The organism is Nocardia sp. NPDC051787, from assembly GCF_040681325.1.
GTDB lineage: Bacteria > Actinomycetota > Actinomycetes > Mycobacteriales > Mycobacteriaceae > Nocardia.
The window spans coordinates 1-57,671 of sequence record NZ_JBFAYO010000029.1 but is presented as its reverse complement, the minus strand read 5'-3'; the positions used below and the strand labels follow the sequence as shown (position 1 = coordinate 57,671).

The 57,671-nt window shown below is 68.7% G+C and carries 50 protein-coding genes and 2 pseudogenes; 20 read left to right on the top strand and 32 right to left on the bottom strand.

What is annotated here, in order from left to right; translation table 11 throughout:
• Positions 1-99: 99 nt before the first annotated feature.
• Positions 100-276 carry a hypothetical protein gene (locus AB0M45_RS26420; protein WP_364334641.1) on the top strand — a complete coding sequence of 59 codons (177 nt, stop codon included), beginning with the start codon at positions 100-102 and terminating at the stop codon, positions 274-276.
• A 23-nt stretch (positions 277-299) separates the two neighbouring features.
• On the opposite strand, the gene AB0M45_RS26415 is transcribed toward AB0M45_RS26420, so the two are convergent.
• The 3 genes from AB0M45_RS26415 to AB0M45_RS26405 all read right to left on the bottom strand — a co-directional run bounded on the left by AB0M45_RS26415 (position 300) and on the right by AB0M45_RS26405 (position 4,125).
• Positions 300-2,513 (bottom strand): molybdopterin oxidoreductase family protein, encoded by a 2,214-nt coding sequence (locus AB0M45_RS26415; protein ID WP_364334638.1) that lies wholly within the window; start codon positions 2,511-2,513, stop codon positions 300-302.
• A gap of 226 nt (positions 2,514-2,739) precedes the next feature.
• The gene (locus AB0M45_RS26410) at positions 2,740-3,384 is read right to left on the bottom strand and encodes a hypothetical protein (RefSeq protein WP_364334635.1); all 645 of its coding nucleotides are present in this window, start codon (positions 3,382-3,384) and stop codon (positions 2,740-2,742) included.
• A gap of 240 nt (positions 3,385-3,624) precedes the next feature.
• Complete coding sequence (locus AB0M45_RS26405) at positions 3,625-4,125, bottom strand: CGNR zinc finger domain-containing protein (protein ID WP_364334632.1); 501 nt, start codon at positions 4,123-4,125, stop codon at positions 3,625-3,627.
• A gap of 25 nt (positions 4,126-4,150) precedes the next feature.
• Between AB0M45_RS26405 and AB0M45_RS26400 the strand changes: the two genes are divergently transcribed.
• Complete coding sequence (locus tag AB0M45_RS26400; RefSeq protein WP_364334629.1) at positions 4,151-4,312, top strand: hypothetical protein; 162 nt, start codon at positions 4,151-4,153, stop codon at positions 4,310-4,312.
• Positions 4,313-4,638: 326 nt separating this feature from the next.
• On the opposite strand, the gene AB0M45_RS26395 is transcribed toward AB0M45_RS26400, so the two are convergent.
• Positions 4,639-5,673 carry a hypothetical protein gene (locus tag AB0M45_RS26395; RefSeq protein WP_364334626.1) on the bottom strand — a complete coding sequence of 345 codons (1,035 nt, stop codon included), beginning with the start codon at positions 5,671-5,673 and terminating at the stop codon, positions 4,639-4,641.
• 710 nt (positions 5,674-6,383) lie between these two features.
• On the opposite strand from AB0M45_RS26395, the gene AB0M45_RS26390 reads away from it, so the two are divergent.
• Together AB0M45_RS26390 and AB0M45_RS26385 are read left to right on the top strand one after the other, a co-directional pair.
• The gene (locus tag AB0M45_RS26390) at positions 6,384-7,100 is read left to right on the top strand and encodes a metal-dependent hydrolase (protein WP_364334623.1); all 717 of its coding nucleotides are present in this window, start codon (positions 6,384-6,386) and stop codon (positions 7,098-7,100) included.
• 238 nt (positions 7,101-7,338) lie between these two features.
• Positions 7,339-8,337: an SMP-30/gluconolactonase/LRE family protein gene (locus AB0M45_RS26385; RefSeq protein ID WP_364334620.1), complete on the top strand. Its 999-nt coding sequence runs from the start codon at positions 7,339-7,341 to the stop codon at positions 8,335-8,337.
• A 63-nt stretch (positions 8,338-8,400) separates the two neighbouring features.
• On the opposite strand, the gene AB0M45_RS26380 is transcribed toward AB0M45_RS26385, so the two are convergent.
• The gene (locus tag AB0M45_RS26380) at positions 8,401-9,492 is read right to left on the bottom strand and encodes a hypothetical protein (protein WP_364334617.1); all 1,092 of its coding nucleotides are present in this window, start codon (positions 9,490-9,492) and stop codon (positions 8,401-8,403) included.
• 415 nt (positions 9,493-9,907) lie between these two features.
• Between AB0M45_RS26380 and AB0M45_RS26375 the strand changes: the two genes are divergently transcribed.
• The 3 genes from AB0M45_RS26375 to AB0M45_RS26365 all read left to right on the top strand — a co-directional run bounded on the left by AB0M45_RS26375 (position 9,908) and on the right by AB0M45_RS26365 (position 13,176).
• Positions 9,908-10,741: a family 1 glycosylhydrolase gene (locus AB0M45_RS26375; RefSeq protein WP_364334614.1), complete on the top strand. Its 834-nt coding sequence runs from the start codon at positions 9,908-9,910 to the stop codon at positions 10,739-10,741.
• A gap of 236 nt (positions 10,742-10,977) precedes the next feature.
• A complete protein-coding gene (gene prcB, locus AB0M45_RS26370) occupies positions 10,978-11,802 on the top strand; it encodes a proteasome subunit beta (protein WP_364334611.1) in 825 nt (274 codons plus the stop codon).
• Positions 11,803-12,258: 456 nt separating this feature from the next.
• Positions 12,259-13,176, top strand: coding sequence for a hypothetical protein (locus AB0M45_RS26365; protein ID WP_364334608.1), 918 nt, complete (start codon positions 12,259-12,261; stop codon positions 13,174-13,176).
• A gap of 309 nt (positions 13,177-13,485) precedes the next feature.
• Here AB0M45_RS26365 and AB0M45_RS26360 read toward each other — a convergent pair whose 3' ends face one another.
• Complete coding sequence (locus AB0M45_RS26360) at positions 13,486-13,668, bottom strand: hypothetical protein (protein WP_364334605.1); 183 nt, start codon at positions 13,666-13,668, stop codon at positions 13,486-13,488.
• A gap of 205 nt (positions 13,669-13,873) precedes the next feature.
• Between AB0M45_RS26360 and AB0M45_RS26355 the strand changes: the two genes are divergently transcribed.
• Positions 13,874-14,161, top strand: coding sequence for a hypothetical protein (locus AB0M45_RS26355; protein WP_364334602.1), 288 nt, complete (start codon positions 13,874-13,876; stop codon positions 14,159-14,161).
• A 130-nt stretch (positions 14,162-14,291) separates the two neighbouring features.
• On the opposite strand, the gene AB0M45_RS26350 is transcribed toward AB0M45_RS26355, so the two are convergent.
• Positions 14,292-14,930: a TetR family transcriptional regulator gene (locus tag AB0M45_RS26350; RefSeq protein ID WP_364334599.1), complete on the bottom strand. Its 639-nt coding sequence runs from the start codon at positions 14,928-14,930 to the stop codon at positions 14,292-14,294.
• Positions 14,931-14,991: 61 nt separating this feature from the next.
• Between AB0M45_RS26350 and AB0M45_RS26345 the strand changes: the two genes are divergently transcribed.
• The 3 genes from AB0M45_RS26345 (at position 14,992) to AB0M45_RS26335 (ending at position 17,252) form a co-directional block, all read left to right on the top strand.
• The gene (locus tag AB0M45_RS26345; protein WP_364334596.1) at positions 14,992-15,756 is read left to right on the top strand and encodes an SDR family NAD(P)-dependent oxidoreductase; all 765 of its coding nucleotides are present in this window, start codon (positions 14,992-14,994) and stop codon (positions 15,754-15,756) included.
• Positions 15,753-16,256, top strand: coding sequence for a VOC family protein (locus AB0M45_RS26340; protein WP_364334593.1), 504 nt, complete (start codon positions 15,753-15,755; stop codon positions 16,254-16,256). The genes AB0M45_RS26345 and AB0M45_RS26340 overlap by 4 nt, the downstream gene beginning before the upstream one ends.
• A 120-nt stretch (positions 16,257-16,376) precedes the next feature.
• A complete protein-coding gene (locus AB0M45_RS26335) occupies positions 16,377-17,252 on the top strand; it encodes a TIGR03619 family F420-dependent LLM class oxidoreductase (RefSeq protein ID WP_364334590.1) in 876 nt (291 codons plus the stop codon).
• A gap of 4 nt (positions 17,253-17,256) precedes the next feature.
• Here AB0M45_RS26335 and AB0M45_RS26330 read toward each other — a convergent pair whose 3' ends face one another.
• The 3 genes from AB0M45_RS26330 to AB0M45_RS26320 form a co-directional block, all read right to left on the bottom strand.
• Positions 17,257-18,105 (bottom strand): fructosamine kinase family protein, encoded by an 849-nt coding sequence (locus AB0M45_RS26330; RefSeq protein ID WP_364334587.1) that lies wholly within the window; start codon positions 18,103-18,105, stop codon positions 17,257-17,259.
• The gene (locus AB0M45_RS26325) at positions 18,102-18,881 is read right to left on the bottom strand and encodes a helix-turn-helix transcriptional regulator (protein ID WP_364334584.1); all 780 of its coding nucleotides are present in this window, start codon (positions 18,879-18,881) and stop codon (positions 18,102-18,104) included. The genes AB0M45_RS26330 and AB0M45_RS26325 overlap by 4 nt, the downstream gene beginning before the upstream one ends.
• 165 nt (positions 18,882-19,046) lie before the next feature.
• Positions 19,047-19,670 (bottom strand): hypothetical protein, encoded by a 624-nt coding sequence (locus AB0M45_RS26320; protein WP_364334581.1) that lies wholly within the window; start codon positions 19,668-19,670, stop codon positions 19,047-19,049.
• A gap of 811 nt (positions 19,671-20,481) precedes the next feature.
• Between AB0M45_RS26320 and AB0M45_RS26315 the strand changes: the two genes are divergently transcribed.
• Positions 20,482-20,712, top strand: coding sequence for a DUF6480 family protein (locus tag AB0M45_RS26315; RefSeq protein ID WP_364334578.1), 231 nt, complete (start codon positions 20,482-20,484; stop codon positions 20,710-20,712).
• 70 nt (positions 20,713-20,782) lie between these two features.
• On the opposite strand, the gene AB0M45_RS26310 is transcribed toward AB0M45_RS26315, so the two are convergent.
• The 5 genes from AB0M45_RS26310 to AB0M45_RS26290 all read right to left on the bottom strand — a co-directional run bounded on the left by AB0M45_RS26310 (position 20,783) and on the right by AB0M45_RS26290 (position 30,043).
• Positions 20,783-21,622 carry an SDR family oxidoreductase gene (locus AB0M45_RS26310; RefSeq protein WP_364334575.1) on the bottom strand — a complete coding sequence of 280 codons (840 nt, stop codon included), beginning with the start codon at positions 21,620-21,622 and terminating at the stop codon, positions 20,783-20,785.
• Positions 21,623-21,677: 55 nt separating this feature from the next.
• Positions 21,678-22,238 carry a hemerythrin domain-containing protein gene (locus AB0M45_RS26305; protein ID WP_364334572.1) on the bottom strand — a complete coding sequence of 187 codons (561 nt, stop codon included), beginning with the start codon at positions 22,236-22,238 and terminating at the stop codon, positions 21,678-21,680.
• A 20-nt stretch (positions 22,239-22,258) separates the two neighbouring features.
• On the bottom strand, positions 22,259-24,040 hold the full coding sequence (locus AB0M45_RS26300; RefSeq protein ID WP_364334569.1) for a thiamine pyrophosphate-requiring protein: 1,782 nt from the start codon (positions 24,038-24,040) through the stop codon (positions 22,259-22,261).
• Positions 24,041-24,156: 116 nt separating this feature from the next.
• Positions 24,157-28,761 (bottom strand): cation-translocating P-type ATPase, encoded by a 4,605-nt coding sequence (locus tag AB0M45_RS26295; protein WP_364334566.1) that lies wholly within the window; start codon positions 28,759-28,761, stop codon positions 24,157-24,159.
• Between the two features lie 88 nt (positions 28,762-28,849).
• A complete protein-coding gene (locus AB0M45_RS26290) occupies positions 28,850-30,043 on the bottom strand; it encodes a zinc-dependent alcohol dehydrogenase (RefSeq protein WP_364334563.1) in 1,194 nt (397 codons plus the stop codon).
• A gap of 216 nt (positions 30,044-30,259) precedes the next feature.
• Between AB0M45_RS26290 and AB0M45_RS26285 the strand changes: the two genes are divergently transcribed.
• Together AB0M45_RS26285 and AB0M45_RS26280 are read left to right on the top strand one after the other, a co-directional pair.
• On the top strand, positions 30,260-31,723 hold the full coding sequence (locus AB0M45_RS26285; RefSeq protein ID WP_364334560.1) for an ornithine decarboxylase: 1,464 nt from the start codon (positions 30,260-30,262) through the stop codon (positions 31,721-31,723).
• A gap of 33 nt (positions 31,724-31,756) precedes the next feature.
• Positions 31,757-32,368, top strand: a complete 612-nt coding sequence (locus AB0M45_RS26280; RefSeq protein WP_364334557.1) for an NAD(P)H-dependent oxidoreductase — start codon at positions 31,757-31,759, stop codon at positions 32,366-32,368.
• A gap of 35 nt (positions 32,369-32,403) precedes the next feature.
• Here AB0M45_RS26280 and AB0M45_RS26275 read toward each other — a convergent pair whose 3' ends face one another.
• On the bottom strand, positions 32,404-32,898 hold the full coding sequence (locus AB0M45_RS26275; protein WP_364334554.1) for a hemerythrin domain-containing protein: 495 nt from the start codon (positions 32,896-32,898) through the stop codon (positions 32,404-32,406).
• A 113-nt stretch (positions 32,899-33,011) separates the two neighbouring features.
• On the opposite strand from AB0M45_RS26275, the gene AB0M45_RS26270 reads away from it, so the two are divergent.
• Positions 33,012-33,530, top strand: a complete 519-nt coding sequence (locus AB0M45_RS26270) for a CinA family protein (protein ID WP_364334551.1) — start codon at positions 33,012-33,014, stop codon at positions 33,528-33,530.
• A 12-nt stretch (positions 33,531-33,542) separates the two neighbouring features.
• Here AB0M45_RS26270 and AB0M45_RS26265 read toward each other — a convergent pair whose 3' ends face one another.
• The 5 genes from AB0M45_RS26265 to AB0M45_RS26245 form a co-directional block, all read right to left on the bottom strand.
• Positions 33,543-33,716, bottom strand: coding sequence for a CDGSH iron-sulfur domain-containing protein (locus AB0M45_RS26265; RefSeq protein WP_364334548.1), 174 nt, complete (start codon positions 33,714-33,716; stop codon positions 33,543-33,545).
• 10 nt (positions 33,717-33,726) lie between these two features.
• Positions 33,727-34,380: a HemK2/MTQ2 family protein methyltransferase gene (locus AB0M45_RS26260; protein ID WP_364334734.1), complete on the bottom strand. Its 654-nt coding sequence runs from the start codon at positions 34,378-34,380 to the stop codon at positions 33,727-33,729.
• A 31-nt stretch (positions 34,381-34,411) separates the two neighbouring features.
• Positions 34,412-35,428 (bottom strand): iron-containing redox enzyme family protein, encoded by a 1,017-nt coding sequence (locus tag AB0M45_RS26255; RefSeq protein WP_364334545.1) that lies wholly within the window; start codon positions 35,426-35,428, stop codon positions 34,412-34,414.
• Positions 35,429-35,456: 28 nt separating this feature from the next.
• The gene (locus tag AB0M45_RS26250) at positions 35,457-35,792 is read right to left on the bottom strand and encodes an Lsr2 family protein (protein ID WP_364334542.1); all 336 of its coding nucleotides are present in this window, start codon (positions 35,790-35,792) and stop codon (positions 35,457-35,459) included.
• A gap of 162 nt (positions 35,793-35,954) precedes the next feature.
• On the bottom strand, positions 35,955-36,599 hold the full coding sequence (locus tag AB0M45_RS26245) for a hypothetical protein (RefSeq protein ID WP_364334539.1): 645 nt from the start codon (positions 36,597-36,599) through the stop codon (positions 35,955-35,957).
• 145 nt (positions 36,600-36,744) lie between these two features.
• Between AB0M45_RS26245 and AB0M45_RS26240 the strand changes: the two genes are divergently transcribed.
• The 3 genes from AB0M45_RS26240 (at position 36,745) to AB0M45_RS26230 (ending at position 39,905) form a co-directional block, all read left to right on the top strand.
• A complete protein-coding gene (locus AB0M45_RS26240; RefSeq protein WP_364334536.1) occupies positions 36,745-37,041 on the top strand; it encodes a hypothetical protein in 297 nt (98 codons plus the stop codon).
• Positions 37,042-38,007: 966 nt separating this feature from the next.
• On the top strand, positions 38,008-39,159 hold the full coding sequence (locus AB0M45_RS26235) for an FIST N-terminal domain-containing protein (RefSeq protein ID WP_364334533.1): 1,152 nt from the start codon (positions 38,008-38,010) through the stop codon (positions 39,157-39,159).
• The gene (locus tag AB0M45_RS26230; protein ID WP_364334530.1) at positions 39,156-39,905 is read left to right on the top strand and encodes a Mut7-C RNAse domain-containing protein; all 750 of its coding nucleotides are present in this window, start codon (positions 39,156-39,158) and stop codon (positions 39,903-39,905) included. Before AB0M45_RS26235 ends, AB0M45_RS26230 begins: the two co-directional genes overlap by 4 nt.
• 548 nt (positions 39,906-40,453) lie before the next feature.
• Here AB0M45_RS26230 and AB0M45_RS26225 read toward each other — a convergent pair.
• From AB0M45_RS26225 to AB0M45_RS26210, 4 genes and pseudogenes are all read right to left on the bottom strand, one after another.
• Positions 40,454-41,566 (bottom strand): annotated as a pseudogene (locus tag AB0M45_RS26225) (alkane 1-monooxygenase); the annotation flags it as partial.
• Positions 41,567-41,721: 155 nt separating this feature from the next.
• Complete coding sequence (locus tag AB0M45_RS26220) at positions 41,722-42,501, bottom strand: alpha/beta hydrolase (RefSeq protein ID WP_364334527.1); 780 nt, start codon at positions 42,499-42,501, stop codon at positions 41,722-41,724.
• 88 nt (positions 42,502-42,589) lie between these two features.
• Positions 42,590-43,012: a low affinity iron permease family protein gene (locus tag AB0M45_RS26215; RefSeq protein WP_364334524.1), complete on the bottom strand. Its 423-nt coding sequence runs from the start codon at positions 43,010-43,012 to the stop codon at positions 42,590-42,592.
• Between the two features lie 384 nt (positions 43,013-43,396).
• Positions 43,397-43,873 carry a hypothetical protein gene (locus tag AB0M45_RS26210; RefSeq protein ID WP_364334521.1) on the bottom strand — a complete coding sequence of 159 codons (477 nt, stop codon included), beginning with the start codon at positions 43,871-43,873 and terminating at the stop codon, positions 43,397-43,399.
• Positions 43,874-44,092: 219 nt separating this feature from the next.
• On the opposite strand from AB0M45_RS26210, the gene AB0M45_RS26205 reads away from it, so the two are divergent.
• The gene (locus AB0M45_RS26205; RefSeq protein WP_364334518.1) at positions 44,093-46,711 is read left to right on the top strand and encodes a LuxR C-terminal-related transcriptional regulator; all 2,619 of its coding nucleotides are present in this window, start codon (positions 44,093-44,095) and stop codon (positions 46,709-46,711) included.
• 53 nt (positions 46,712-46,764) lie between these two features.
• On the top strand, positions 46,765-48,420 hold the full coding sequence (locus AB0M45_RS26200; protein WP_364334515.1) for an alkaline phosphatase D family protein: 1,656 nt from the start codon (positions 46,765-46,767) through the stop codon (positions 48,418-48,420).
• 39 nt (positions 48,421-48,459) lie between these two features.
• Here the strand turns inward: AB0M45_RS26200 and AB0M45_RS26195 are convergent, their stop codons facing one another.
• From AB0M45_RS26195 to AB0M45_RS26165, 7 genes and pseudogenes are all read right to left on the bottom strand, one after another.
• Positions 48,460-49,587 (bottom strand): metallophosphoesterase, encoded by a 1,128-nt coding sequence (locus tag AB0M45_RS26195; protein ID WP_364334512.1) that lies wholly within the window; start codon positions 49,585-49,587, stop codon positions 48,460-48,462.
• A 76-nt stretch (positions 49,588-49,663) separates the two neighbouring features.
• Entirely contained in the window at positions 49,664-50,905 is a 1,242-nt protein-coding gene (gene trpB / locus AB0M45_RS26190; RefSeq protein ID WP_364334509.1) for a tryptophan synthase subunit beta, read from the bottom strand.
• 167 nt (positions 50,906-51,072) lie between these two features.
• Positions 51,073-52,296, bottom strand: a complete 1,224-nt coding sequence (locus AB0M45_RS26185; RefSeq protein WP_364334506.1) for a serine hydrolase — start codon at positions 52,294-52,296, stop codon at positions 51,073-51,075.
• Positions 52,297-52,343: 47 nt separating this feature from the next.
• Positions 52,344-53,828, bottom strand: coding sequence for a protein kinase (locus AB0M45_RS26180; RefSeq protein WP_364334503.1), 1,485 nt, complete (start codon positions 53,826-53,828; stop codon positions 52,344-52,346).
• 19 nt (positions 53,829-53,847) lie between these two features.
• Entirely contained in the window at positions 53,848-55,326 is a 1,479-nt protein-coding gene (locus AB0M45_RS26175) for a serine/threonine-protein kinase (RefSeq protein WP_364334500.1), read from the bottom strand.
• A gap of 185 nt (positions 55,327-55,511) precedes the next feature.
• Entirely contained in the window at positions 55,512-56,750 is a 1,239-nt protein-coding gene (locus tag AB0M45_RS26170) for a hypothetical protein (RefSeq protein ID WP_364334497.1), read from the bottom strand.
• A gap of 330 nt (positions 56,751-57,080) precedes the next feature.
• A pseudogene (locus AB0M45_RS26165) lies at positions 57,081-57,671 on the bottom strand (lytic transglycosylase); the annotation flags it as partial.

The window sequence follows — 57,671 nt, the reverse complement described above, 5'->3', positions numbered from 1 at the left end:
TTTACCGCACCACCCCGACCATTCGGCTTCTTCCTCCCCGACGCCGCCGCCCTATCCGACGACGCACCCGAACCACACGTCTGGGCCGAAGCATTCCTGATGACCGCGGTCGCCACTTCGGCCTCCGGCGTGTTCCCGTTCGGCGTGGCACATGCCGAAGCGAGCTACCTGCCCGATCCACGCGGCGGCACACACCGCTGGCTGCATCTCGGCGGAGCCGCCCACATCGGCAGGGAACTCCGCCTCGGCTACCGGGTCACGGTGCAGGCGCGCTGACACCGGCGGCGCACCGTGCCACGTCAGGCGTTCGGCGCGGGGTCCCGCTCGCTCACCTGATCGCGATCAGCCGATTCGACGGGCCCGCGCGTCACCGCCACCCACGTGTTGTTCACCGCCGCGGCCCCCGAGAACATGTCTGTCAACGCCGGATCATGCAACAAGTTCACATTCGCCCCCGGCAATGCTGCCGCCACCGTCCAGCCGACACCCGGCTCCTGATGACCCCACCCATGCGGAATCGCGACCGTGCCGACCCGGATATCGTCACTGACCTCCAACGGCACCACGATCGACCCGGTCCGCGAACGCACCGTCACCCGCTCGCCGTCACCCAACCCGCGAGCGGCCGCGTCCTGCGGATGCATCAGCGCCGTGCACCGATCCCGCCCCTTCACCATCGCAGGCACATTGTGCAGCCACGAATTGTTACTGCGCAGATGACGGCGACCGATCAACTTCAAATCGAAGCCCTCCGCCGGTGTCGTCAGCGCCTTCCCGTCCCGCGCATCCGCCAGCACCTCCCGCGCGGCAGCCACGAATTCCTCCGGCGCCAAACACACCTTCCGATCCTTCGTCCCGATCAACGACCGCAGCCGAGGCCGCAGCGGTCCCAGATCGATCCCCCCAGCCGCCGCACGCGCCTTACCCACCGTCAACCCCTTACGACCACGCCGCAACACCCCATACGGGCCCGTCGCCACCCCGGCCGCGGCCACCCGCACCGGACTGATCCGATCGAACACCGCATTCAGCACCCGCCCGGTGAACCGGCGCGCGGGCAACGGCACCATCTCGGTGATCAACCGCGCCATGATCTGCCAATCCTCCAACCCGTCCGCGGGCGGCTCGAACACCCGCGCATCGAAACGCAGGTTGTTCCGCACACTGAACAGCGGGAACAGGATGTTGACGTCCTCGCGCTCCAACGGCGAAATCGGCGGCAAGATGATGTCGGCGTGCCGCGTCGTCTCCGTGACGTACATGTCCACCGCCACATAGAAATCCAGCGAATCCAGCGCCGCACCCAACTGACCGCGCTGCGGCGTCGACAACACCGGATTGCCCGCATACGTGATCATCGCCCGGATCCGCCCCGGGCCCTCGGTCAGGATCTCCTCCGCCAACGCCGCCACCGGCAACTCCGAACGGAACGACTTGTACATTCCGGACCGATCCGTCCACGCCCCGTACCCCATCGGCAGATACTTCGCATACCGCGCTGCGTCGATCGGCGGCGTCGCGAACATCTGCCCACCCGGCCGATCCAGATTGCCCGTCACCGCGTTGATCGCGTTCACCAACCAATGCGTCAGCGTGCCAGTCACCTGCTGACACACCCCGATCCGCGCGTACAGCACCGCCGACCGCGCCGCCGCATGCTCCCGTGCGAACTCCCGAATCGTCTCCGCACCCACACCCGCGTACGGCGCCATTCGCTCCGGCTCCGCCTCGGCCACCAGCGCACGCAACTGCTCCCACCCCGTACCTGCCGCGCGAACCGCCTTCGCGTCACACAGCTCCTCGACGACCAGCACATGCAACATCGCCAGCAGCAGATACACGTCACCACCCGGGCACACCGCGACGTGCTGATCGGCCAACCGCGCCGTCTCGGTCCGCCGCGGGTCGATCACCACCACCTTCCCGCCGCGCCTGCGCACCTCACGAATCCGCTGCTTCGCATTCGGCATGGTGGTGATCGACCCATTGGAGACCGCGGGATTCGCCCCCAGAATCACCAGCCGATCGGTCCGATCGATATCGGTCACCGGCATCAGCACATTCGAGCCGAACATCCGCCAGGCCACGAACTCCTGCGGGAACTGATCGATCGACGACGCCGAGAAGAAATTCCTCGTCAACAACACCGCACGCAACATCACCGCATACAGCACCGACGAACTGTGCGCCGCCGGATTACCCAGATACATGCCGATCGCGCTGTTCCCATGCGCACGGCGCACCTCCCGCAACCGCCGCCCGATCTCCCGGAACGCCTCGTCCCAACCGATCGGCTCGAACGACGAACCCACCCGCCGCACCGGAGTACGCAACCGATCCGGGTCGTGATGCAACCCGCCCATCGCCGTCGCCTTCGGGCAGATGTACCCGTTCGACAGCACGTCCGCCGGATTACCTTCGATCCGCCTCACCCGGTCACCCTCGACCGTGACCAGGATTCCGCAGTGCGCCTCGCACAACGTGCACTGCCGGGCAATAGTGCGAGCACTCATGGATTTCACCTTCTGCCGGGTCGCTCCCCACAGGCTAACCGGGCCCGTCATTTCCGTATAGTGCTCTATGTTTGGGGATCCGCGGCAACACAGGCCGAGCACCAGCGGCGACCACATCGGTGGCGACCACATCGCGCAATAGAGCAGATATCACCACATTTCCCGGACGTACCGGAAATCGTCCGCACCCAGCGGCGAACCGATTGCTCGCCAAAGGGGGAGCGAGCTACACGCTCGAGGTACCCGCGGTCGTCCCGCTGGCGACAGCCTCCGCGTTCGCGGGAGCGAATCCCGGCAAGAACCGATTCGCCGTGGGAATCATCAGATGAATCAGCGGGCCGATCCCGAAGGCGTACACCAGAGTTCCGATACCGACGCTGCCGCCGAGAACCCACCCGATCGCCAACACCGTCACCTCGATCGCCGTGCGCACCACCCACACCGATTCACCGGTCCGCCGAACCAGTCCAGTCATCAACCCATCTCGCGGCCCCGGACCCATACCGGCCCCGATGTACAACACACTCGCCACCGCGTTCAGCACCACCGCGACACCCATCGCACCCACCCGCACCGCAAGCGAATCCCACGACGGCAGCCACGCCAACCCCGCATCCACCGACAACGCGATCACCACGACATTGCTGACCGTGCCGAGACCAGGCAACTGCCGCAATGGAATCCACGCCAGCAGCACCACGACACCGGTAATCGCCGTCACCGCACCGAAACTGATCGGCACATGCCGCGCGACTCCCTGATGGAACACATCCCACGGATCCAGGCCCAGCCCAGCCCGCACCATCACCGCCATCGAAAACCCGTACAACCACAACCCGACATACAACGCGATCAACCGACGAACCAGCATCGCCCCAGCCTGCCCACAACTGGACCCGACAACCAGAGCCACTCACCAATCACTGGCCCGCAAAACAGAATCCACCGAGCAGCATCACCGCATACCAGTACCACTCGTTTCATCACAGTGACGTTTCTATGCGACCAGGGCCCCCGGGGCCAGGGGAGAGGAATCCAGCAAATTCGCAATACTCACCGGCCATCCCAAGACCGCCCTCGGTCAACAGGCGATCCGGGGCGACGACTCGTCTCAGGCCGAGCGGCGCGTGCGATGCTCGGCGACGTGCACCCGATTCGAGCAACGCGTCGAGCAGAACCGGCGCCGCCCATTGCGGGAGGTGTCGATGAACACCAGCCCGCAACCGGCCCGGGCGCAGCGCCCGATACGGTTCGAATCCTCGCAGAACAGTTCCGCCAGCCCCGCCGCGGTATACGCCTTCACCCGCTCATCCATCGGCGCATCCTCACGCGCGTAGTGCAGGTGCGGCTTGCGTCCGTCGTGCGTGGAGATATACGGCTGACTGGTGGTCTCCGCCAGCAGCGCGTTGAGCAACTCCACGCCGGGGTTACCGAAAACCTCGTCGAGCCTGTCTATCCACCGCCGCAGTTCGGCGAGCTGGCGGGCATTCAACGACCCGAGCGGCTTGTACCCGGATTCATCCAGCAACCGGATCAGGTCTTGCTCCGGCTCCGCGTTCACCAACCGGGCGGCCAACTCGGCCGCCGCTCCACCGTAAGGGTTGAAATGCACAAAGCCATTACATCAGGCTGAGATCATGATCGCCGCCTGCCCTGCCTGCTCCTGGCCCGCACCCGTCCCGATCTCCGCACACGGCCCCGTGCGCTACCTGCGCTGCATCTGCGGCCAATGGCTGATCAGCGAACACGGCACCGTCGTCGCCACCGCTGGACACAGCACACTCGGCGACGCGGTCTGAACCACTCGAAGTTCGCAATATTCGCAAACGGAGACGGTTTCCATTACCGCAAAGATCCTGCCACGGATGTGCGGATCACAACGCGGCGACATGGCTCACGCGGGAATCCAGCAGCCAGCCCGAGCAGACCGAGACGAACGATCGAGCGATGACGGCAAACGCACATCGCACAGCAGCACAGCCCGCACGCCAGCCATGCCGAAATTTGCGCCGATAATCTACATTATGTCAAGTAAGGCCGCACCTGACCGGATCACACCGGCCGTTTCCCCCGCCCTGGTCTCGGTGCCGGACCAACCCCGCATGATGGTCCGGCACCGAGACGATCAGGACAGTGCGTCGGCCAGCTCGGCGTGGAGGTCGAACAGGGCCGGAATCTGGTCTGCCGGACGGCGGCCCATGCCGCACTCGGTGGCGATGCCGAAGTCGGTTACCGCGGTGCGGGCGGCTTCGATGCGTTGCAATGCTCCCGCTCGGCCGTCGGTAGCGTGGACCAGGCCGAGATAGAGGTCGGTTGCAGCTGGAAGAGCAAGGTCGGCAAGGGGTTTGAAGTACTCGGCGTCGGTGCGCGAGCGCGGGACCGGCAGGTGGATCCACTGCACGGGTCGATCCAGCCCAGCCACGATACGGCCTGCGACGGCGGCCAGCCGGCCGGTGTCGACGGGTTCGGCGAAGTGGCGGTGGCCGAAGTCGCCATAGCAGAGGTGATAGCCGAGTTCGACCGGTTCGGGTACCGCGGCGCCCAGCCGGACGAGCCGCTTCCCCACTTCCTCGAGCTGGGTCGGATAGTCGGTTCCGAACCAGGATGGGAACACGCCCTCGAAGATCGCGAACTCCACCGCGGTATCCCATTGCACCGCAAGGTCCGCACCCGGAATGCCATCCAGGATGATGGCGAGCTCCGCGAGCAATTGCGCCTCGTACCTGCGCTCCAACTCCCCCTGCGGTCCCGCGACGAACGCCCCGATCACCGCGATCGGTGTCGGCAGGCACACCTGGAACCGGGTGCCCTCCGGGATCGCGCCGTCCTCGCGCAGCTGGCGGAACACTTGCCATGACTCGAGAGCGGCGTCCGCGTACCCCAACGGACCGAAGTCGATCGATGCTGCATCCACACCTGGCTTGGGTTGCACTCGTTCACTGGGCCCGTATTCCGGACTCGGTGGCGGAACGGTTTCCAAGTCCGGATGCGCTTGCATCTTGGGCAGTTGCCAGACCACCCAGTTGTCGCGCACAGCGGTCTCCCCGTCCGGAATGCGCTTCAACCGGGTCCCGATCCGGCGCGCCGCTTCCGAGAAAACCGTCCGGGCATCCGTCAACGGCACGCTGCCGCACAGATGGACTCCGCGACCCCTACCCACCGCAACCTCCTACACATGGCCTACCGCTACTCGAGCCGACCTGGCCGAAACCAGCCAGTTGCCATGCACCCTCGCCAGGCTCGGATCGAGAGCGCAGCAATCGATCAGGTCGCGCTACGCGATGCAGCGTAGGCGCGGGCAGGACGCCTGATTCCCCACCTCTGGGAAACAAGCAGCCACCGGTTCACTGGTGGAATGCGACGCTGTTGCGGTCCTCGTCGGACTGCATGCCGACGGCGACGCACCATGGTTCAACTCGTGGACCCGCCTGCGTGCTCCCCCGGGGCACGATCGCGTCCATCCACCTTCTCCTTGTGGTTCTCGAGACGTAATGGTGGACGAATTCCGGACATTTGTGTTGAGTTACATGCATATATACGCAGATTTACGTATCTAAATGTTATGTAAGCCATGCGTCAAGTTGAACTGCCATACTCGCGTGAAGTGTTCGGGTGACCTCCGAGAGCACCACGCTTCCCGCGCCGCTCCCCTTCCCGCGCCCCTTCCCGCGCCCTCAGCCCGACGACAAGCACTTCCCTGCCCCACCGTCGAGCCTTCTCCCCCGAATCGGTCGATCCGCAGCCCGCAAAAGACAAGCGCGCGAGGCCGATTCCGGACAAACGGTTCGGCTTACCCGAACCCTCACCGGGCTTGCTCTACCGCACAACGCTATTCGCGTACGGATCGGAGGCTGAACTAATGTTCGAGCGGTGCTCGGACATTCACATGCGACCAGTGGCGCGTTGGCCTGGTCAGCGGCAGCGGCGGTGCTCCCGGTTACCGTCCTGACCTATCCGGCTCTGCAGGATGCGACGGGGCATCTCGGGACCGTCGATCTGCTGCTGGGAGTGTTTCTCACCGCGGGGGCCGCGCTACTGCCGGATGCGGACCATCCTGACGGCACGATCGCACACGCCTTAGGTCCGATTACGCATATCGCATGCCAGCTTATTTCGTGGATCTCGGGTGGCCATCGCCACGCCACGCATTCTTTGACGTTCGTCGCGGCCGTCGCATTCGGAACCTGGGCGGGCGAGCATTGGCTGGGGCGCTGGTTCACCCTGAGCCTGGTCTTCTTCCTATTGGCCTTGGCCGTGCGTGCGCTGCATCTGTGCCCGTCCGGCAACGGCTTCAAGTCGTGGGGGCCGATCGTGGTTCTCGCCACGGGAGGCACCTTCGCAATGGAACACTGGATCGCCGACAAGCCGGTCTGGCTGCCCTTCGCGGTGGGATTGGGCGCGTTGGCCCACTTGCTCGGCGACTGTCTCACCGACCGCGGTTGCCGCCTGTTCTGGCCGTTCGACATCCGCGTCAGTTTCCCGATCATCGATCGAACCGGCAACAAGGTCGAAATCTGGATCGTGTCACCGCTTTTCACGCTCGGCACGCTCGCCATCCTCTGGTACACCATCACCCACCAGCCCTGACAAACAGCACCTGAAACCGTGTCCGCCGCAGGCGATCGCGATGGCGGCGGGACCAGTCGTGGATACATGGTTAGATGCGAATATCTACGTAAGCAAATGATTTTGTTCTCTGCATACCGTCGATCATCGGCGAAGATCCATTCGGCTTCCGGCCTGCTCGCCTCCGACCAGAACCGCTCTGCCCTACTGGCGTCGTTTCCTCGAAGAATTCCGCACTCCCCCGGCTACGCTGATCCCCATGCTCGCCACGACAATGCGGCCGCAGCGCTGGACGCCGCCTCCCCCTCCGGCCCGCGCCCGTCAGACTCGTAGCATTCCACCCCTTCCCGAGGTCAGAAGGATCGAACTGCCCGGAACGGGCCCCGAGGACGTGGTGTTCTCCCCCGACGGCAGGATCGTCGCGGGCACCGATGACGGCTCGATTCTCAGCATCGATCCGGCGGCCGGCGACGTGCGCGAGCTCGCGAACACCGGTGGCCGTCCGCTGGGTCTGCACGCCGACGCCGATGGTCGCGTGCTGATCTGCGATTTCGAGCGCGGACTGCTGGAGTTGGACGCCGAAGGTACGCTCACGGTGCTGGTGGACGAGGTCGACGGTGAGCGTCTCCCGTTCGCCAGCAACGTCGTTCGCGATACCGACGGCACGATTTACTTCTCGTCGTCGTCCCGGCGGTACTCCCTGGCCGAGTACATGGGCGACATCCTGGAACACTCCGGCACGGGCCGCCTGTTCCGGCGCGGTCCCTCGGGCTCGGTGCAGACGCTGATAGACGATCTCCAGTTCGCCAACGGCGTCGTCCTGGCACCCGACCGTTCCTGCGTGCTGGTCGCCGAGACCGGTGGCTACCGGGTGACTCGCTACTGGCTGACCGGCCCGAAGGCGGGAACGTGGGACCGGCTGATCGAGAACCTGCCCGGATTCCCGGACAACATGGGTCTCGGCAGCGACGGCTTGGTCTGGATCACGCTTCCTTCACCGCGAAATCCCTTGCTGGACCGCCTTCTTCCATTGCCGGGCATTCTGCGGCGCATCGTGTGGGAGCTACCGGCGTGGGTGCAGCCGAAGCCGACGCGAACGGTGTGGGTGATGGCGGTCGATTTCGACGGCAAGGTCGTGCACGATCTGCAAGTCGAAGGAACGGATTACTCGATGGTGACCGGTGTGGTCGAGCAGGACGGCGCGCTGTATCTGGGTAGCCTCACCGAGTCGGCGGTGGCCGTGTCGCGAGTGCCGTAGCGACGGTGCGCCGGGCGGAGCGGGGCACGGTGTTCATGCCCCGCGATGCGCGCTGTCATGGGGCTAGAGGAGATCTTCCGGGTCGGCGTCGGCTTCGAGGCGGACGTCGGTGGTGAACCGGGATTCGGCGTCGTCGCCGTCGGTGTGCGCGGCGTAGAGCAGCAGGCAGCCGCGGATGCCGTCGAGGAGGTCCTCCAGGAGGTCGAGGGCGGGGCGGGCGGGGTCGAGGCGGCTGATGCGGAAGCCGGTGAGCATCGCCTCTCGCGTGTCGGCGTCGACGCCGAATCGGTGTGCCTGCGCTTCGATTTCGGCGACCCGGGCGACGAGGCCCCACGGGGCCGGGACGCGGCCTTCGTGCACGGCCACGGCTTCGGCGATCAGTTCGAGGACGACCTCGGTGGGGGTGTCGCCCGCAGCGAGTCGTTCGAGGACGAGGGTGGGGGTCTCGACTTGGAGTGCTTCGATGTCGTCGGCTTCGGCGACGACATCGGTGGTGGGTACGTTCGCGGTCTCGCCGGCGACCTCTGCCGCGGCGTACAGCCAGTGTGCGGCGGCGACCGAAGCGGAAGCCGGGTCGAGTTCGGTGAACAGTTCGATGGTGCCGAGCGGGTCGGCGCGCAGGAGTGCGTCGGCGGCGTGGACTTGGGCCGGGGACACGTCGGGGCGGGACAGTTCGACGGCTTGGCGGGCGCGGCCGGAGAGGTCGCCGCGTTCGGCGGATTCGATGGCTGCCTGTTCCGCGCGTACTTCGGCGATGAGGGTGTCGCGCAGGGCGTCGTCGTCGATGTCGTGCAGGGTGCGTCCGATGCGGTGGGCGGATTCGACTACTCCGCTGTAGGAAACGAGGAGGCCTTCGTCGGTGGGCAAGTTGGGGCTGCGCAGCCCTGCTTCGACTTCTTTGAAGTTCCTGCGTTCCTCGGCGCGCCGCCACGCTTCGCTGTTGGGGATGTCGGGGTCGCCCGCGGCGCTGGCCGGATGGGTGTAGGTGCGCCACTGGAACCGCGACAGGGTGGTCAGGTTCGACGCCAGATCGGTTGCCTGGTCCGTGGTCACAGGCGGGGGCAGCGTGGCCACCGTTTGGGCGAGGTCGCCTCGTCCGGTCGCCCAGATGGCGACGAGGGCGGTGCGGTCGGCATCGAATGCGTATCTGGTCACCCGGCAAGTCTGGTCGATCGGCGGCGGATGCGCGCGGTCAATTGCTGCGCTCCTGGCGCGGCCTGCGGCGTTTCGCGAGGACGCGCGGGGAGGATGGGGCCGGTTGTCGTTCACGGAACCCAGCGGCGGCTCGGTGCCGGCCCCGCTCGCGACGTTGCCGCGGTCGCATCAGTTCTCGGCGGTGAGTTGGGCGAGAATCCTTGCGGAGCATCGAATGCGGCGGCGACAGATGGTGGCGCGTGCGGTTCCGCATCGCGATGAGGCGCTGAGTGGGCGAACCGCAGGGCCGGGCCGCTGCCTCCGGGGGGCGTGGAGTCGGCACGGCGGTATCGAGCACGGATCGTGTCGGTTTCGCGACCGGCGACACGCGGATACATGCACCAAAACACAGCAATCATCCAGTTACGCTACGGCGATGCGTACGCCCAGTTCCCGTCGCGGGTTCGCCGCGCTGTCCGCCGCGGCGACGATGCTGATGGTGTCCGGCGTTTCCGCTGCTCAGCCACCTCGGGAAGTGACGCCGTTCGAGACGGACTTTTTGTGGGGGGTGGCGTCGTCGGGGTTTCAGTCCGAAGGTCATGCGCCTGACAGCAACTGGTCGCGCTACATCGCGTCGGGTGCGACGGCCGATCCGTACCGCGATTCGGTGGACTTCACCGGCCGCTACATCACCGATATCGATCTGGCGGCGCGGTTGGGTGTGCGGGTCTACCGGGTGGGCATCGAGTGGGCGCGGTTGCAGCCCACGCCGGGCACCTGGGACGAGGCGGCGTTCGGTTTCTACGACAATGTGATCGCCCGGATTCTGGCGGCGGGGATGCGGCCGATGCTGACCTTGGATCACTGGGTGTATCCGGGATGGGCGTTGGATCGTGGCGGGTGGCGCAATCCGGGGATGGTCGAGGACTGGCTGGCGAATACGCGCAAGGTGGTGCAGCGGTATGCCTCGCGGGGTCCGTTGTGGGTGACGTTCAACGAGCCCGCCGCGTATGTCGGCACGGAGTTGCGCACGGGCGGGCTCAGCGTCGAGGAGGCGCCGGCGATGTTGGATCGGATCGCCCAGGCGCACAACGAGATATACGACGTCATCCATCGGCACCGGCCGGACGCGATGGTGACCAGCAATCTGGGCTATGTCGCGGGTGCGGAGGCGGAGGTCAATCAGCCGATTGTCGATCGGATCTCGGCGAAACCGATCAGACGTTGGCCCGCCGACCGACCGATGCGGTCGATGCGTATACGCGGCTGATTCGCCAGGGTGGTGTGGCGCCGAACTATCGGCCGACGCGCGCTGCAGTCCCCTGCATCGAGATCGATGCTCCGGACGCCTGCGCCGGGGAGGGGCTTGCCGGGGGGGTGATGGGTTCCAGGGTCTTCGGTGGGCCATGTTCGATGGGCGGCGTGGGGTGATGCGGTTCCGGTAACGTCGGCGGGAGTACGTGTCGCGTTCGCGGGTGGTGCACGATCCGCCCGGAAAGGTGATCCATGACGTCCGACAGTCACCTGCCGCTCGGTCTGCGGTATCCGGCGGCCTCGTTCTCGGAGTGCCTGCGCCGGTATGCGCCACAACTGCTGCCCGACCCGGATGTCGGTGGTGGGGGCGATGCGGACATCGCGCCGCACGGGACGACGATCGTCGCGGTCGTTTATCGCGGTGGTGTGCTGCTGGCCGGTGACCGCAGGGGCACGATGGGGCACATGGTGGCGACGCGCGATATGCAGAAGGTCGTCATCACCGATACCTATTCGGCGGCCGGTTTCGCGGGCACGGTGGGGATGGCGTTGGAGATGATCCGGTTGTTCGCGGTCGAGCTGGAGCACTACGAGAAGATCGAGGGAGCGTCGCTGACCTTCGATGGCAAGGCTACGAAGTTGTCGGCGATGGTGCGCGCCAATCTGCCTGCGGCCCTGCAGGATATGGCGGTGGTTCCGCTGTTGGTCGGCTATGACACGGATGCGGTGGATCCGGAGCGGGCGGGGCGGATCGTGTCGTACGACGCGGTGGGCGGTCGTTATGAGGAGCGTTTCGGCTATACCGCGGTCGGTTCGGGTTCGGTGTTCGCGAAGTCGTCGCTGAAAAAGACCTACCGCGGCGATATCGAGCAGCAGGAGGCGCTGCGGATGGCGGTGGAGGCGCTGTTCGACGCTGCCGAGGACGATACCGCGACGGGTGGGCCTGATCTGCTGCGCGACCTCTATCCCACCGCGGTCGTGGTCGATGCGGACGGGGCGGTCGAGGTTGTGCCCGAGCGTCTCGCGGAGATCGCCCGCACGGTCGTGGACGCCCGTGCGGCGACAGAAGGGCACTGAGCGGTGTGCGCCTCTGGGCGGCTGCTGTCGCCGTGAAAGGGTTGTTCGCGGCGACTTCTCGACACTGGGAATTGTGATCGAAGTCCCAGGCTCGGCTTGTTAGGCCTGTCACAGTAATATCGCTCGGTCGCGCTCGGCGAAGCTCCGGTGCACCGGAAATTCAGCGGCCCACAACCGGAATGAGCGGCAAAAGTCAAGATCGCGCCGGTGACGAAATGTTACCGGCGGGTTGGATCACATCTGCTCCCCGCATCGCTGGGAGCTGCGACAACGCGTGGGAGATCGATCACGCTTGTCCCCTTTCGGCGAGGCGCTTACGGTGAATTCGTCGATGGCCGATGGCGCCCTTCGAATTCCACCTCATCGAGAAGTTGCGATATTTCTACCTTCAGGGCAATTTGTGCGTTATCACCCTGGGCGGCAGTGCAATTCACGCAACATGGCGAAACTGGAGCAATGGTTCAACCAACCCCCTGGCAAGTGTCCGAAGCGCGATACCGCCGCGGCCGCGGCGCCGATCACCCGGCACCCGGCGCGACAACACGACGGGGGCCGGCTCTTCGATCGAACTGGGGCTTTCTGTGTGCCGCCGCCGCGAGCGCGGCCGGCTTCGTCTTGCTGTTCCAGCCGTGGATCTCGGCGTCCGGAGGCGGTGGAAAGGTCGGCTCCGACGCCTTCGGCCGGATCAACGGGTTCACCGATGGCTTCGACGCGTGGTCGACCTCGAAGCTTCGTGAGGTGAGCATCGTCGGTGGCTGGGGTTTGGTCGCGAGCGCGGCGATGGTCACGACCGTTTTCGCAGTCGTAGCGCATGCGCGGCTGCGTACCCCGATACTCGCGCGCCTGGTGATGGGTTCCAGTGCGGCCGTGGCGATTCTCGTGCTCGCCATGCTGCTGTACCTCGATGGCAAGGGGGCGGACCTGCGCCTCCTGATCGATCAGGGCGATGGCTTCAGTTCGGGGCTGCTGCGGGTCTTCGACACCAGTGGGACGATCGCGCCGGCGGCGGAGGGGCGCCGGATCTCCAGTGCCAGTTTGACACCGGTGGCCTTGGCCGTGGGCGTGATGACCTCCGGCGCCGCGGTGGCCGCGATCGCCCAAGGTACCCGCCGATACGGCCTCAGCCCGATGCAGGCGGTGTGGCGGTTCATCACTCCGGAGCCTGTCGCGCCGGCACACCAGGAAGCCACCGAACAGCCGCGCACGCAGGAGCAGCCAACGGCTACGGACAGCGACCAGCTGCTGTGGGACCAACTGGTGTTCGACGATGATCTGGTCGCGAACGTCACCTGGGTCCGGAATCCAGCGAACCCGCTGGAGGGCGACAGCTCTGGGCACCGCCCGGCGACGCCCGCGCCCGCACTCACCCGCTAGCGGCATGTGACGCTGCCCGCCCCGGTGCCGGTTCCTGCACCGGGGCGTCGTGGTCTGCGCATATAGTGCGGGTCAGTCCGGCAGTGGCGGTAGCCCGAGATTGTCGTGGAAGGTCGCGCCGAGGTAGTCGGAGCCGACGATGCCGCGGCGGCGAAGTCGGTGGCGTCCGCCTGTTCCCGGGCCAGGCGGCGCGCCTCGGCCTCCATGGCGCCGTAGGTCACGGCGAATCGGCCGCACAGTGGCCATGCACCGCCAAGGGGCGAGCCGTTCGAACGCGGCGGACCGAACCATGGACGTCCAGGCACGGACTTAGGCTTGGGACGGTCCGTCATCCGGGCGCTTGCCGACGGCTGGATCGGCCGCACGCGGCACCCGCACCACTCCGGTGTCGAGATCGATGTCGAACCGGGGAGTGTGTGCCTGCCCGTCGCCGGCTTCACTGCCCTCGTGGGCCAGTTTCTTACCCGGAAACAGTTCCCCGATGACGCCCATACGGTCACGATACGCCCCGGTAGGTGTCCGGACGCGGGGCATTTGTCTTCCCCACGGCCCACTCCACCAGGATTCGCCTGGGCGCCGCCACGAGCCGAAGGGCCGGTTTTGTTTTCGCCACCCGCAGGGCGGCCGCTCGGCTAGCATCGTGACCTACTCCCGATAGACCGAGGACCACGGCGCGGGGAGCACCGGGCGACACAGTATGAACGACAGATCTGCCTACCGGATGGAAGAAGACGCCAACCTCGCCCAGGCTCGGGTGTTCCTGGAGTTGCTTACCGTGCGAGCGCGAACGCTGACGCGGGAAATCGGATTCGCGCATCGCGGTGATCCCGCCGTGCGACAGCAACTGCAGTCCGAACTATGTACCGTGCGTCGCTATTTCGACCGCCTGCACCGCAGATTCCCGGAAACGACCGGCGCGCATGGCAATCGGCAGCTGACCGCAGCCCATGGGTATGGAATCCCAGCGCGGCGGACAGCGGGCTGAGCAACGCCGCGACAAGGGAATCGTCGGCGTGACGGGTAACGGACCGGCGCACGGGCGGCGCGGCTCGTCCGCCGCCTGTGCCGCGCTGCCTGCCGCGGGCAGCGGTAGCGGTGTGCTGCTCGCGGCGCTGTCAGCGTCCCGGTGCGGACGCCGTGTGGGCGCGGGCGGGCACGGTGAGCATGGCGACGATCATGTCCACGATCTCCGCCGCGTCCTCGGGGCGGGCGATACGGACGCCGGATTCGAGGGTGCGCTCGTAGTCGGCGATCAAGGCGAACATGACGGTGGCCATGGTCTCCAGGCGCTGTCTGCGCAGGCGGTGCGGCAAGCCCCGCAGTGCGGCGTCGAGCCGGGTGGCGATGATGCGGACCGCCGCGCGGTCGGCTCCGGCGAGGCGGCGCGCGTCCGCCACCGCCGGATGGGTTCGCACCACTTCCAGGAACCGGCCCAGGTGGGTTACCCGGTCGTCGCGGAGCAGCTCCAGGATCGGCGTCGCGAGCATGGCGACGAGCATGGGCAGGTCGTTGGCGCCACCGTCGGCCTCATGCGCGGCCAGCAATTGCATGCGCCGCTGTTCCAGCCAGTTCATCCGCCGCTCGACGATGGCTTCGATCAGTCCGTTGCGGGAATCGAAGTAGTAGTGCACGGCCGAGTTGTTGCGCTGGCCCGCAGCGGCGGCGATGTCGCGCAACGGCACGTCGACGCCGCGCTCGGCGATGAGGCGTTCCCCGGCGTCGAGCAAAGCGGTGCGCGAATCGTCGCTCGGCATATCCGCACTGTACTAAACACGAGTATTGACGATGTTAAACACAGATGCTTAATTATACATCGTGGATAATGTGGCGGTGGTCACCGGGGCCGCGTCCGGTCTTGGCGCCGCTCTGTGCCGCAGCCTGGCCGCGCAGGGCGTCGCGGTCGTGGCTGCCGACATCGACGCCGCCGGACTGGTGGCGCTGGCCGCGGACACCGGGATCCACACGCAGGTCGTCGACATTTCCGACGACGAGCAGGTGCGCCGCCTGATCTACGGCGCCGCGACCGAGCTGGGACGCATCGACTACTTGTTCAACAACGCGGGCATCCGCCTCGGCGGCGCCGCCGACCAGACTTCCTTGTCGCAGTGGCAGCGGATCGTGGATGTGAACCTCTGGGGCGTGGTGCACGGGACGCGGCACGCCTACCCGCTGATGCGCGCGCAGGGCTTCGGGCACATCGTGAATATGGCGTCGCTCGCGGGAGTGACACCGGTGACGCCGTCGGCCGCGTACGCGATGACCGAGCACGCGGTGGTCGGATTGAGTACCTCGCTGCGCGTCGAGGCGGCCGCGGCCGGGGTGAAGGTGAGCGTCGCCGTACCGGGGCGAGTAGCGACCGACATCGTCGATTCAGGGGTCAACCTGCCGGGCTATTCGTATCGGGGGTCCCCGCGCCGCATGCCGATCGGGATGATCAGCTCCGAGCGGGCCGCCGAGTACGTACTGCGCGGCATGCGCAAGAACAAGCAGTACATCGTGTTTCCGCGCTACAACCGGGCGGTCGTCGCCGCCTACCGGTGGTTTCCGAGCCTGATGAGCCGCATCGGTGGCCGCCGATGATCGCCGGTGGCCCGATCTTTCAGCTGTGCTGGGTGGTGCGCGACCTGGCCGCGGCGCGGGATGCGTTCACCGCGCGGTACGGGGTCGCGCATTGGTTCACCGTTCCGGACGTGCACTTCGGCCCCGCCTCGGCCGAATTACATGGTGTGCCAGCTGATTACACGATCAGCGTGGCGCTCGGTTACGCGGGTGGGCAACAGGTGGAGCTGATCGAACCGCGTGGCGGCGTGAGCCTGTACTCCGAGCATCTCGATCGCGTCGGTCCCGGACTGCACCACGCCGCCTGGGTGCCCGACGATTTCGACGCCGCGCTCGCCGAGGCTCGTGCCGGAGGTATCGCGATCGCCGGGCGCGGCAGGTTCGAGGGGGTCGGGATGGAGTTCGCCTATCTCGAAGGTGGGCCGATCGGCTCGTGTTTCGAGTTGCTGCGGCTGTCGGAGGGGATGAAGGCGATGTTCGACCAGTTGATTCCGGAAGGCTTCACCAATCCATGGCAGTAGGCGGCGCTCCCACCCGGCCGTCCTCGGTACGACCGAGGTGGCCCGGCTCCGTCTACTCGGTCCGCGGGCACCGCGCCGGGACCCGTGCGGCGCGCTCGACGCGCCAGAAAGGCAACTGACATGCGCTTCACCTATGCCGAGACGATGACGGATCCGTCGTATTACCTTCCGCTCGCCAAGGCCGCCGAGGAGGCGGGCTACACGTCCATGGCGGTGGCCGACAGCGTGGCGTACCCGAAGGAATCCGAGGCGAAGTATCCGTACACGCCGGATGGAAGCCGGGAGTTCTTGGCAGACAAGCCGTTCATCGAGGCATTCGTGCTGAGCGCGGCGATGGCGGCGGTGACCACCACGCTGCGTTTCACGCCGTTCGTGCTGAAGCTGCCGATCCGGCCGCCGGTGCTGGTGGCCAAACAGGCCGCCTCGGTCGCCGCGCTCAGCGGCAACCGGTTCGGTCTCGGCGTCGGAATCAGCCCCTGGCCGGACGATTTCGAGATCATGGGCTTGCCGTTCGACAAGCGCGGCGCACGCATGGACGAATGCATCGACATCGTGCGCGGCCTCTCGGCGGGCGGGTACTTCGAGTACCACGGGCAGTTCTACGACATTCCGCCGATCAAGATCACCCCGGTGCCGACCGAACCGGTGCCGATCCTCGTGGGCGGGCACAGCAAGCCCGCACTGCGGCGGGCCGCGCAGCGCGGAGACGGGTGGATGCACGCCGGGGGCGACGGCGCGGAACTGGACCGACTGCTGGCCGAACTCGACACCCTGCGCGCCGAGTACGGGACGCGCAAGGACTTCGAGGTGCATGTCATCTCGGTGGACGGATTCACCGTCGACGGCGTCAAACGCCTGGAGGACAAAGGGATCACGGACGTGATCGTCGGATTCCGGCTGCCCTACACCACCGAGCAGGACACCGAGCCGCTGGAGACGAAGATCGCCCATCTGTCCCGCTTCGCGGAGAAGGTCATCGCGCGGGTGAACGGGTGAGGTATCAGGACCCGAGCGCCGCGGTGGCCGCGGCGAGCGTCTGCGCACGATAGCCGGCGCCGAACAACGCGACGTGCACCAGGAGGGGATGCAACTGGTGCAGCGGAGTGCGGGCTTGCCACCCGTCGGCGAGCGGGTGGGTCTCGTCATAGGTGGCGCGGATGCGATCCAGGTGCGGGGCGCCGAAGAGGGCCAGCATGGCGAGGTCGGTCTCGCGGTGACCGCCGTGAGCGGCGGGATCGATGAGCATCGCGCGTTCCCGCGTCCACAGGATGTTGCCCGACCACAGGTCGCCGTGGATGCGGGACGGGGGTTCGGCGGGACCGGCGAGGTCGTCGATACGGTCGATGACGCGTTCCACCACGCGGATTCCGTCGGCACCGAGATGCGCGGCCGCGCGCGGCAGGTACGGCGCGAGGCGGTGCTCGGCGTACCACCGCGACCATGCACCGTCCGCGGGAGCGTTGAGCAGCGGGAGGCTCGCGATCCAGCCCGCCCACGGCGCGCCGAAGCGTTCGGGCCGGTCGGCATGCAGTGCGGCCAGTTCGCGGCCGAATCGCTCGGCGGCCGCGGGGGTGGGGCGGGTCTCGTCCAGCCAGGGCAGCACCAGCATCTGGTCATCGGCCGCCAGCACCCGCGGCACCAGTGCGTCGGTGTCCGCCTTGCCCAGCCAGCCCAGCCCCGCCGCTTCGGACGCGAAGACCGGCGTCGGCTCGGCCGAAGCCTTGACGAAAACCCGGTGGCCATCGGACAATTCGGCGCGGTGCAGCGTCCACGCGTGGCTCGCTCCGAGGTCGGTGATCGCGCGGACCGGTGCGCCGAGCAGGGCGCGGAGCCGCTCGGTGCGGGTCATCGGGCGTGCGCGGTGAGGCGCTTCATGGTGTCCTCGTCGGCGGGGAAGAACGACTCGATGGCCAGTTCGGCGACAGTGACGTTCATCGGGGTACCGAACACCGTTGTCACGCTGAGCAATGACAGCTCGTGTCCCTCGTGCTCGATCCGCAGCGGGACCACCGCCTGATCGGGTTCCGGGAGCGCCGGCTCCACTTCGCCGCCCGGATAGGACCGCAGCTCCTCGAGCAGATCGGCCAAGTCCCTGGAGCCGGTGACCTCGGCCTGTCGTGCCAAACGGGCGAAGATATGGCCGCGCCATTCGGCGAGGTTGCGGATGCGGCCGGCCATGCCGTCAGGATGCAGGCTCAACCGCAGCGTGTTCACCGGTGGCGTCGCCAGAGCGGGGTCGATGCCCGCGATCAGCACGGCTACCCCGCTGTTGGCGTCGATCATCGTCCAGTTCTGATCGATGGCCAGCGCCGGATAAGGCTCGTGACCGGCGAGGATCTGACGCATGGCGCCGCGGATGGCGTCCATGGCGGGCGTGTCGAGAGCCGGTTGGGCGTAGGCGGGGGCGTAACCCGCGGCGAGCAACAGGCGGTTGCGTTCGCGCAGCGGGATGTCCAGGTGTTCGGACAAGTGCACGATCATCGTCCGGCTCGGCGTGGCGCGCCCGGTCTCGATGAAACTCAGGTGCCGCGCCGAAGTCTCGGCCCTTCCAGCCAGCTCCAGCTGGCTCAGTCGGCGTTCCAGACGCCAATGCCGCAGCAGGTCACCAGCTGTTGGGGTAGTCACTCCCCCGATCCTACGAACGCCAACCCGGCCGGGCGATTACCTCTCGGGTAATCGACACCGATACCGCCGCGCATGCTCACGGCGGCATCCGCCTTGTGCGTTCCCGGCGCGGGGCATGAAGCATCCGGCCGGGAAACCCACGCTCCGGCCGGATGTCGGATGATGTCACGCCATCTCGGGGACGCGCAGGTGCGCGAACGCCAGATCGAACTCCGCTACCTCGAGCACGTTGGCGCCGACCCGCTGGGTCGCCGCCGCCCTGACCCGATTCGTCTGTTCACGATTGGCGTCCATCGCGCCGCGGCTGGACCAGACGGTCGCGCCCACCGCTCGACCGGTGGATCGGTCGACGAACAGACTGGCGCTGCAGAACCCATCGATCATCTCGGTCTGCGGCAGCACTTCCATCTTGAAGGTGTCGATCAGCCGGTCGAGCCGCTCCGGGTCGAGCTGAACCCACGTGCACCGAGCGCAGGCGCTGTCACCGGCCGGATGGTCGCGGTGCAGGGCCGCGATCTCCCATTCTTCGACCAGATCGACCCGACCGTCGAGCCTGCGGGCCATACCGTCGCGCAATGGCTGGACCCGACCGCGGCTGCCGTGCATCGCGGCGTCGGATTCCCACGCCGTCGTGGCGATGCAGCGTCCCGTCGACCGATCGGCCAGCAAGGACAGGCCGACCCACCCGTCGATCTCGGGGAGTTTCGGCATCACTTCATCGCGGAGGTATGCGAGCCCGTCGTCGATCGACGACGGCTGGGCCGTAATTGTGCTGGAACGTGCGTACACGGGCCAACCTCCTGCCCTGGTCAGGGCGGCGCCCCGGTGGCGCCACCGGACATATTCACCTTCCTCCACCCTGCGCGTGCGCGCAATGCCCGGCTCCTTCGCGCATTATCCGGCTGCCCGGAGCGCATGCCGAAATTTCTTTCGAGAATGCGTTCACCATAGAAAGCGTCCGAATAACTGAAATCAAGCCCGGCGGCAGTCACCGGAGATATTGCCGCGTGCACTTATTCAATTCAGGAATGATCGCGGCCTGATCACGGAGCCATTTGCGCTATGCGGCGCGACGCCCGCTTATCGCGTTGGCGCGCTGCGCCGATCATCCGTCGAGATACGCGTGCATGCCTCCGGTGAGCCGCTCGATCCCCGGTGGCAGGCCCGAGACGGCCTCGGCTATCACGTGCTCAGCCGAGGAGATCCGCTTCGTCCGTCGTGAGAAAGTGCAGGGATGAATACGGCCGTGACGCCCGGCGTGCGATTGGTGGTGTTGTGCACGGTCATGACTGTGGGGGCGGCGGTGGTGTACCGGATCGCGGGGCTCGGGCCGGTGCCGGTAATCACTCTTGATCGGGACTGCGGCCGCGGCCGACCGGAGCGACTACGGCGAATATCCCGCACGTCGATTGGGCATCGGGGTACCGGGTAGGTCCCAGACATGGAATTGTTGGTGATCATAGGACTCGCGGTACTGGTCGGCGCGGTGATTCTGTCCCGCAAGAAGTCCGGCAAGCGACCTGATGCACCCGAAGTACCCGGAAACGATGGCGAATAGGGAGCAAGCCATGAGCGAGCGCAGCGGCAATGAGGCGGGGGCATGAGCGCGATGGATCCCGATCCCGGGAGGACGCCGGATCTGGACCCCGGCGGCGGCGTACCGCCGGGCTCCACACCACCGGAGACCCCGCAGACGTCCGGTCTGTCCGCGCCGGAGCCTACGACCAGGCACCACTTCCCCATCACCGGGGTCGCGGCGATGGTCGTCACGGTCGTGGTCGTCTTGGTTTTCCTGGCGGCGGCGGTCGCGATCGTCGTGTCGATGCTGTGACTCGCGGCGGCTCGGGTCGCGGCGAGACGGCCGGACGCGCACTGGGACGACCGGCCGCGGTCGTTCGTGCTCAGAGGATGGGCCTGCCGCCGGTGACGGCGACGCGGGCGCCGGAAATGTAGCTGCCGTCCTCGGAAGCCAGCAGCACATACGTCGCGGCGAGTTCGGCCGGTTGACCGGTGCGGCCCAGCGGTGTGTCGTCACCGAAGTGGGTGACCTTCTCGACCGGCATGGTCGAGGGGATCAGCGGTGTCCAAATCGGTCCCGGCGCGACACTGTTGACCCGGATGCCGCGCTCCCCCAGCAACTGGGCGAGGCTGGCGGAGAAGTTCGCGATGGCCGCCTTGGTCGCCGCGTACGGCGCCAAAGTCGGCGAGGGCATGTCGGAGTTGACCGATGAGCTTCCGATGATCGAAGACCCCGGCGGCATGTGCGGCAGGGCCGCTTTCACCAGATAGAAATAGGCGTTGATATTCAGTTTGACGGTGTGCTCGAATTCTTCGTCGCTGATCTCCTCGAGATTGTCGTGCGTCATCTGAAAAGCCGCATTGCTCACCAACACGTCGACTTTGCCGAATTCGCGGACCGCCCGTTCGATGGCGGCGCGGCAGTGGTCGGCGTCGGCGAGGTCGCCGGGCATGAGCACGGCCTTGCGCCCGGCGCGTGTGACGAGGTCGGCGACCTCTTTCGCGTCCTCGTCCTCGTTCAGGTAGGAGATCAGCACGTCCGCGCCTTCGCGCGCGTAGGCGATCGCCACCGCCCGGCCGATCCCGCTGTCGGCGCCGGTGATCACGGCGGCTTTGCCGGTCAATTTGCCGGACCCGCGGTAGCTGTCCTCACCGCAGTCCGGAACCGGATTCATTCGGGCCTGCGTACCTGGCACTTCTTGCTGCTGCTCGGGAAACCCCATGGTCGATCTCCTCTTCTGCGATTCTCGGCTTGCGCGGGCCGCGGCGCGCGTGCGGTTACAGGTCTTGCGTGCTCCGCCAGTCCCGCACCGCGTCACGGGCCCGGTCGAACAGCGCCAAGGGCGGCCCCGCTATCAGATTGGCGATCGCGGACTCGCCCGCGTGTGGGTGCGGGCGGGTGGGCGCGACGGCCTCGGCGGCTCGCACCGACCCGGCCATGCGCCGTAGCTGTGTGGACGAGTACTGGGCACGCAGCAGGGTGAACTCCTCGGCCTCCTCGTGCGCGGCGTGCTCGACCACGGCGTCGGCGAACGCGGCAAGCTTGGTATCGAACTCCGGATGATCCACACCGAGGTCGTACAGTTCCGTCAGCGCCCGTTTGGCCTCGTTCTCCTCCGCCAGCCGGGGTTTCACCACCTCGTCGTCGGCGCCGAAACGGGCACGTCCGGCAACCGGGTGCACGACCTCCTCCTCGGCGCTTTCGTGCACCGCCAGCAGCCGCACCAGGTCGGTGAACAGGTCTTGTTTCGCGTCGTTGCCCGCGCTCAACCGCTCGAGCAGCGAGGTGATCTCCTCGTGCTGGGCGGTGAGCAGGTCGACGACATCCTGATCGGGCATCACGGCACTCGCTTCTGTCGTTACGGAATGAACTCCTGGGCTTTGGTTTTCGCGCCCTGGGCCAGCAGGTGCCAGGCGCCGGGATCGCCGCGCAGCACGGCTTCGGCGGTGTCCTTCATCTCGTCCCAGGTGGCATGCGGCGGGATGGGCGGCACCTCGGGGTCGCAGTGGACGTCGAGCAGCACCGGGCTGTCGGCGTGCAGGGCGCAGTCCCACGCCGAGGCGAGGTCGTCGGGTGACTGCACGGTGAGCCCGGTCAGGCCCGCGCTGCGCGCGATATCGGCGTAGGAGACGTCGGGCAGCGTCTGCGATTCCTCGAATTTCGGTGCGCCGCCCATGGCGCGCAACTCCCAGGTGACCTGGTTGAGGTCGTTGTTGTGGAAGACGCAGACGACCAGTCGCGGATCCGCCCAGCGCCGGTGGTAGCGGGCGATGGTGAGCAGTTCGGCCAGGCCGTTCATCTGCATCGCGCCGTCACCCACCAACGCGATCACCGGGCGGTCGGGGTGGGCGAACTTCGCGCCGATGGCGTAGGGGACGCCGGGGCCCATGGTGGCCAGCGTGCCCGACAGCGAGCCACGCATCTGTCCGCGGAAGCGCAGACAGCGTGCATACCAGTTGGTGGAGGATCCGGAATCCGCCGTCACGATGGCGTTGTCGGGGATGCGTTCGGACAGCTCCCAGACCACCCGCATCGGATTGACCGGTTTCGCCGCCAGCATGGATTGCCGTTCGACGGTCTGCCACCAGCGGGCCACGTTCTTCTCGATCGTCTCCCGCCATGCCCGGTCGTCTTTGCGTTTGACCAGCGCAAGCAGTTCGGCAAGAGTGGATTTGGCGTCTCCGACGAGATTCACCTCGGTCGGATAGCGCATCCCGATCATGGTGCCGTCGATATCGATCTGTATCGCGCGTGCCTGCCCGAGTTCGGGCAGGAACTGCGAGTAGGGAAAGTTCGATCCGACGATCAGCAGTGTGTCGCAGTCGCGCATCAACTCGTAACTGGGCCTGCTGCCGAGCAGCCCGATCGACCCGGTGACGAAGGGCAGGTCGTCGGACAAGACGTCCTTGCCCAGCAGCGCTTTCGCCACGCCCGCGCCGGTGCGCTCGGCGATCTCGACGACCTCCGCGGCGGCCGAGCGGGCGCCTTGGCCGATCAGGATCGCGACCCGCGATCCGGCATCGAGCACGTCAGCGGCGCGTTGGATGTCCTGGTGCGCGGGAACGACGGCCGTCGTGGGCAGTCCCGGCGGACTGGAGGGCACCTGTTTGAACGCGTGCTGCGGCGGGCGGTACTGCTCCTCCTGCAGATCGGACGGGATGATCACCGCGGTCGGGGCCCTGCGCGCGGCCGCGATGCGGAACGCGCGGTCCAGCGCGTTGGGTAACTGGCTTGCGACGTTCACCTCGACCAGGTAATCGGAGGCGACGTCTTTGAACAGGCTCTGCAGGTCGACCTCCTGCTGGTAGCTGCCGCCCATCGCGCTGCGCGCGGTCTGCCCGACGATCGCGACCACCGGCACGTGGTCGAGTTTCGCGTCGTACAAACCGTTGAGCAGATGGATCGCCCCCGGCCCGGATGTCGCGGTACACACGCCCACCTTGCCGCTGAACTTGGCGTAGCCGGTGGCTTGGAAGGCCGCCATCTCCTCGTGGCGGGCTTGGATGAACGCCGGGTCGTCGTCCGCGCGGCCGAATGCGGCGATCAGGCCGTTGATACCGTCGCCGGGATAGCCGAAGACCTGCTGGACGCCCCATTCCCGCAGACGCCGCACGACGTAGTCACCGACCTGTTGAGCCATGGGTTCCTCCATAAGGTGTGCCGGTGGCGGGGTTCCGTCGCCAGCCGGATACCCGGGCGGTCACCGACCAATCAGCGGGCGTTCCCGGCGCTGGACACGACGCCGAAGGCACCGGTCTACCCGGTCGGCGGTTCGGGGAGCAACCGGGGCAGGATCGCGGCAGCGGCGGTGGCCGTCGCCGCGCAGCTTGTCGCGAGCCCCCATCCGACCGGGCCCAGCGGACGGCACCCGAAGTAGGTGCACAACCCCGGTGTCATCACCACGGCGCCGAGCACCGCTCCGCTCGCCGCGGTGGTGACCCAGACCAGCGGGCTGCGGTAGCCCGATACCAGCGTCTGCCCGAGCTGCGTGCCGATGAGCGCGACCAGGCCGATGGTGGCGGCGCGGCGTTGCGTGCCGGTCAAGCGGCCCAGGGTCCAGGCGACGGATGCGCTGGTGGCCGTCGTGACACCACGGACGGCGAGGGTGCGCAGCAGATCCGGGCCCAGATGCGCGACCGGGAGCTCGGCGAGCTGTTCGGACGCCCGCTGCGCCCGGACCTGCGGATCGTCCGCGTCCTCCGGATCGGCGGTGTCCCGATCGCGCGACAGCGCCAGCGCCATGGCCGGGAACATATCGGTCAGCATGTTCACCAGCAGGAATTGCCGGGTGCGCAGCGGGGCGTGGCCACTGACGGCGGTGCCGTACAGCGTGAAGGCCACTTCGCCCGCGTTGCCGCCGACCAGCACGCCGACCGCGTCGGTGACGCGCTGCCACATACCGCGCCCTTCGATGAGGGCGTGCAGCAACGCCAGCGGGTCGGGATGGGTGAGCACCATGTCGGCGGCGTTGCGGGCGGCCGCGGAACCCTGTGCCGCCAAGCCGATTCCGACGTCGGCGGTGCGGATCGCGGCGGCGTCGTTGCTGCCGTCGCCGGTCATGCCGACGACGTGGCCCGCCCGGCGCAGCGCGGCGATGATGCGCACCTTCTGTTCCGGGGCGACCCGGGCGAAGACGGTCCCGCGTTCGATCAGCTCGGCCTGCGCGGTGTCGTCCCTGCCGTCCAGGTCGGCGCCGGTGACCACCTCGCCCGGATCTATGCCCAGCTGCCGGGCCACCGCCGCCGCGGTCACGGGGTGGTCGCCGGTGATCATGCGGACGCTGATGTCGTTGCGCCGCAGCGCGGTGACGAGCGGAAGGGTCTGCGGGCGTGGGGTGTCGGCCAAGCCGAGGAAGCCGAGCAAGGTGAGTTGTTCGACCGCGGCCTCGACGTCCTGCGGTGTAGTGCGCAGGTCGCGGCGTGCCACCACCAGCACCCGCAGCCCCTGCTCGGCGAGATCCCGCACCGCCTGTTCGGCGCGCTCGCGGAAGCCGTCGCTCAGCGGGCTGTCGGTGCCGCCCAGCCGGACCCTGGTGCACCGCGACAGGACCACCTCGGGCGCGCCCTTCACGATCAGTCGCAGTTTGCGGGTGGTGTGGCCGAGCGCGGCGGCGTAACCGCGGTTGGACTCGAACGGGATCTCCTCGATCGGATCCCAGCGGTGGGCGTCCTCGCCGAGTACCTCCTCGGCGGCTTCGACCACCGCGCGGTCGGTGGCATGCAGGATCGGGCCTTCGGCGGGATCGGGGCAGGCGCGGGCCGCCGCACGGAGCAACGTGCGGGCGGCATCGGAGTCCGCGTCCGGTGGCCACTGCTCATCGAGGCCGGCCAGGGTGGTCAGGCGCAGGCGGCCCTCGGTGAGGGTGCCGGTCTTGTCGAAGCACAGTGTGTCCACCCGGCCCAGCGCCTCGACGGTCCGGCTGGCGCGGACCAGCACGCCGTGCCGGGAGAGCCTGCGGGCGGCCGCGAGCTGGGCCACCGTGGCCACCAGCGGCAGTCCCTCGGGTACCGCGGCGACCGCGACGGCCACGCCGTCGGCGATCGCGGTCCGCAGCGACCTGCCGCGCAGCATCCCCAACCCGGTCACGACGCCTCCGCCGGTCAAGGTCAGCGGTAGCGCGCGGTCGGTCAACCGGCGCAATTGCGCTTGCACGCCGCCCTTTTCGGGTGGCATGGCACCGGCGGCGGCTCGTCCCGCCTGGGTGTCGTCGCCGACCGCGACCACCACCGCGCGACCCGTTCCGTTGACCACGGTGCTGCCTTCGAAGACCATGCAGGCGCGGTCCCCCACCGCCGCGCCGGGGGTCGCGGCGACCTGCTTGTCGACGGTCACCGACTCGCCGGTGAGTCCGGATTCGTCCATCTCCAGGTCGTCGGTGTGCAGCAGCCGTGCATCGGCGGGAACCACGTCCCCGGCCCGCAGCACTATGACGTCGCCCAGGATGAGCAGGTTCGCGGGCAGGCGGTGTTCGCGCGGCTCGTCCGCGTCCAGTTCGGCGCGGTCGATCACGCGGCCGGTGAGCTGCTCGCGCTCGAACAAGTGGTGCAGCGCGTCCTCCGCGCGCTGGCGCTGCCACGCCGACACCAGTGCGTTGACCGCGAGCACCGACGACAGCAGCACCGCGTCCGACGGCGCGCCGAGTACGGCGGTGGCGACCGCACCGACCCCGAGAATCGGGGTGAGCGGATCGGCCAGTTCACGGCGCAGCTGCCGCGCGAACGACGCCGCCGAGGTGACGACGGTCATGCCCGGGATGCGGGCCGCTCGGCTCGGCTCGGTGCGCTCCTGCACCGGAACGGGCTCCGGCAACCGGCTCAGCACCTCGCTTGGTTCCAGCGCGTGCCAGGGCAACAGCGGGGCGAGCGCGGTGGGTGGCTCGGCCCGCGCCGCGCGCCACCCGCTGTAGGCGCCGGTGAAGAATCCCGTGTAGTGCGCGGCGGCCATCGGCGAAGCGGTGCCGCGCGCGTCCGGGGCGACGGCGAGCAGCAGGCCGCCCAAGGCGGCCGCCGACAGAGCCAGCGAGCGGCCGCGTTCGCTCACCTGGCGAGCCGGAGCGACGGTGGCCAGGATCCGGTCCACCTGCGCGAGGTCGCGGCAGACCACGTCCGCGGTCCACGGCAACTGCAGTACACCGTCTTCCCGACGGGCCAGCCCGATCGCCACGTCGGCCGTCGCCAGCGCCCTGTGCGCGCGCGAACTCAGCGCGGCGACCACGTGCCCGTCCTGCTGCAGATCACGCACCAGCTTGCTCAGCGAGCGGGCGGGGGTGAGGAAGTCGTCGGACATCGACCGCAACTCGGCGGCGTCGGCATCGGCGACGAGGATCACGCGTAACCCGGCGCTGCGCGCTCGGCCGAGTACCGCGTGCGCGCGGCGATCGAGTTCGCGTCCGATCAGGACCCGGCCCACCGTCCTGCCGTTGTCCTGGAGTTCCCGCCATACCGGGCGGCGCGCCACACCGCGATCCGGCTTCCCCGTTCCGGCGTAGACCAACCGTTGCCCCCGGCCCGGCGATCGAGACTCGGAGTCCGCGGATTGCCCGTCGCCGGCGGAGCTTTTCTCGGTGTCCTCGGCCCAGAGCAGACGCTGACTCGCGCTCCATACCTCGGCGATCGACCATCGATCGTCGGTGGTCTCGGCGTCGAGCACCATGCGGCGCGAGGTCAGCAGCGCCTCCCCGTCCACGACCAGCGCGGACAGGCGGTCCAGCCGCCGCCAGGCGCCGGGGTGCAGGGTGAGCGCGCCCGCCCGCCCGAGCAGCGTGGAAACCATGGCGCCGAACGCCTCGCGGCTGGCCCGCGCCGCCTTCGGCGCACCGAGTTCCAACGCGGCGGCCGCGCCGAGCAAGCCGCGCCCGCCCAGGGCAGCGCTGACCGCACCCGCGAGCGCGCCCGCGGCGGTTTCGTCGGCGACTCGTTCGACCGGTCCCCGCGGCATCTCGACTACCCGCGAGGACGGTGACAGCGGTTCGCGCACCTCGGCGGGGCGGCGGTCGACCTCGGGCTCCCAGCGCTGCCATTGCGCATACCTGGTCAGCGCCTCGGTCAGGGTGAAGCCGCGGTACACGGCGTCCACTGCGAGGTTCGCGATGCCCTCGGCGGCGCGGCTGCCCAGCGCATTGCCGACGGCGTTGGCCGCGACGAGCACCATATCCGTGCGCGGGCGGCCGAGGCGATCCTCCAGCAGTCCGCGCACCCGGGGCTGGGTGTCGACGAGGACGGCCGCCGCGCGCAACAGCCGCGCCGGTCCGCGCAGCGGCAGCACCGCACCCGCCGCCGACAGTCCGATCGCGCACACGTCGCCCGCGAACTGGATTCCAGCCGCCAGCAAGGGTTCTCGATCGTCGGGGTATTCGCAGTCGCGGCCCCAGTCGATGTCCTCGACCGCGGTGGCGGCCTCGACCGACTCGATGGCCGCGACGAGGGCGGGCAGGTCGGCCGCGCCGTGGGCGAGGGCGGCGACCACGCGGCCGGTCACCGCGTTCACCCGCCACCAACGCACGTCGCGGCTGCGATCGAGGGTGCGCCGCAGCGCCTGCGTGACGGCCTCGCTCCGGCCGGAGTCCAGGCCGCGCACCTCCACCGTGGCGCGGTCGTCGTGCACCGCCACCCGGCGCCGGGACCGGAGCGCGTGCGGGTCGACCAAGGCCGCGAACTCGTCGCGCAGTTCCTCCTCGCGTCCCAGGTTCAGCAGCGACGCGCCCGCCCGCGCGCCCGCCGCGACGGCCTGCACGGGTGCCTGCGCCGCCTTGACGCCCAGATCGACAGCGAACTCCACGCCCGCGCGTGCCGCCTCCGCCGCCACGGCGGTCGGCGCCTCGAGCCACCACGACGACACGACTCCGCGTAGTGAAACAGTCATACTCGGCAGCTACCCAAGGGCGGAACCGACAAACCGGCCTCGAACGCGGTGGGGACGACCGCGTTCGAGACCGGCGCGGGTTGTGCCGTCAGGTGGCGGCGGTCGGATCGAGCACGATCTTCACCGCTCCGTCCGTCTTGTGCTGGAAGATCTCGTACGCCTGCGCGGCATTGGACAGCGGAAGGCGATGGGTGGCAAAGGTTTCCACGCCCAGCGGATCGCCGTCCCGCAGCAGCGGCATGATGTCGTCGACCCATCGTCGGACGTTGGCCTGCCCCATGCGCACCTGAATCTGCTTGTCGAACAGCACGCGCATCGGCAGCGGGTCGAGCATGCCGCCGTAGACGCCGCTCACCGAGATCGTGCCGCCGCGGCGGACGATGTCGATCGCGGAGTTGAGCGCCGCCAGCCGGTCGACGCCCGCGGTGTCCATCACCTTCTGCGCCACGATATCCGGCAGGAACGCCGCCGATCGCTGGGCGGCCGACGCGAACGGCGACCCGTGGGCCTCCATACCGACCGCATCGATCACCGAGTCGGTGCCGCGACCGTCGGTCCAGCCTCGGATGATGTCGCCGATCGGCTCGTCGACGGCGTCGAGATCGATGACCTCGACGCCACGCTCGGCCACCCTGGCGAGGCGTTCGGGCACCCGATCGACACCGATCACACGGAATCCGCGCTGCGCGGCGATCCGGCAGGCCATGTCGCCGATCGGGCCGAGGCCGAGTACCGTCACCGAGCCGCCCTCGGGGACCGCGGCGTATTCCACCGCCTGCCAGGCGGTCGGCAGCACGTCGGACAAGTAGAGGAACCGCGCGTCGTCGGGGCCCTCCGGCACCGTGATGTGGGTGGCGTCGGCGTAGGGCACGCGCAGATATTCGGCCTGACCGCCGGGCACCTGCCCGTAGAGCTTGGAGTAGCCGAAAAGTGCTGCGCCGCAGCCATATTTGCGGACCTGCGTGGTCTCGCACTGACTGGTCAGGCCGGTCCGGCACATGTAGCAGTCACCGCAGCTGATCTGGAACGGGACCACGACGCGGTCGCCGCGCTTCAACTCGGTGACGTCGGAACCGGTCTCCACGACCCGTCCCATCGCTTCGTGACCCAGCACGTCGCCGCTGCTCATGTAGGCGCCCATCACCTCGTACAGATGCAGATCGGATCCGCAGATGCCGCTGGAGGTGACCTCGATGATCGCGTCCGTCGGCGCCTCGATCCGCGGATCGGGCACCGTTTCCACGGCGACTTTACGTCGTCCTTGCCATGTCACTGCCTTCATCCGCGCGCTCCTCCGGTCGGGGGGTCGGTACCTTCCCGGACCTACCCGCGCGCCCGCGCGCGAAACGAACCCGTCCGGGGGTTTGCCACGCGGACGAACCGACCCGCACCGCCGCCGAGCAGCCTTTGTTCGAAACCGCGGCCCGCATCCGGCGGCTGCCGGAACCTACCGGATGACCGGACGTGTGCCACCGCCGATTCCGGGTAGCCGGTAGCCGTGGACCACTCACGAGCTCCCCTGCTGGAAGCACTGGCCGACTATCACCGGCTGGGCCGGTACGGGTTCACGCCACCCGGGCACCGGCAAGGACGCGGTACCGACGAACGCGTCCTGGATGTGATCGGACGAGACGCCTTCCAATCCGACGTTCTGGCCACTGCCGGTCTCGACGACCGCTTGTCCCGCCACGGCTACCTCGCGCGAGCCGAGGCGCTCATGGCCGACGCTGTTCGGGCCGAAACGGCGTTCTTCTCCACCTGCGGCAGTTCGCTGTCGGTCAAGGCGGCCATGATGGCGGTCGCGGGCGGGCACGACGGCGGCCTCCTCGTACCGCGGGACAGTCACAAATCGATTGTCGCGGGACTCATCTTCTCCGGCGTGCAACCGCACTGGATCACTCCTCGATGGGATGCCGAGCAGCACTTCTCGCACCCGCCGTCGCCGCGGCAGGTGCGCCAGGCGTGGGAGGAGCACCCCGACGCCTCGGGTGCGCTGATCGTGAGTCCGAGCCCGTACGGCACCTGCGCGGATATCGCCGCCATTGCCGACATCTGCCATGAACGCGGCAAGCCATTGATCGTCGACGAGGCATGGGGCGCCCACCTGCCGTTCCACGAGGACCTGCCGACCTGGGCGATGGACGCGGGCGCGGATGTCTGCGTGGTCAGCGTGCACAAGATGGGCGCCGGATTCGAACAAGGATCGGTGTTCCACCTGCAAGGCGACCTCGTCGATCCGATCCGGCTCAGCGAATGCGCCGACCTGCTGATGACCACCAGCCCGAACGTGCTGATCTACGCGGCGTTGGACGGCTGGCGCAGACAGATGGTCGAACACGGGCGTGAGTTGCTTGGCGAAGCCTTGCGGGTCGCCGAGCATGCCAGGCGGCAGTTGGAGGAGATTCCCGGAATCGCGGTGCTCGACGACGAGCTGCTCGGTGTCGAAGCCTCCCATGATCTCGATCGCTTGCAGGTGCTGATGGATCTGTCCGGCACCGGGGCCAGCGGCTATCAGGCGGCGGACTGGCTGCGGCAACACCGCCGCCTCGACGTGGGCCTGGCCGATCACCGCCGTTTGCTCGCCACGCTGTCTCTCGGCGACGACAAAGGCACCATTGATACCTTGGTCGACGGAATCAGGGCTTGGCGAGAGCAATTGACCGAGCCCGAGCCCGCGCGCATCGCGCTACCCGCACCCTCCGACCTGCAGTTGGACAGTGTGATGCCGCCTCGCGACGCGTTCTTCGGGCCCGTCGAGTCGGTGCCCGCCTACGACGCGGTGGGCCGGATCGCGGCCGAGCAGCTGACGCCGTACCCACCGGGCATTCCGGTGGTCGTTCCCGGCGAGGTGATCGATCGCGCGGTCGTCGACTATCTGCGCACCGGGCTGGACGCGGGCATGAACGTGCCGGACGCTTCCGATTCGCGGGTGCGCACGATCCGTGTCGTCGCGCGCACGTGACTCGAATTATTGTGCTGCCCAGGAGGTTTCACCATGGCCGGTCCGGTCGCCGTCGCACTCGTGTGCACCCTGAAGAAATCACCCGCCGAATCCAGCAGTGACCTGATCGCACGGCAGGTGCTGGACGCGCTGGAAGAGCACGGCGTGCGCGGCACGGTGCTGCGGGTGGTGGATCACGACGTGTTTCCCGGGGTCCGGGTGGACGAGGGCCCCGGTGATCAGTGGCCACTGATCCGGGAGCGCATCGCGGCGGCCGACATCCTGCTGGTCTCGACGCCGACCTGGCTCGGGCACATGTCGTCGGTGGCGCAGCGCGTGCTGGAGCGGTTGGACGCCGAGTTGTCCGAGACCGATGACGAGGGCAGGCCCGCGATGACCGGCAAGGTCGGCACGGTCGCGGTGGTCGGCAACGAGGACGGCGCGCACAAGATCGTCGCCGACCTGTATCAGGGGCTCAGCGACATCGGATTCACCATACCGGCGCAGGGCTGCACCTACTGGAACGACCAAGCCATGGGTGGCACCGACTACCGAGAGCTGGACTCGGTGCCCAAGGCGGTGGCCTCGGCGACCGCGACACTCGCCAGGAACGCCGCCCACCTGGCCAGGATGCTGAGCGCGCAGCAGTATCCACCCGCCGACTGAGCACCCCGGCGGGTGCCGGCGAGGGATCGACCGGTTCAGGCCAGGACCGCGTCGACGGCCTTCTTCAGCGCCGACGGCTGCGCGGGCGAGGTCGGCGCCTCCTTCCGAAGCTCTTGCATCCGCGCCCCGATTTCCTGAAGTTGCTTGCGACCCAGTTTTTCTCGCACTTGCGAGAACCACTCGTTCTCTTCGTCGTCGATGTGGTGATCGACATTCTCGATCAGGACGGCGGCTTTCGCGGTGAAGTGCTCGTCCTCGGGCTTCATCGTCGCCAGTTCCGCCGCGAGCAGGTCGGCGACGTGATGCTCCTCGAAAGACTCGAGGATGTCTTCTTCCAGTTCCGGGACGAGTTTGCGGACCTCGGGGTACATGCACTCGTTCTCCAGATACGTGTGCACGGTGAGTGCCTCGATGATCTTGTCCACCACACGCTCCTTGGCGGTGTCGGAACCGGCCTTCTCGAACTCACGGAAGAGCTTGCGAATCGCCTTGTGATCGTCGCGCAACAGCACGATCGCGTCGGTGCTCATCGATTTCTCCTTGCGTGGGGATGGTTTTCAGGGCTGGCACCGCCGACATTCCCGCCGCCGCGGCGCCGAAACCGGGCGCGCGCCCTACGGTGATCGCCCGGTCGGGTCGTATCGTGAGCAGAACCCGCAGCGCAGAAGGGATGGACATGGCACACGCCGACGAGCGCGCACACGAGCTGGCCGACCTGGCGCAACGCACCGGGATCACCGTGGCGGTCGCGGAATCGCTGACCTCGGGCCGGCTGGCCGCCACGCTCGGCGCGGCACCCGATTCGGCTGCCTGGTTCCGCGGCGGCGTCGTGGCCTACAGCGCGGAGGTCAAACGCACCGTGCTCGGGGTGCCCGACGTGCCGGTGGTGTCGCGGACCGCGGCCGAAGCGATGGCCGAGGGGGTGCGCTCGTTGCTGAAATCCGTTGCGGCGGTGGCGGTGACCGGGGTCGGGGGGCCGGATCCGCAGGACGGCGAACCGGCCGGTTCGGTCTGGTTCGCGGTGGCCACCGACCACGACGTGCACGCCTGGCACCGCCAGTTCGACGGCGAACCGGACGACGTGCTCGAGCAAACCATCGCCAGCGCCGTCGAGTGGCTGCTCGCGACCGCCCGCGACCTGCGTGCGAACCAGTCCCCGTGAGGTCCGGTCACATCACGACGGGCGGCAATGCTTGCGATGGCTGGTGTCGCAGAACGGATAATCCTTCGAACGCCGGCACAGGCACAGCGCGACCACGAACCGGTCGGAGCGGATCGTTCGACCGTCCGCGGTGACCACTTCGACCGGCCCCTCGATCAAGGCGGGGCCATCAGCGGTCAGCGTCACCCGCCGCCATTCATGGTCGGATTCGATCGGCACGGATCACCACCAGATCTTCCATTCGCTGGCCGGGCTCGATCAGCCCGGCCGCGGCCAGCCAGTCCGCACGGCGGCGCAGGACGGGACCGAACGGCGCGGTCGCCCGGGCCACGATGGCGGCCTTCAATTCGTTCTCGCGCAACCCGGCGAGGGTCGCATCCGGGTCACACAACACCGAATGCACGATCAACGCCATGCCGCGCGGTCTCAGCAGCGCGGGCAACGCCGCGCACAGCTGGTCGAGCACGGCTCGGCCCCGGGTCCCGGCGTTCCAGGCCCGCGCCGATCCGCGGGAGGCGGCGCCTTCCGGAGCGGGCACATAGGGCGGGTTGGCCACCACCAGATCGAAACTGCGCCGACCGAGCACCGCGGCGAAATCACCGCGCAGCACCTCGACGTCGATCCCGCGGACACGGCAGTTCAACCACGCCGACACTGCCGCGGCACGAGAGACGTCCACCGCCGTCACCGTCGCCGCTCCCGCCCGCGCGGCCGCGACGGCCAATGCCCCTGTACCGGTGCACACGTCCAACGCCTCAGCACCACGCGGGACGCCCGCCTCGGACAGGGCACGGACCAGCAGCCACGTGTCCAGCTGCGGTCGATAGACCCCAGGGGCCCGCAACAACATCACAGTCGACGGATAGCCCAGATCCGGCGGGTTAATCGCGGGAGCCGCGCGGTCCACCCTCGACGTCCCGCAACGAACTGCGGCCCGCGCGCCAGGACTCCAGAACGTGGTCGGCGAAGCGGTCCTCGAGCAGATTCGTCGCCTGGATACCGAACACCACCGACTCGGTCAGATGGGGTTCGTGCGCGAGCAGGCTGCCGATCACGCCGGTACGCATCACCTGCTCATGCACGGCATCGGCTTCCACATGCTCGCGATAGAACCGCACGCACGCCGGGTCGGCGGCCAAGCGCCGCAACGCCTCCACCATGCGCTGCGACCCCGGCGGCGAGGTGATCTCCACGGTGGCGAAGTGACCGACCAGCGCACCACGCAGCGATCGATGCAGGCCGAACAGCGACATCATGTTCACCAGCGCGAGCATCGGGGCCGGCACCACGTCCAAATAATGCAGATACTCGGCGTTCAGACCGGCGCCGGCCAGCAGATCGGCATACAGCTGCGCGTGCACGCGCTCGCCTCGGCCGCCACCGAACTCGTCGAATTCGACCGCCACCAGCGATGCCTTGGCTTGGCCGCGCAATCGCGGAATCACCCACGCGTACGGATCGGCTTCCTTGTGGTGATAGATCGAGCGGTGCACGAAGTATTCGCGCATCTGCCACCATTCGCCGTCGTCGCGCAGGAAGCGGATGGGTCCGGCCGGGTCGGCCGGTGTCACGAGCAAATGGTCGAGTTCCGCGTCGAGATCCGCTCCGCCGGGCACGTCGTCACACAGCGCGCGCTGGAACCGCTGTTCCATCGCGGCACGCAGACCCAGCAGACCCGGGTCCCACTCCCATCCTGGATCGACCGGCACGAAGCCGTGGTAGTGCAGCTCGTAACAGGTGTGCAGGGCCAGGTGCAGGTCCTCGCCGTACGGGTCCGCCGGACCCAGCCGGGGCACCGACCGGCCCGGTGTCCCGCGCAGCAGCTCCACGACCGCGTGCGACAACTCGCCGCGCGGCCGTGGCAACTCCTGCGACGGGGCATCCGTAGTGACCGTCATGGTGGTCGCGTACCCCGGTTCGGCGCCGCTACGCGTTGGCCTTCTTGTACGCCTCGACCACTTCGGCGGCTATCCGACCGCGGGCCGACACGTCGATGCCGTTCTGGCGCGCCCATTCCCGGATGACCGTGGCCTGTTCCCGGTCGGTCGCCGACCGTGGCGTGCCGCCGCGGCCCCGGCGCGTACGACCGACCTTGCGCGCGTATGGAACCCACTGCTCGAAGAATTCGCGCAACTGACCGGCATTGTCCGCCGACAAGTCCATCTCGTAGGCCACGCCATCCAACGCGAAAGACACCGTTTCCTCGGCCTGAGACTTGCCGTCGTAGTCATCGACCAGTGTCACGACGACCTTGCGTGCCATAGAGATAATCCCTTCACAGTTACCGAGCCCGTGTAGTCGAAAACAATCGTAGCCAGTAGATAACAGATCGGTTCCTGCCCCGGAACAGGGGGGTCCCCAGAATACTCACCTCCGGGCTACGACGATGCGCCGGCTTCTTCGTCGCACCGCACTCGCGCACGGTCAAGCCGACAGGTCGTCCGACTCGGCTCGGGCCATTTTCACCAGCGCCCCGTGCAGCACCTTCGCCAACTCACCAGCGCGCTCCCCGCGCAACACCACCTCGGTAAAGCCCTCGACCAGCGCCCGGCCGGGATCCAGCAGACCGTGGCCACCACCACCGCCGCCGCGCAGCGACTCGGCGACCAGCGCTCGCATGGCCTCTTGACGAGCCCGGAAACCGCCCGCGATATCCAGCGCACAGGCGAATTCACGCACGAGCGCCGCGTATACCGGCCGCTCGGCGGACCCGCGTCTGCGGCCTTTCCACCGCGCTTTCCCCGGTACCGATCCGGCCGGTGGAATCAAAGCGGCTCTGTCGAGGACGATCCACAGCGCCGGGTCCGCCGGTGGCTCGGTTTGCGAGGGGCGATCCCATATCGAGCGAGGGTTCGGGTTGTCGCGCCGTTCGGTGATCTCGATGCCGCGTAGCGGAATCGGGTACTTCGCGAGCAAGTCGTCCAGAGCGGAGGCGATCTCGCGAACAGCCTGCGCGTCGACATTCGCCGTCTCGAACCCGATGACTTCCAGGCCGTGCCGGGCCGCCATTTCCCGGACAACCCGTGCGGAGTCCGACTCGGGATCAGCGCTGGGCTGGGGGACCGGCACGGACTCCGCAACTGAGCTCGACTGTGGAATAGACCCCAACTCCACACCCATAATGGGCCGCGAAACAGGCTCCGAAACCCCACTCGACGGCGAAACAGACACCGACTCCACAACCCCACTCGACGGCGAAACAGGCCCGGACCCCATGACGGTGTCGGGCCTGGAAACGGAGGACCCTGAATCGACAACCGTGCCGGGCGGCGAATCCGCCCCCGATGCGACAACCGTGCGCGGCGGCGAAACAGACCCCGGCTCGACGGCGATGCTGGGCCGCGAAACAAGCCCGGAGACGGTGCTGGGCCTGGAAACGGAAGACGCTGAATCGACCACGGCGCAGGGCGGCGAATCCGACCCTGAATCGACCACGGCACTTGGCTGTGGACCCGAGCTCGCCCCCGCAGCCGTGCTGGGCTGTGAAACAGGCGCCGCGACCGCGGGCTGAGACTCTGGATGTCGACGGGCAATCGCCGGCACCTCGGTGGACGGACCGATGTTCCGTATCCGGGGCGCGGATACTCGCGCCGCTGTGCTGGATGGGTACGGCCTAGTGGTGCGCCGCGACCAAGGTGTGTCCGCCGGTCTTCGGGACCATGGGGTGGCCTTGGGGACGGAGGCCGCCCGCTCTCCTGACACGGTGTGCTGGTCGTGAGCTGTCTTCTTATCGGTCGAGATAGGCGACTGCCTCGGCTCCACCCGGTCCGGCGCGGGACTGACGACAGACTCCGTCCGACTGCGCCCACTCGGCAGCTGCCTCGCCTCCGCGGGCGTCGCGAGGGCGGAGGCGGACTCCGTCCCGCCGCGCGCATGAGGGGATTCGGTGTACCGCTCGCTCGAGTCCGCTTCCGCCGATGCGATGGCGGTCTTCAACTCGCCGACAATTCGGGAAGCATCGGCGATGAGCCCCTCCAGCGTCGACACCATCGCGCGGAGTTCGCCCGTATCGATCCGCGACGGCTCACTCACCGATGTCTCCTGCTTGTCGTTACACCGGTCAGGTCCCGTCGCGGTGCGCTGGCCCGTGCCGACACTCTGATCTCGGACTGCCGTTCAGCGGAGTGTGGTGCGTCTATCTTCGCTCGGAGCCGTCGAGCCTCCCTGGATTGGGAAGATCCGATTCGAGCGGGACGACGCACGCGCAGGCTCTGACAGCTACCGAGTCGCTAACCGGCCCTGCTTGCTCGATGGCAGTGCCCGGCGCAGCCTGAGCCGCGCACAGGGGCCCCTGCCGGCAGGGTGCGTCCGCGGGGTCGGCGGGCGCTCGCCGACACCGCTGTCTGCACCGGGGGGCTGGAATCGCCGCGGTGACCGCCCACGACGATCGCACAGCAGCATGCAGATCGGGGCTCGAAATGAAAAGCCATGCGCCGCAACGGAACACACTTTGCCGCAGGTTGGCTACGATGGAAGGGTGCGGATCGGTGTGGGGCTCTCCACCGCGCCCGAGGCGCGGCAGGCGGGCGTGGAGGCCGCGGCGCACGCACGCGATCAGCTCGCGGGCGAGGCCCCGGCGCTCGCCGTGCTGCTCGCGTCACGGGCGCATGCCGACGACGCCTCGGCCGTGCTGGCCGGTGTGCACCGCACGGTCCGGGTACCCGCACTGGTCGGATGCGTGGCGCAGGCGGTGGTCGCGGGCCGCCGCGAGATCGAGGACGAGCCCGCGGTGGCGGTGTGGCTGGCGTCCGGTCTGCCCGCCGAGACATTCCGGTTGGACTTCGTCCGCACCGCGACCGGCGGACTGCTCGCCGGCTATCGCTTCGACAAGGACGCACGCGACTTCCACCTGTTGCTGCCGGACCCGTACTCGTTCCCGGCCGATGCGTTGCTCGAGCACTTGAACGCCGATCTGCCCGGCACCGTCGTGATGGGCGGGCTGGTCAGCGGTGGGCAGTTCCCAGCGGGCAGCAGGCTGTTCCTCGACCGTGACGTGGTGACCTCCGGCGCGGTCGGTGTGCGGCTGCCCGGCCTGCGCGGAGTCCCGATCGTGTCGCAGGGCTGCCGGCCCATCGGGTACCCCTACATCGTCACCGCCGCGCAGGGCGATCTGGTCACCGAGCTCGGTGGCCGGCCGCCGATCGTGCGATTGCGCGAGATCGTCGACGTGCTGCCGCCCGATCAGCAGGAGCTGCTGGCCAACGGCTTGCAGATCGGCATCGTGGTCGACGAGCATCTGGCCGCGCCCGGGCAGGGCGATTTCCTGATCCGCGGCATCCTCGGCGCCGACCCGTCCAGCGGCGCGATCGAGATCGGCGAGGCCGTCGAGGTCGGCACGACCGTCCAGTTCCAGGTCCGTGACGCGGTCGGAGCCGACAAGGATCTGCGGGCGGCCCTGGCGCGGGCCAGCGCGGACCTGCCCGGGCGTGCGGCCGGTGCGTTGCTGTTCACGTGCAACGGACGCGGCCGGCGGATGTTCGGGGTCGCGGATCACGACGCCACGACGATCGAGGACTTGCTCGGCGGCATTCCGCTCGCGGGTTTCTTCGCCGCGGGCGAGATCGGTCCCATCGCGGGCCGCAACGCGCTGCATGGATTCACGGCATCGCTGGCGCTGTTCGTCGAATGAGCGTCGACATCCGCTTCTACGCCGAGTTGAACGACTTCCTCCGGCCCGATGAGCGATACACGGTGTTGCGCCGGCCGTTCCGGCCCCACCAGACGGTGAAGGACCTCATCGAGGCCGCGGGTATCCCACACACCGAGGTCGACCTGGTCCTGGTCGACGGGCAACCGGTGGACTTCGGCCATCACCCGCGGATCGGCGACCGTATCAGCGCGTATCCGGTCTTCGAAACCCTCGACATCGGCGGGGTGACGAGGGTGCGCCCCCACCCGCTGCGTGAGCCGCGTTTCGTCGCCGACGTCAATCTCGGCGGACTGGCCAAGCTGATGCGGTTGATGGGCCTGGACGTGCGCTGCCGATGGAATGCCGCGGATGCCGAGCTCGCCGAGGTGTCCGCCGCCGAGCACCGGATCCTGCTCACCCGCGACCGCGGACTGCTGAAGCGACGCAACGTCACTCACGGTGTGTACATCCGGTCCGACCAGCCGCTCGATCAGGTCGTCGAGGTGATCCGGCGGCTGGATCTGCTCGCGTCCCTGGCACCGTTCACCCGCTGCCTGCGCTGCGGCGGGCCGGTCGCCGAGGTGGCCAAAGCCGACGTCGAAGATCGGCTGCAACCGCTCACCCGCCGCTATTACGACACCTTCCGCCAGTGCCGCGACTGCGGGCGGATCTACTGGCCGGGCTCACACCACGCCCGCCTCAGCGCGACCGTGGAGAGGATCCGCGCCGCGCTGGACCACGCCTGACCGGTGCGGCGGGGCTCCTCAGTGGAAGCCCTCAGTTTCGGTGGCGCGCCTTTCCAGGTCTGTTCGCGATGTCATCCACGCCGATAGCGTCGCCGGCGGCGGCTTCCCTCACCGCTGGAAAGGAAGACCCGATGCATATCCACCTTCGTGCCGGAATGCTCGCCGGCGCAATCCTGCTGGCCCCCTTGGTCACAGCGGCACCGGCGTCGGCCGTCGGCATCCCACTGCAGCCGGCCGAACCCGTAGAACAGTCGGATCCGGTCGCCAGCCCGGGCTGCCCCGGCGGCGCACCGCATTGGGACTGCCTGCTGGCATCGCTGTCGGCGAGCGGTTCCAGCCGCTAGGACCCCGCGGGCGGACTTCGATTTTCCGTGGCCTGACCATTCACCGCCCGCCGGACCTCCGGTCGAATCGGTGGATGGGTCAGGAAGATCGCCGCGATGCCCGTTGGCTGGACCGTCCGACGCCGACTGCCTCTGGGCAGATCGGTGTCGGATCAGTGGGTGGCGAGCCCAGCGCCGGCCGAGGAGGGCGTGGTGACGTCTGGGCCGGGGTTCGGTGTTGGCGAGGGTGATGTCGCCGCCGTAGTGGGCCAGGACACGGTGGTCCATGACCGCGCGCCAGAGCGGAGGTACGGCGGCCAGCACGATCATGCTCGCGTAGCCGGCCGGCAGCTGGGGTGCTTGCTCCGAACTGCGCAGCGTCTGGTAGCGGCGGCCGGGATTCGCGTGATGGTCGCTGTGGCGTTGCAGATGGAACAGGAACAGGTTCGTGACGAGGCGGTCGCTGTTCCAGCTGTCGCGCGGTGAGCACCGTGCGTAGTGGCCGTTGGCACGGCGCCGGCGCAGTAATCCGTAGTGCTCGATGTAGTTCACCGTCTCCAGCAAACCGGCGCCGATCAGCGCCTGTAGCGCCAGGAACGGGATAACCACCGGTCCGAAGACCACGATCATCGCGCCGAACAGCGCCACGGTCATCGACCAGGCTTGCAGGAGGTGGTTGTCTCGGCTGAACCAGCGTTTCCCCTTGCGGGACAGGCGTTCCCGTTCCAGGGACAGCGCCGAGCGGAACCCACCGACCATGCTGCGCGGCAGGAACGCCCACAGCGACTCGCCGAGCCGCGCACTGGCCGGGTCTTCGGGTGTGGCGACACGGACGTGATGGCCGCGGTTGTGCTCGACGAAGAAGTGCCCGTATCCGGATTGCGCCAGTGCGATTTTCGCCAGCCAGCGTTCGAGATGCTCGGCGCGATGCCCCAGTTCGTGCGCGGCGTTGATGCCGATGCCGGAAACGAATCCCAAGGTCACGGCCAATCCCAGCTTGTCGGCCGGGCTCAACGCGGTGCCCGACCACAGGTACCCCGCGACGAACAGGCCGAGGAACTGGATCGGCAGGAAAAGATAGGTGCACCAACGGTAGTAACGGTCGCTGGATAGTGCCGCGTAGTCTTCCTCGCGCGGGTTGCTCCCGTCGTCTCCGACCGCCACGTCCAGCAGCGGAATCAGCACCAGCACGATGACCGGGCCGATCCACCAGAACACTTCCAATCCTGTGCGTGCCACCAACTGCGAAGGCAGTAGGGCACAGGCCGGGGCGATCAAACCCAGCATCCACAGATATCGCTTGGGGTCACGCGCCTGCGTATGCTCGAAGATCGTCATGGCCGTCTCGCTGGTCGGAATGGTGCGCTGAAACTTCGCTCAGGCGAATGCCTATTCCTCGCCGTACGCCCGCGATCCGTTACAGCCACCGGCTTCCGTCGCCGTGAGCACTGCCGCGCCGGAAATTCCACTGAGACGGCGCACTCTGGAATGAGCTAGGACGCCTCAGCTGCGGTGGTGTGCGTGGTGGCGAGAATGGTCCGAGCAACCAGCTCGGGGTCATCGATCATCGGCACGTGACCCACCCCGGGCAGGAGGGAGAAGACGGCCTCGGGCAACCGAGCTCGGGCTATCGCTCCATGGATCTGCGCGGGAAGGACCCGATCGTTCTCCGACCAGGCCACCGTGATCGGGCACGGCAGCGGATCGAAGGAGGCAATGTGTTCGTCGGTGCCGAGCAGGTCGGCGGTGACCGTGCATCCCAGCAGATCGTGTAAGACGGTCATGGCTTGCGCCGGTGTGATGCGATCGCCGTGCACCGCGATGTTGCGCAACGCCACTCGCCTGATCAGCGCACTGCGCAGTCCCAACGGTGCGAGAAATCCCAGCAGCCGGCCGGTGGCCGCCTCCCGGGCGATCCGACGGGTCGCGACCGACTGGCTCCTGCTGCCGGAATCCCAGAATCCCGCGGGCGACAGCGCGCAGACGGTCTCCGCGCGGCCGCGGCGAGCCAGTTCAATCGCCATCCAGCCACCCAGCGAATTGCCCGCGATGTGCGCGCGGCGCAAGCCCAGCGCGTCGAGCTGCCGCTCGATGTCGTCCACCAAGTGCTCGACCCGTGCCGGACGCCGTAGCGCAGGTGGTCCACCCCGATGGCCGACGGCGGTCGGGGTGATCACGTCGTGCCGCGCGGCCAGCAAAGGTGTGACGTCATCCCACACCCGCTCAGACATGGTGACACCGTGCAGAAGTACGAGCGGGGGTTTGCCGGCCATTGGCTTCCTTCGATTCGCAGGGATGACGAAGGGTGGATACCACAACCGAGTCAGCGGCGACAGCGGAAACCCCGACTCGGCCGAGGGGTCAGGCGGATCTGTCGTTGTGCACGAAACCGTGTTCCACGCAACGCTGCTCACCGCGACAGCTCACGGCCGCATCGGCGCTCAGTCCGACCTTGACGTCCGACAGCGCCTCGGCGAGAGCGTTGAGTTTGACCTGCATCGCGTAGGTGGCCCGGCTGTGCATGTTGTGCAGCAGCGCGACCAGCACGAACGTGACGATGGTCGTCGCGGTGGTGAGCAGCCGCGGCCAGCCGTCGACGTCGCGGCCGAACAGCAGACTCACCGCCGCGGTCAGCACCAGCCCGACGATCAGCACGAAGAACAGCCCCTTGGACACCACCGTGCCCGCCGCCGCGGCGACATCGTCGAACACCGAGGCCGGTCGCACCACCTCCCTGGGAATCATCACCACTCGCATCGCGGACTGCTTGGTATGGTTGCCCACCGCAGAACCCCTTCCCATCGCCACGCAGCGGTATCTCCGCACGTTTCGCACCCGCACCCACACCGCTGACCGACCGCGGCGATCGCCGCGCACCCGATCTCGCCTGCCGGGTTCCGGCAAGCGCCACAAGACATTCGGTGCCGCGCCGCGGCAGGCTGGGTCCGCACCCGCACCATCGTGCAGCGAGCGTGACAACTTATCTCGTACGCACCTGGGCAACTCGCCGGGTACGCCCAGAGCATGAGCGCACGACGCAGGACCTGAACGCGAATCCAGCGCCGCCCAACCAGTACGGCCTGAAGACCCGGCGAGGCGGGGGACCGACGTCGGACTCGACCTGCGCCGAGCCGACGTCGACCGCGTCCCCGCACCCTGCGTGCCCGGCTATTGGGGCGGTGCCGCTGGTGTTCGCCCGGTCAGGCCTTCGCGCCCGGTGCGGCCCTCCGCCCCGGCCGTGTCCGGCCTCCAGGTGGCGATCGCCCAGATCACCACGATGTTGAGGGCGATAACGAGGATGGACCAAGCCGGGTAGTACGGCAGCCACATGAAGTTCGCGATGATCGACAAGGCGGCCAGGCAGATCGCCGTAACCCGAGCCCAGGTGGCGCCGGTCATCAGACCCAGCGCGGCGATGATCAGCAGGATCCCGAGCACGATATGGATCCAGCCCCATGCCGTGGTGTCGAACTTGTAGACGTAGTCCGTGCCCACGATGTACAGCTGGTCCTCCGCGACGGCGGAAATGCCCTCGAAGACCGACAGCACACCGACGGTCAGCAGCAGAATCGCGGCCGCTATGGACGTGCCCGCCGCGATGCCACGGCGCACGGGGTGTTGTTCCGGTGCGGTCATATGCGTCATCGATCGCCCCTTTCTGGGAAGTAATGGACGCATGTCGAATCTCCACCACGCGCACCGTTCGGCACTTCACCCGTTTCGGGTGGCTCGAATGTCGCACACCCGTCCGGGATGAAATTTCAATAACGACCGCACACGATCGGATCGAGCGGACTTTCCGCCGGGTAAGTTCCGGGAGCTAGGCGCGGTAGTGATTTGTCAGCACACGGCCTGGGAGGCACGGTGACCACATCGCACGTCCCCGCTCTACGCCGCATCCCATCGGCAGCGGAAACAGCTGCCGAGATACCGGTGTTGGCCTTCGCGCCGATTCCGCGACCGGATCTGCTCGCCGCCGTAGACGCGGTCTCGAACGCCGGCAACGGGGGTGTGCTGCTGATCTGCGCACCCGCGGGGACCGGAAAGACCGTCCTGCTGGCCGACTGGGCCACCCGCCACACAGCGGGGGAACCGGACGTCGCGTGGCTGACCATCACCGATGAACTCGACGACCCGGCGTCGCTCTGGGCCGCGCTGCACACTCGATTCGGCATCGCCGCCGCCGAGCACGGCGGCCCGCCGACCGCAGGCGCGGCGGCGCTCGTCGACGCGCTCGCTTCGCGGGCGACGCCGACGGTAGTCGTCCTCGACGACGCTCATCTGATCGCCGATCCGCTCGCGCTCGCCGGCGTCGAATACTTCCTCCACCATGCGCCACGTACCGTCACGACGGTGCTGTGCGGCCGCTACGCTCCGCCGATCCGGTGGCATGTCCTCGATCTCCAGTCGCGCCTGACCCGCTGGAGCAGGAGCGACCTCGCCTTCACACCGGGCCAGATCGACGTGTTGTGTCGCGATCATGGCTGCGAGCTCACCGGCACCGAGCTGGACGCGCTCGGCGCGCTGACCCATGGCTGGGCGGCGCTGGTGCGCATCGCCGCCGCCCATCTGGCCGCACGTTCCGACGACCGGGCTGCAGCGCTCGCCATCCTCGCGCGACCACCGCGCGCCGTCGCGGATTTCCTGGCCGGCGAACTCGACGAGGGACTGTCGCCCGGGCTGCACCAATTCCTCACCTACACCAGCATCCCGGTGTCGTTCACCGAGCAACTCGCCGACGAACTCGTCGGCGGCGGCGCGGGACACTATCTCCACGAACTCGACCGGATCGATTTCCCGATCAGTGCCGATTCGCGTGGTGACGAGGTGTGGTACGCCTGTCACCCCATGGTGCGCGCCTATTTCCGCGGCGAGGCGCACCGGCTCGGGCCACAGCTGTGCGCGGACCTGCACGGCCAGTCGGCGCGTTGGCTGCGTTCCGCAGGACTGCCCGCGACCGCGCTACCCCATTTTCTCGCCGGTCCGGACCGGGAAAGCCTGTGCGAGTTCCTGTCCGACTCCGCCCTGCGGATCGTTCTCGACGGAGCCGGCGACACGTTGTTCGACGGGCTCGCCCAGTCGGCGCCCACCTTGCTCGACGACCCGTTCCTGTGGCTGGTGCGGGTTGTCGACGCGCTCGTGCGCGGCAGCACCGCCGCCGCGGTGGCGTGCCTGGACACGGCGATGGCACGCCGTGCCGGCAAGGTCTCCTTCGCCCCCGCCGAACGGGTGGACAGCCTCGCGCTGGCCGCGACGATCGACGTCGCGGCGACCACCGGGACCGCACTCGGTGAATTCCGGGATGAGATCGCGCCGACCGGGGACCCCGATCTCGACGCGTACACCGCGATTCAGATCGCCAGCGGGTTGGTCGCCAGCGGCGCGGTCGCGCGCGGCGAACAGTTGCTGCACGCGAGTCTGGTCTTGGCCGAGCATGCCGGGCGGCCGCGGTTGGTGCTGCGCGCGCTCACCCGGCTCGCGCTCGCCGCGAACGCCGTCGACGCCGCCACCGCGATGCGTGACCGCGCGGCCCACGCCATGACCATCGCCGGCGCGCACGGACTGCTGGAGTCCACCGACGCCGTCCAGGCGACCGCCGTCGCCGCCTACGGCGCCTACCTGCACGGCGAGACGCCCGATCCGGCCCAGGTGAGCACCCTCCTCGCCGAGCACGTCGAGCACGACGGGTCGTCCGGTCCGGTCGCCGGGTGGCACGGCCACGTGATCGGGCGGCTGCTCGACCTCGAGCGGACCGAGGAGCCGTCGGCCGCGGTCGAGGCGCTGCGCCGGAGCCTGCTCATGCTGGTGGAGCATCGGACCCTGCCATCGGCGACCGGCAGCCTGATCCTGCCGGTGATCTGGGCGCTGCTGCGCGTGCACGATCCCAGGACCGCGCAGCTGCTGGTCGAGCGAGCCCGCGGCATCGTCGGCGACCTGGCCGAGGTTCGCATGGCCGACGCCGCCCTGAGTGCCGCGGCCGATCGTCCCAAAGCGACCTGCGCCATCCTCGAACCCTTGCTCGACAACGCGATCGATCTGCGTCCGGTCAGCGCGATCACCGGATGGGTGCTGTACTCCTCGGCCCAGCACGAGGCCGGAGCGCCGGCCAAGGCCTTGACCGCACTGGAGAACGCGCTGAACGCCGCGGCGCCGCAGCGCCTCATCCGGCCGTTCCTCGACATTCCCGCCGCTGTTCCCCTGCTGGACAGCTATGCGGGCCGTTTCGGCCGGTCGGAGAGCTTTGCCGCCGGGATCCGGCGGCACCCCGCGGTACACCGCAGGTCGGCCTACCCGGCGCTGACGCGCACCGAGATGACTGTGCTCAAGCAGTTGCCGTCCGGCCGCACCGCCCAGCAGATCGCCGCCGACCTCGGTGTCTCGGTCAACACGGTGAAAACGCACTTGCGCGGTATCTACGGCAAATTGGGGTCGAATTCCCGGGTCGACGCGCTCGAGCACGCCCGTCGCGGCGGACTGCTGTGACCCGCACCGGCTTCGGGTCCCTCTCGTGACCGGGAGGAGCCGTACGCTGATGTATGGCCCTCTCTCGTCGGGAAGTGTTACGAGCAGGCGCCGCGGGATCGGTCGCGGTGCTGGTGGGAACGGCTGCGGCTAGCAGTGCCCGGTTCCCCGCGCCGCGCTGGCCGGGTGATCCCTTCGCACTGGGCGTCGCGTCCGGGGATCCCGAACCCGACAGTGTGGTGCTGTGGACGCGACTGGCGCCGGACCCGCTGGCGCCCGACGGGCTCGGCGGCATGCCGCTGGATCCGGTCACCGTCGAGTACGAAGTCGCCCACGACGAACACTTCCGGCAGGTGGTGGCCCGCGGAACGGCGCTCGCCACCCGTGCGCTCGCCCACAGCGTGCATCCGGAGGTACATGGGCTGGCGCCGGATCGCTGGTACTTCTACCGGTTCCGGGCCGGCTCGGCCATATCCCCGGTCGGGCGCACGCGCACCGCCCCGCCGCCGGGCCGGCCGTTCGCACGGCTGCGCTTCGCGTTCGCCTCGTGCCAGTCGTGGAGTTCGGGCTACTACACCGCCTATGAACACCTGAGCCGGGAAGACCTGGACCTGGTCGTGCATCTGGGCGACTACATCTATGAGCGGGCCTGGGTGCGCGGACGCGCGGGCCTCGCCGTGAGTCCGGACTTCCGCGACGAAGCCGTCGATCTCCCGGGCTACCGGCTGCGGTACGCGCTGTACAAGGCCGAGGAACCGTTGCGTGCCGCGCACGCCGCGTTCCCGTGGCTGGTCACCATGGACGACCACGAGGTGGATAACAACTGGGCGGCCGGCACGCCCGGCATCGGGCTCGACATCTGGCGCGTCCCCGCCCTGTTCCGCCGCCGCCGTGCCGCCGCCTTCCAGGCCATGTACGAGCACCAGCCACTGCGCAGCACCGCACTGCCGTCCGGGCAGGGCATGCGCCTGCACCGCCGCTTCCGGTTCGGTGATCTCGCGGAGATCACTATGCTCGACACCCGGCAGTACCGTACTGCGCAGGCGTGCGACGGCGCCGTGGTCGGCGACTGCGCTGACCGGTTCTCCCCCGGCCGCACCATGCTGGGTGCGGAGCAACGGGATTGGTTGATCGACGGCTTCACCCGTTCGCCGGCCCGCTGGCAGATCATCGGCAACCAGGTGGGGATGAGCCAGAACGACACCGACCCGGGTCCTGAGGTCAGGGTGTCCACCGACTCCTGGGACGGCTACGTCGCCGATCGCAACGCCGTACTCGGTGCCGCCGCGGACCGCGGTGCGGGCAATCTGGTGGTGATCACCGGCGACCGGCACGAGAACCATGCCGCCGATCTGCGGCGCGACTACACCGACCCCCGATCACCGGTGGTGGCGGCGGAATTCACCGGAACCTCGATCACGAGCAACGGCGACGGCGCCGACCTCACCGCCAAAGGCCGCCTGCTGCTCGCGGCGAACCCCGACCTCAAGTTCTTCAACGCGCAGCGCGGGTATGTCCGCGTTGAACTCGATCATCACCTCTGGCGCAACGACTTCCGTGTGGTGCCCTATGTCCGCCGTCCCGGCGCGCCGATCCACACCCGCGCCAGTTACGTCGTCCAGGATGGGATTGCGGGCGTCACCGAAGCGTGGAGTCCGGGCAGTCCGGTCTCGCCCCTGCCCGAGCCCGATGCCACCAGCGAGGCGGAAGGCACCCGCGGCAGCCGCTGACCGGGCCGGCACGCTGCCCGCATGTCCCGGCGAATCCAGCTACTGCGGACGCAGGACCAGCACGGTGATTTCGCTCGGTGCGAAGACTCGCAGTTGCGGCCCCCAGAAGCCGGTTCCCCGGCTGGTGTAGAGCTGGGTGCCGCCGTGGCGGCTCAGTCCCGCGACGACGGGCTGGTCGAGCCGAACGAGATAGTGGAACGGCCAGATCTGGCCGCCGTGGGTGTGGCCGGAGATCTGGAGTGCCACACCGGCGGCCGCGGCGTCGGTGATCTGCTTGGGTTGGTGGGCGAGCAGGACGACCGGCGCGCCCGGGTCCGCACCCGCGAGCGCGGCGGGAAGGTCCGGGCCATGACCGGCCAGGCCGACGCCCGTCGGGTCGTCGATGCCCGCGATCACCAGTTGATCGTCGCCGCGGCGCACCGTCACGTGCTGATTGTGCAGCGGTTGCCAGCCCAGGGACCCCATGTGGTCGATCCAGCCTTGCGCGTCGCCGAAGTACTCGTGGTTGCCGGTGATGTAGAACCGGCCGAGCTCGGCCTCGACCTTGCCGAGTGGATCGACCTGCGCGTGACGCTTCGCCACCGAGCCGTCCGCGAGATCACCGGCGTGGCAGGCGATATCGGGACGTTGCGCGTTGACCACGTCGACCACGCGTTCAGACCAGCGCAATCGGTCGAGCGCGGCGAAATGGGTGTCGGTGACGACCACCAAGCGCAGACCGTCCAGCGCGGGCCCGAGTCCGGGGATGGATACCTCCATGGCGCGGACCCGCGGCACCCGCCGCGCTTCGACCACACCCCACACCGCGAGCACGGCCGCCGCGGCCAGCACGCCCGCCGCGACGATCCGGGAGCGGGCCGGATCGCCGACCCCGGCGACGGCGAGCCCGAGACGCGCGAGGTTGCCGAGCACCGACCAGCTGAATACCACCCACATCACGCCGAGCAGCGTGTCGCCGACGATCGAGGCGGCATCCGACTGCGCGGGCCCATGGCCGAGATACATCGACGCGGGCAGGCAGGCGAACGCCACCGCGAACAGTGCCGAGCCGAGCCAGAACAGCGAGCCGGTCCCCTGGGTGGGCGCCGCCACCAAGGTCCACCACGGCAGCAGGAACAGCACGGCGGGAATCGCCAGGAACAGGACCAGGCGGGATGCATACTTCAAGAGGGCTCGTCCTCGTGCGCGGGTGTAGCGCGCGGTCCCTCCCCCGCGCCATGAACGCCTCCGACGATAGCAGCGGTTATGCCACGCCGAGGCGATCGGCGGCGACGGCGAGATCCTTGTCACCGCGGCCGGACAGGCACAGCACGATGACGGAGCCGTCGGGAACCTCGCCGCGGTCGGCCATCTCCAGCAGATGCCCGACGGCGTGCGCCGATTCGAGCGCGGCGAGGATGCCTTCGGTGTGACTGAGCGCCTGCATCCCGCGCAGCGCGACGGCGTCGGTGGCCGCGCGATAGCTCACCCGGCCACTGTCTTTCAGATGGCTGAGTTCGGGGCCGACGCCCGGATAGTCGAGTCCGGCCGCGATGCTGTGGGTCCGCGCGATCTGGCCGTCCTCGTCTTGCAGCAGGTAACTGTAGGAGCCGTCGATCTCACCGGGGCTGCCCATGCTCAGCGTCGCCGCGTGCGCGCCGGTGTCGACCCCGAGCCCGGCCGCCTCGACGCCGATCAACCGCACCTGCGGGTCGTCGGTGAACGGGTGGAAGACACCGATGGCGTTGCTGCCGCCACCGACGCAGGCGAGGACGTAATCGGGCAGTCTGCCTTCGACGCGCGCGATCTGGTGTCTGGTCTCCGCACCGATCACGGTCTGGAAATCCCGCACGATCCGCGGGTACGGCGCGGGCCCGGCCGCGGTGCCGAACAGGTAGTGGGTGGTGTCCAGGTTGGCCACCCAGTCGCGGACCGACTCGCTGATGGCGTCCTTGAGCCGGCGGGATCCGCTGTCGACCGGCCGAACCTCGGCGCCGAGCAGACTCATCCGAATTACATTCGACGCCTGGCGCCGCATGTCGTCGGTCCCCATGTAGACCACACAGGTCAGCCCGAGCATCGCGCACACCGTCGCCACGGCCACGCCGTGCTGGCCCGCGCCGGTCTCGGCGACGATCCGTCTCTTGCCCATCCGCCGGGCCAGCAGCGCCTGCCCGAGCGCGTTGTTGATCTTGTGAGCGCCGGTGTGGGCCATGTCCTCGCGCTTGAGATACACCCGCACGCCCGGCACACCCAGCAGCTCGGCGAACCGCCGCACCTGATGCAGCAGCGTGGGCCGGCCGACACGGTCGCGCAGCAGTTCCCGGTATTCCGCCACGAAACTCGAATCGGCTTGCGCGAGACGGTAGGCCGCTTCGAGATCCAGCAACGCGGCCATCAGTCCTTCGGGCACGAATCTGCCGCCGAAAACGCCGAATCGTCCGCGCTCATCGGGAAACACCTCGTGCCGGAACCCGCTCGCCGCCACGTCGTGATCAATCCTCATCAACACCAACGCTTTCACCGCCACAGAGCCGACGGGTCAGTCTGTTCCGCTCGCACTAGCGCAACCCCACGGGTTGGCAACAAGCGAGTTAACAGACTAGATCTGTCGGATGGCCGAGGTCTTCTCACGGGTGGAGGCGATCGAGACCCCTGTGCGGGTAGCGCGCGCTACTGGTCGGCGGGCACCGTGGCGGAGATCTGCGCGACCAGCTGCCACGGCCGCTTGGTGTCGGTGGTCGCCTTGCCGCTGGTGAGGATCGCTCCGGACAGCCCGCGAGCCGGATCCGCCCAGCCGTACTGGGTGGTCAATCCGCTGCGCCCGAAGTGCGCTCCGGTGTCGCGGCCGAACTTCGACCTGCGCCCGCCGAGTTCGAAACCCGCTCGGCTGACCCGTCCGGCCACGCCCGGTATCCACCGGGCCGGTCGCACCGCCTCCTGCAATGTCTCCGGCAGGATGATCCGGCGACCGTCCGGCGCGCCGCGGGTGAGAATCTCGTAGAACCGCGAAAGTTCGGACGCGGTGGTGATCAGATTGCCCGAGGGCAGCTCGGCGGTGAGGAAGGCGTCGGTCGCCGAGCGAGACGCGCGGTCCATACGTCCACCGATCGCCTTGCCGGCCAGATAGGTCGCCACCCGCGGCGGGGGTGGACCGATCTTGACGCTCGGCACCACCTTGTCCACGTCCTCGGGACGCACGCCGAAGCTGGTCCAGCGGAACCCGAACGGCTCGAGCACCTGTTCGGACAGATGCTCCCGCAGGCGCTTTCCAGTCGCCCGCCGCACCAGCAGACGCAGGATCAGTCCGCTGGTCAACGCGTGGTACACGCGGAAGCGGCCCGGCTTCCAGCTCGGGACAAGATCGGCCAGCGCGCGCACGGCCAGGTCCTCGTCGAGCACCAGGTCGACGCCCTGGTAGGGCGGCGTGACGAAGGGAATCCCAGCGGAGTGCGACAGCACGTCACCGATCGTGATGGCGGCCTTGCCATTCGCCGCGAACTCGGGGATGTAGTCGGACACCGGATCGTCCAGGCCGAACGCGCCCTGTTCGATGAGCATGAACATCAGCGCACCGGCGACGCCCTTGGCCGTCGAGAAACCGCAGAACGGCGTGTCCGGCGTGGCGAGCACTTCGACCGCGTCCGGCCCGTCGCCGGGCGCGTTGCCCCAGCCATGCCCGATGGTCCGGTTCAACGCGATCCTGCCGTTGCGGCGCAGGCACACCTGGATGGCCGGGGTCGTGCCCAGGCGGTACCACGCACGCACCGACTCCCACACCGCTTCGACGTCCGCGCGGCTGAGCCCGGTGTCCGCGGGATCGTCCTCGGGGCCACGGGTCGTCACGGCGTCCAGGTCCTGGGCGATAGCCACCGATCCGGCCGTTAGTGCGCTCACCCGGCCAGCTTATCGGCCGCGAGCCGGTGCCGCCGGTGCGTGATGGCTCACAGCGGCGCCGATTGCCACCACTGGTCGAACAGCTCCTGGCCGGTGTGGTGATCCCAGGAGACGTCGAGGACGGTCCAGGCCCGGGCGGGGTCCTCGAAGCCGACCGTGAGCAGGCCCGTATTGCCGCCCGGGTAATGACTCCAGCGCACTCGCCCGGATCCGGATGTCCTGCGCCAGGTGTCCTGGCGCGTGGTGTCGTTGCCGATGTTGGTCTCGAAGGTCGAGTCGCGCCGGGGGTCGCCGCGCCGGAAGGACCATACGTACCAATGGATTCCGTTGTCCTGTCGGCATTCGAGCGCTGGGGCACCACCGTTGTTGACCACGTTGATGTCGGTGCAGCGCGCGCCTTGATAGCCCACGCCTTGCGGAGCCGCCGGGAGCAGTCCGGGGAACAGCGCGACGAGCTCGGCATTGCGGCCCCAGGCGGGTGCGGCCGCGGTGGTGCTCGGGGGCGCGGAGGGCGGCCGGGAAGCGGATAGCGTTGCGCTGCTGGGGATTCCCTTCCCCGTCACAGTGCTCCCTCGCACGGTGAGGGCAACGGCGAGCGCGGTGACCAGCAGCAGCACTCCGGCCGCCGCCACCAGCAGGCGAGGAGCCAGACGTGTGGGCGGCGCGGGCTCGGGTATGCCGGCGGGTTCCCGGCGCGGCGGGGCGAGCGCCCCGGCCGCGGCGGCGGCCAATGTCCCGCAACTGTTGTAGCGGTCGGCGGGACGCTTCGCCATCGCGGTGGCGATGACGGCGTCGATCTCGGCGGGCAGCGCCGGATCGGCCGCCGAGGGCCGTGGCGGCGGTTCGGCCAGGTGCGCCCGCAGCACCGCCGCGGGCGTGCTGCGCACGAAAGGCATAGTGCCGGTGAGCATCTGGTAGAGCGTGGCGCCCAGTGCGTACACATCGCAGCGGTGGTCGAGCGGCTCGGCCCTGATCTGTTCGGGCGCGACGTAGCCGAGCGTGGCGATCAGCGCTCCGGCCGCGGTCAGTCCGGTGGTGTCCTCGCGGCTGCGCGCGATACCGAAATCGGTGACGAACACCTGGTCGCGACCGTCGTCGCCGGGCGCGACCAGGAGATTCGCCGGTTTGACGTCCCGGTGCAGCAGGCCGCGCCGGTGGGCGGCGTCGAGCCCGTCCGCGGCCTGGGTGAGGATCTCCACCACCCGGCTCGGCGCCAGCGCCTTCCCCGCGATCAACCACGCCACGTCCGAGCCAGCCACGTAGCGCATCGACATCCACAGCTGCCCGTCCTCGCTGCCGCGGTCGTAGATCTCCACGATGTTCGGATGATCCAGTCGCGCCGCCAGTTCGGCTTCACGCTGGAACCGGGCGCGGAATTCGGGGTCCGCGCCCGCGGACACGTCGAGCACCTTCAGCGCCACCGAGCGCGGCAGCCGTGGATGGCGCGCCAGGTACACCGTTCCCATGCCGCCGGCGCCGAGCGTGCGCTCGATCCGATATCCGGCGAAGACCGACCCCGCGCGCAACGCCATACCCGTCCCGTTCCTCGGCTCAGATCGGCGCGCCGATCCACCATCTGTCGTACACATCCTGGCCGCCGTTCCCGCCGGACGCGCTGACCGTGCAGAAATTGCGGTGTGGATCGGTGAAGGCCACGTCGAGCAGGCCGAAGCCGGCGAGGTTGTCGGTGGCCCACCGGACCGTGCCGCTGCCCGACGGCCGCGTCCATGGCTGTTCGCGCAGGTCGGTGCGGCCGAGCGTCTCGGACGTATAGGTCACCGGACGACGGGACGGGTCACAGCGGATATTGACGTTGATCCCGTCGTCGGTGGCGGCCGGGCAGTGCAGCCACGCGCCGCGGTCGTTGAGTGCGCAGCGCATCCCTTGGTAGCCGAGGCCTTCGGGGTCGGCCGGAAGCAGGTTCGGGAACGCGTCGACGATGTAGGCGGCGGCTCCCCACGCGGACGCCGCCCTCGTGGTGGTCACCCGGCCGGTCGCGGACGGTGGCGAGCCGGTCGACGACGCGGCGGCGACCGGCTGTCCGATTCGTTCGCCGGTACGGACGAGGACCACGGCGAGCGCCGCGATCACGACGACAGCGACCATCCCCGCGATGAACGCCAGAAGCCCGCTCCGCGGTCGCGATGGCGGGTCCTGCCGAAATACCGTGGCGGCTGGGAGATTCGGTGGTGACTCCAGTGCGCGCAGCGCCGCGGCCGCCATTTCGTCGCAGCCGGCGTATCGCGACGCCGGATTCTTCGCCATCGCCCGGGCGACCACCTCGTCGATCGCCTGCGGCAGCGTCGGGTTCGCCTGCGATGGTCGCGGCGGTGGTTCGTAGAGATGCGCCTGCAAGGTCGCCGCGGGCGGGCGACGACCGAAAGGGACGGTGCCGGTGAGCATTTCGTAGAGGGTGCAGCCGAGGGAGTAGATGTCGGCGCGGTGGTCGAGCGGCGCGCCGGTCAGCTGCTCGGGTGCGGCGTAGGCGAAGCTGGCCAGCACCGATCCCGTTGTGGTCAGTGTCGCGGTGGCGTCCAGGGATCGGGCGATCCCGAAGTCGGTGATGCGGACCGCGTCCGAGCCGTCGTCGGCCGTCGAGACCAGAATGTTCGCCGGTTTCACGTCGCGGTGCAGCAGTCCGCTGCGATGCGCCGCGTCCAGCCCACGGGCCGCCGCGGCGACGATCCGCACCGCCCGCTGAGTGGGCAGCACGGCGGGGCCGCGGCGCACCAATTCGGCCGCGTCGAGACCGTCGACGTACCGCATGGCGATCCAGAGCAGCTCGCCTTCGGCGCCCCGGTCGTAGATGGAGACGACGTTCGGATGTTCGAGCCGGGCAGCGAGTTCGGCCTCCCGCTCGAACCGCGCGCGGAACTCGGCGTCGGCACCGAGTTCCGGATCGAGGATTTTCACCGCGTCCCTGCGTGGTAATCGCGGATGCTCGGCGAGATACACCGCGCCCATCCCGCCCGCGCCTATCCGGCGCACGATGCGATAACCGGCGAAGATGTCGCCAGGCTGCACGGACACGACGCGCCCTCCTCCCTGAGGGAGCAGAATACCGGGCGCAAGTCGTCCGCAGGCCCAGGCTATGCATACCTCGCAGCCGCGCCTGTCCCCTCGTATGGCGCAGGCTCGATGCGAAGAGCCGATACCCCGTCACCCCATGAGCGCCCCGCGGTGGTCGCTCGATCAGGGTGGGTTTCCGGCTCGGCTCAGCCGCCCTGGAGCGAGCGTTCCTTCAGCTTCCAGTGGTTGTCCCACCATGCCTGCACGACCGTCGAGTCGGCGTCCCAGGGCGGGGGTGGGGACTCGCCGGGGAAGAGGAAAGTGCCGTTGGGTGCACCGGCGGCAGCCGGAGCATGTTCGGGTGCCGTCGTCGTCGGGTGCGGCCTGTGTGTCGGGGGCTGCCCCGGGAAGGGCTGCCCCGGCAGTAGGTCGGGAGGCATGGGCGGGGGCGGCTCGACGGGTCGTTGGGCCTCGGCTGACACAGGAGGCGGCATGGGTGGCACAGATGGTTCGGGATATGGAAGCGTCGTCGTCACGGGCATGGGATCGACCGCGGGAGGCTGGGCCGCCGGGATCGGGATGACCGGCTGGGCCTCCGGCATGGGCTCCTGCGCGGGAACCGGGTCCGCCGCGGGGCCGCGAATCTCGGTGTTCGCCGGTCGGTCCTCGGGCGCCTGCACGACCGCGACAGCGGCTCCGCCGGCCAATGCGGCGATGGCCGCCGCGACCAGGATCGCTCGCCCCGTATGACGCCGCCCAGCCGGAACCATTGCCGCTGGAACGCTGCGGAAGGGGGCGGCTGCCACCAACGCGGCGCCGTACGCGACCGCGTTGGCGAAGTGGGGCGCGATGATCACCGGCGCGGCGAGCCCGAGTCGCACCGCGGACACCACATCCGGCTTCCCCGCCGACGTGCCGCACAGTAGGACGGCGTCGGGCCGCAATCCGGCCGCTTCCAGCTCCGGCCGGATCCGGTCGATCGCCTCGCCCGCGGTATCGGCGTCGACGACGCCGGACGACCAGGAGTCCGAGGCCAGGATCTCGGCGCGCCGCGGTCCGACCACCAGGTACGCCGTGTGGAAGCCGACGACCTCCAGCACCAGCAGGGTGCCGTACTCGGCCAGGCCCGGTACGTCGTCGAGTAACGCGAGCAGCGCCGTTTTGGCCGACACGAGCGACGACGAATGCCAGGATGCCGTCGATAGGTGCGACACGATCGCCCGACGCTCGGGAACCGTGCGGTACGCGACGGCGACGTCGTCGATCTCGATGCCGGCGTCCGCGCCCGTCAACGCCTCGAGGGTGTCGGCGACCGACGTGGCGGTCGAGTGCTCGACCGGCTGTTCGGCCTCCCGCAGCACGGTCGGCGGCGCACCTTGCCGCACCGAGAGCACGACCCCGCGCACCACGGTCTGCTCCGCTGATATTCCGACTGTGGCCCTCATGAGTTCACCTCGAATCGAACGCTCTTAATAGAGGTTCGTTACGGAGTTAGCCAACGATTGGCCCAGTTGCCCCGCGGACTACCAATGGGGGCGGTCGCAGAGTGCTCGGCCACCTGACAGGCACACGCGAGCGATGCCACGACAGCAGGTGGGCATACGGCACCACGACAGCCGCGGGCGGGGTGGAGAGCACCGACGGAACGCCGTAGGTGCGGTCGTCCCAGTCGGCCAGCGTGACGGGCCTTCGGGGCGAACGGGTGCTCGGCGCCGTCGAAGTTGCGCCGCACCTCTTGCTTCCCGACCAGCGGGCAGGTGCGCACCTTGGTTCGATTACTCCGCCGGTGCAGGTGGCGGTCCGGGGAGGGGGATGACGATGCCGAAGGGCAGGGTGATGCCGGGCGGAGGGGCGGGGGCCGGTGCGGGTTCGGTGGCCGGTTCGGGCTGGGGCTCGGTCGCCGGTTCGGGGTTGGTGGCGGCTTCGGGGTTATCGCCGGGCGCGGCCTCGGGGCCGGGTGCGCCCGGCGCGGCATGGGCGGGTGCACCAGGTGCGGCATGGGTGGGTGCGCCAGGTGCGCCGGGTGCGGCTGCGCCGGGTGCGGGTGCGCCATGTGCGCCCGGTGCCGGGCCGGGCCCGGGTGTACCGGGCGCCGGAGCGGTGCCCGGTGCGGGGCAACCAGCGGCCTGCCCCACACCAGGCACGGGCTGACCGCCGGTCCCGGCGTTCGGGTCACCGGGGCGGTGAGCAGCCTCCGGATCGACCGGGCCGGGTAATGGCCCGGCCCCCAGCCCGGGCGCGGCACCGGCAGGGTCGGCCGCGGCCAGCGGGCCCGGCAACACACCCGGCAACCCCACCCGCGGCATCGGCGCCGGAACCGGCTGCACCACACACCCATCCACCACCGGCGGCGACGGAGGCGGCGG

Excerpts from the sequence above, each read along its gene's own strand:
- AB0M45_RS26385 (WP_364334620.1), top strand. The coding sequence starts at position 7,339 with ATGCTCGCCACGACAATGCGGCCGCAGCGCTGGACGCCGCCTCCCCCT.
- AB0M45_RS26315 (WP_364334578.1), top strand. The coding sequence starts at position 20,482 with ATGAGCGCGATGGATCCCGATCCCGGGAGGACGCCGGATCTGGACCCC.
- AB0M45_RS26410 (WP_364334635.1), bottom strand. The coding sequence starts at position 3,384 with ATGCTGGTTCGTCGGTTGATCGCGTTGTATGTCGGGTTGTGGTTGTAC.
- AB0M45_RS26340 (WP_364334593.1), top strand. The coding sequence starts at position 15,753 with ATGATCGCCGGTGGCCCGATCTTTCAGCTGTGCTGGGTGGTGCGCGAC.
- AB0M45_RS26300 (WP_364334569.1), bottom strand. The coding sequence starts at position 24,040 with ATGGCTCAACAGGTCGGTGACTACGTCGTGCGGCGTCTGCGGGAATGG.
- AB0M45_RS26240 (WP_364334536.1), top strand. The coding sequence starts at position 36,745 with ATGACGGTGTCGGGCCTGGAAACGGAGGACCCTGAATCGACAACCGTG.
- AB0M45_RS26420 (WP_364334641.1), top strand. The coding sequence starts at position 100 with ATGACCGCGGTCGCCACTTCGGCCTCCGGCGTGTTCCCGTTCGGCGTG.
- AB0M45_RS26290 (WP_364334563.1), bottom strand. The coding sequence starts at position 30,043 with ATGAAGGCAGTGACATGGCAAGGACGACGTAAAGTCGCCGTGGAAACG.
- AB0M45_RS26230 (WP_364334530.1), top strand. The coding sequence starts at position 39,156 with ATGAGCGTCGACATCCGCTTCTACGCCGAGTTGAACGACTTCCTCCGG.
- AB0M45_RS26220 (WP_364334527.1), bottom strand. The coding sequence starts at position 42,501 with ATGGCCGGCAAACCCCCGCTCGTACTTCTGCACGGTGTCACCATGTCT.
- AB0M45_RS26400 (WP_364334629.1), top strand. The coding sequence starts at position 4,151 with ATGATCGCCGCCTGCCCTGCCTGCTCCTGGCCCGCACCCGTCCCGATC.
- AB0M45_RS26210 (WP_364334521.1), bottom strand. The coding sequence starts at position 43,873 with ATGACGCATATGACCGCACCGGAACAACACCCCGTGCGCCGTGGCATC.
- AB0M45_RS26275 (WP_364334554.1), bottom strand. The coding sequence starts at position 32,898 with ATGAGCACCGACGCGATCGTGCTGTTGCGCGACGATCACAAGGCGATT.
- AB0M45_RS26305 (WP_364334572.1), bottom strand. The coding sequence starts at position 22,238 with ATGCCCGATCAGGATGTCGTCGACCTGCTCACCGCCCAGCACGAGGAG.
- AB0M45_RS26250 (WP_364334542.1), bottom strand. The coding sequence starts at position 35,792 with ATGGCACGCAAGGTCGTCGTGACACTGGTCGATGACTACGACGGCAAG.
- prcB (WP_364334611.1), top strand. The coding sequence starts at position 10,978 with ATGACGTCCGACAGTCACCTGCCGCTCGGTCTGCGGTATCCGGCGGCC.
- AB0M45_RS26335 (WP_364334590.1), top strand. The coding sequence starts at position 16,377 with ATGCGCTTCACCTATGCCGAGACGATGACGGATCCGTCGTATTACCTT.
- AB0M45_RS26330 (WP_364334587.1), bottom strand. The coding sequence starts at position 18,105 with ATGACCCGCACCGAGCGGCTCCGCGCCCTGCTCGGCGCACCGGTCCGC.
- AB0M45_RS26295 (WP_364334566.1), bottom strand. The coding sequence starts at position 28,761 with ATGACTGTTTCACTACGCGGAGTCGTGTCGTCGTGGTGGCTCGAGGCG.
- AB0M45_RS26260 (WP_364334734.1), bottom strand. The coding sequence starts at position 34,380 with ATGTTGTTGCGGGCCCCTGGGGTCTATCGACCGCAGCTGGACACGTGG.
- AB0M45_RS26365 (WP_364334608.1), top strand. The coding sequence starts at position 12,259 with ATGGTTCAACCAACCCCCTGGCAAGTGTCCGAAGCGCGATACCGCCGC.
- AB0M45_RS26310 (WP_364334575.1), bottom strand. The coding sequence starts at position 21,622 with ATGGGGTTTCCCGAGCAGCAGCAAGAAGTGCCAGGTACGCAGGCCCGA.
- AB0M45_RS26180 (WP_364334503.1), bottom strand. The coding sequence starts at position 53,828 with ATGGCGTTGCGCGCGGGGTCGGTCTTCGCCGGATATCGGATCGAGCGC.
- AB0M45_RS26200 (WP_364334515.1), top strand. The coding sequence starts at position 46,765 with ATGGCCCTCTCTCGTCGGGAAGTGTTACGAGCAGGCGCCGCGGGATCG.
- AB0M45_RS26355 (WP_364334602.1), top strand. The coding sequence starts at position 13,874 with ATGAACGACAGATCTGCCTACCGGATGGAAGAAGACGCCAACCTCGCC.
- AB0M45_RS26415 (WP_364334638.1), bottom strand. The coding sequence starts at position 2,513 with ATGAGTGCTCGCACTATTGCCCGGCAGTGCACGTTGTGCGAGGCGCAC.
- AB0M45_RS26360 (WP_364334605.1), bottom strand. The coding sequence starts at position 13,668 with ATGGGCGTCATCGGGGAACTGTTTCCGGGTAAGAAACTGGCCCACGAG.
- AB0M45_RS26280 (WP_364334557.1), top strand. The coding sequence starts at position 31,757 with ATGGCCGGTCCGGTCGCCGTCGCACTCGTGTGCACCCTGAAGAAATCA.
- trpB (WP_364334509.1), bottom strand. The coding sequence starts at position 50,905 with ATGAGGATTGATCACGACGTGGCGGCGAGCGGGTTCCGGCACGAGGTG.
- AB0M45_RS26255 (WP_364334545.1), bottom strand. The coding sequence starts at position 35,428 with ATGACGGTCACTACGGATGCCCCGTCGCAGGAGTTGCCACGGCCGCGC.
- AB0M45_RS26375 (WP_364334614.1), top strand. The coding sequence starts at position 9,908 with ATGCGTACGCCCAGTTCCCGTCGCGGGTTCGCCGCGCTGTCCGCCGCG.
- AB0M45_RS26350 (WP_364334599.1), bottom strand. The coding sequence starts at position 14,930 with ATGCCGAGCGACGATTCGCGCACCGCTTTGCTCGACGCCGGGGAACGC.
- AB0M45_RS26170 (WP_364334497.1), bottom strand. The coding sequence starts at position 56,750 with ATGAGGGCCACAGTCGGAATATCAGCGGAGCAGACCGTGGTGCGCGGG.